61 protein-coding genes and 2 pseudogenes (1 of these 63 running past the window's edge) are annotated in these 54536 nt (G+C 62.0%); 31 read left to right on the top strand and 32 right to left on the bottom strand.

The window, feature by feature from the left end; translation table 11 throughout:
* The 3 genes from ACR3FF_RS12575 to ACR3FF_RS12565 all read right to left on the bottom strand — a co-directional run.
* Positions 1-316: the beginning of a DsbA family protein gene (locus ACR3FF_RS12575; protein WP_458188409.1), read on the bottom strand. 503 nt of this gene lie to the left of the window's left edge; 316 of the gene's 819 nt are visible here — the first part of the coding sequence; it begins with the start codon at positions 314-316; the stop codon falls past the left edge of the window.
* Positions 317-410: 94 nt separating this feature from the next.
* Positions 411-947, bottom strand: a complete 537-nt coding sequence (locus tag ACR3FF_RS12570; RefSeq protein WP_458188408.1) for a hypothetical protein — start codon at positions 945-947, stop codon at positions 411-413.
* On the bottom strand, positions 944-1711 hold the full coding sequence (locus ACR3FF_RS12565; protein ID WP_458188407.1) for a DsbA family protein: 768 nt from the start codon (positions 1709-1711) through the stop codon (positions 944-946). Before ACR3FF_RS12565 ends, ACR3FF_RS12570 begins: the two co-directional genes overlap by 4 nt.
* A 117-nt stretch (positions 1712-1828) precedes the next feature.
* On the opposite strand from ACR3FF_RS12565, the gene ACR3FF_RS12560 reads away from it, so the two are divergent.
* Together ACR3FF_RS12560 and ACR3FF_RS12555 are read left to right on the top strand one after the other, a co-directional pair.
* On the top strand, positions 1829-2179 hold the full coding sequence (locus ACR3FF_RS12560; protein ID WP_458188405.1) for a transcriptional regulator: 351 nt from the start codon (positions 1829-1831) through the stop codon (positions 2177-2179).
* Between the two features lie 2 nt (positions 2180-2181).
* A complete protein-coding gene (locus ACR3FF_RS12555) occupies positions 2182-2445 on the top strand; it encodes a DUF7521 family protein (RefSeq protein WP_458188403.1) in 264 nt (87 codons plus the stop codon).
* Between the two features lie 230 nt (positions 2446-2675).
* On the opposite strand, the gene ACR3FF_RS12550 is transcribed toward ACR3FF_RS12555, so the two are convergent.
* Complete coding sequence (locus ACR3FF_RS12550; RefSeq protein WP_458188401.1) at positions 2676-4070, bottom strand: cryptochrome/photolyase family protein; 1395 nt, start codon at positions 4068-4070, stop codon at positions 2676-2678.
* A gap of 226 nt (positions 4071-4296) precedes the next feature.
* Entirely contained in the window at positions 4297-5154 is an 858-nt protein-coding gene (locus ACR3FF_RS12545; protein WP_458188399.1) for a CPBP family intramembrane glutamic endopeptidase, read from the bottom strand.
* Positions 5155-5314: 160 nt separating this feature from the next.
* Here ACR3FF_RS12545 and ACR3FF_RS12540 point away from each other — a divergent pair, with 160 nt between their 5' ends.
* The gene (locus ACR3FF_RS12540) at positions 5315-6862 is read left to right on the top strand and encodes a long-chain-fatty-acid--CoA ligase (protein ID WP_458188398.1); all 1548 of its coding nucleotides are present in this window, start codon (positions 5315-5317) and stop codon (positions 6860-6862) included.
* A 130-nt stretch (positions 6863-6992) separates the two neighbouring features.
* Here the strand turns inward: ACR3FF_RS12540 and ACR3FF_RS12535 are convergent, their stop codons facing one another.
* The 3 genes from ACR3FF_RS12535 to ACR3FF_RS12525 all read right to left on the bottom strand — a co-directional run bounded on the left by ACR3FF_RS12535 (position 6993) and on the right by ACR3FF_RS12525 (position 10336).
* Positions 6993-7925, bottom strand: a complete 933-nt coding sequence (locus ACR3FF_RS12535) for a PrsW family intramembrane metalloprotease (protein WP_458188395.1) — start codon at positions 7923-7925, stop codon at positions 6993-6995.
* A gap of 64 nt (positions 7926-7989) precedes the next feature.
* Positions 7990-9114, bottom strand: coding sequence for an alpha-hydroxy-acid oxidizing protein (locus tag ACR3FF_RS12530; protein WP_458188413.1), 1125 nt, complete (start codon positions 9112-9114; stop codon positions 7990-7992).
* Between the two features lie 145 nt (positions 9115-9259).
* Complete coding sequence (locus ACR3FF_RS12525; protein WP_458188394.1) at positions 9260-10336, bottom strand: putative sulfate/molybdate transporter; 1077 nt, start codon at positions 10334-10336, stop codon at positions 9260-9262.
* Between the two features lie 214 nt (positions 10337-10550).
* Between ACR3FF_RS12525 and ACR3FF_RS12520 the strand changes: the two genes are divergently transcribed.
* Positions 10551-11309, top strand: a complete 759-nt coding sequence (locus tag ACR3FF_RS12520) for an SDR family NAD(P)-dependent oxidoreductase (RefSeq protein WP_458188392.1) — start codon at positions 10551-10553, stop codon at positions 11307-11309.
* Between the two features lie 160 nt (positions 11310-11469).
* Here ACR3FF_RS12520 and ACR3FF_RS12515 read toward each other — a convergent pair whose 3' ends face one another.
* The 5 genes from ACR3FF_RS12515 to ACR3FF_RS12495 form a co-directional block, all read right to left on the bottom strand.
* A complete protein-coding gene (locus ACR3FF_RS12515) occupies positions 11470-11736 on the bottom strand; it encodes a hypothetical protein (protein ID WP_458188390.1) in 267 nt (88 codons plus the stop codon).
* 46 nt (positions 11737-11782) lie between these two features.
* A complete protein-coding gene (locus ACR3FF_RS12510) occupies positions 11783-12766 on the bottom strand; it encodes a presenilin family intramembrane aspartyl protease PSH (protein ID WP_458188388.1) in 984 nt (327 codons plus the stop codon).
* An 81-nt stretch (positions 12767-12847) separates the two neighbouring features.
* On the bottom strand, positions 12848-15004 hold the full coding sequence (locus tag ACR3FF_RS12505; protein WP_458188386.1) for an oxidoreductase: 2157 nt from the start codon (positions 15002-15004) through the stop codon (positions 12848-12850).
* On the bottom strand, positions 15001-15873 hold the full coding sequence (locus tag ACR3FF_RS12500; RefSeq protein ID WP_458188384.1) for an LLM class flavin-dependent oxidoreductase: 873 nt from the start codon (positions 15871-15873) through the stop codon (positions 15001-15003). The genes ACR3FF_RS12505 and ACR3FF_RS12500 overlap by 4 nt, the downstream gene beginning before the upstream one ends.
* Before the next feature lie 177 nt (positions 15874-16050).
* Complete coding sequence (locus tag ACR3FF_RS12495; RefSeq protein WP_458188382.1) at positions 16051-17709, bottom strand: acyl-CoA synthetase; 1659 nt, start codon at positions 17707-17709, stop codon at positions 16051-16053.
* Positions 17710-17948: 239 nt separating this feature from the next.
* Between ACR3FF_RS12495 and ACR3FF_RS12490 the strand changes: the two genes are divergently transcribed.
* The gene (locus ACR3FF_RS12490; protein ID WP_458188380.1) at positions 17949-18113 is read left to right on the top strand and encodes a DUF7331 family protein; all 165 of its coding nucleotides are present in this window, start codon (positions 17949-17951) and stop codon (positions 18111-18113) included.
* Here the strand turns inward: ACR3FF_RS12490 and hflX are convergent.
* Complete coding sequence (gene hflX, locus ACR3FF_RS12485) at positions 18110-19405, bottom strand: GTPase HflX (protein WP_458188378.1); 1296 nt, start codon at positions 19403-19405, stop codon at positions 18110-18112. The genes ACR3FF_RS12490 and hflX overlap by 4 nt on opposite strands.
* Positions 19402-19758 carry a DUF2209 family protein gene (locus ACR3FF_RS12480; RefSeq protein ID WP_458188412.1) on the bottom strand — a complete coding sequence of 119 codons (357 nt, stop codon included), beginning with the start codon at positions 19756-19758 and terminating at the stop codon, positions 19402-19404. The genes hflX and ACR3FF_RS12480 overlap by 4 nt, the downstream gene beginning before the upstream one ends.
* 285 nt (positions 19759-20043) lie before the next feature.
* Between ACR3FF_RS12480 and ACR3FF_RS12475 the strand changes: the two genes are divergently transcribed.
* Positions 20044-20364 (top strand): FUN14 domain-containing protein, encoded by a 321-nt coding sequence (locus ACR3FF_RS12475; RefSeq protein ID WP_458188376.1) that lies wholly within the window; start codon positions 20044-20046, stop codon positions 20362-20364.
* Position 20365: 1 nt separating this feature from the next.
* On the opposite strand, the gene gvpO (ACR3FF_RS12470) is transcribed toward ACR3FF_RS12475, so the two are convergent.
* On the bottom strand, positions 20366-20818 hold the full coding sequence (gene gvpO, locus ACR3FF_RS12470) for a gas vesicle protein GvpO, halophile-type (protein WP_458188375.1): 453 nt from the start codon (positions 20816-20818) through the stop codon (positions 20366-20368).
* A gap of 14 nt (positions 20819-20832) precedes the next feature.
* Entirely contained in the window at positions 20833-21087 is a 255-nt protein-coding gene (gvpA, locus tag ACR3FF_RS12465; RefSeq protein WP_458188374.1) for a gas vesicle protein GvpA, read from the bottom strand.
* Between the two features lie 262 nt (positions 21088-21349).
* Here gvpA and gvpO (ACR3FF_RS12460) point away from each other — a divergent pair, with 262 nt between their 5' ends.
* The 11 genes from gvpO (ACR3FF_RS12460) (at position 21350) to ACR3FF_RS12410 (ending at position 26733) form a co-directional block, all read left to right on the top strand.
* Entirely contained in the window at positions 21350-21763 is a 414-nt protein-coding gene (gvpO, locus tag ACR3FF_RS12460; RefSeq protein ID WP_458188372.1) for a gas vesicle protein GvpO, read from the top strand.
* A complete protein-coding gene (locus tag ACR3FF_RS12455) occupies positions 21760-22404 on the top strand; it encodes a hypothetical protein (RefSeq protein ID WP_458188370.1) in 645 nt (214 codons plus the stop codon). The genes gvpO (ACR3FF_RS12460) and ACR3FF_RS12455 overlap by 4 nt, the downstream gene beginning before the upstream one ends.
* A 151-nt stretch (positions 22405-22555) precedes the next feature.
* A complete protein-coding gene (locus tag ACR3FF_RS12450) occupies positions 22556-23182 on the top strand; it encodes a GvpL/GvpF family gas vesicle protein (RefSeq protein WP_458188368.1) in 627 nt (208 codons plus the stop codon).
* Positions 23179-23433, top strand: coding sequence for a gas vesicle protein GvpG (gvpG, locus tag ACR3FF_RS12445; RefSeq protein WP_458188366.1), 255 nt, complete (start codon positions 23179-23181; stop codon positions 23431-23433). Before ACR3FF_RS12450 ends, gvpG begins: the two co-directional genes overlap by 4 nt.
* Positions 23433-23852: an Hsp20/alpha crystallin family protein gene (locus ACR3FF_RS12440; protein ID WP_458188364.1), complete on the top strand. Its 420-nt coding sequence runs from the start codon at positions 23433-23435 to the stop codon at positions 23850-23852. Before gvpG ends, ACR3FF_RS12440 begins: the two co-directional genes overlap by 1 nt.
* Entirely contained in the window at positions 23845-24621 is a 777-nt protein-coding gene (locus ACR3FF_RS12435; protein ID WP_458188362.1) for a hypothetical protein, read from the top strand. Before ACR3FF_RS12440 ends, ACR3FF_RS12435 begins: the two co-directional genes overlap by 8 nt.
* The gene (gene gvpJ / locus ACR3FF_RS12430; protein WP_458188361.1) at positions 24614-25015 is read left to right on the top strand and encodes a gas vesicle protein GvpJ; all 402 of its coding nucleotides are present in this window, start codon (positions 24614-24616) and stop codon (positions 25013-25015) included. The genes ACR3FF_RS12435 and gvpJ overlap by 8 nt, the downstream gene beginning before the upstream one ends.
* Positions 25002-25319 (top strand): gas vesicle protein GvpK, encoded by a 318-nt coding sequence (gene gvpK, locus ACR3FF_RS12425; protein ID WP_458188360.1) that lies wholly within the window; start codon positions 25002-25004, stop codon positions 25317-25319. The genes gvpJ and gvpK overlap by 14 nt, the downstream gene beginning before the upstream one ends.
* Entirely contained in the window at positions 25312-26166 is an 855-nt protein-coding gene (gene gvpL, locus ACR3FF_RS12420) for a gas vesicle protein GvpL (protein ID WP_458188359.1), read from the top strand. The genes gvpK and gvpL overlap by 8 nt, the downstream gene beginning before the upstream one ends.
* The gene (gvpM, locus tag ACR3FF_RS12415; RefSeq protein WP_458188358.1) at positions 26163-26411 is read left to right on the top strand and encodes a gas vesicle protein GvpM; all 249 of its coding nucleotides are present in this window, start codon (positions 26163-26165) and stop codon (positions 26409-26411) included. The genes gvpL and gvpM overlap by 4 nt, the downstream gene beginning before the upstream one ends.
* Before the next feature lie 82 nt (positions 26412-26493).
* Entirely contained in the window at positions 26494-26733 is a 240-nt protein-coding gene (locus ACR3FF_RS12410; protein ID WP_458188357.1) for a PRC-barrel domain containing protein, read from the top strand.
* 50 nt (positions 26734-26783) lie between these two features.
* Here ACR3FF_RS12410 and ACR3FF_RS12405 read toward each other — a convergent pair whose 3' ends face one another.
* On the bottom strand, positions 26784-27884 hold the full coding sequence (locus ACR3FF_RS12405; protein WP_458188355.1) for an AI-2E family transporter: 1101 nt from the start codon (positions 27882-27884) through the stop codon (positions 26784-26786).
* Between the two features lie 137 nt (positions 27885-28021).
* Between ACR3FF_RS12405 and ACR3FF_RS27420 the strand changes: the two are divergent.
* The 3 genes and pseudogenes from ACR3FF_RS27420 to ACR3FF_RS12395 all read left to right on the top strand — a co-directional run.
* Positions 28022-28201 (top strand): annotated as a pseudogene (locus ACR3FF_RS27420) (hypothetical protein); the annotation flags it as partial.
* 25 nt (positions 28202-28226) lie between these two features.
* The gene (locus ACR3FF_RS12400; protein WP_458188354.1) at positions 28227-28724 is read left to right on the top strand and encodes a DUF7972 family membrane protein; all 498 of its coding nucleotides are present in this window, start codon (positions 28227-28229) and stop codon (positions 28722-28724) included.
* Positions 28721-28930, top strand: a complete 210-nt coding sequence (locus ACR3FF_RS12395) for a DUF7972 family membrane protein (protein WP_458188353.1) — start codon at positions 28721-28723, stop codon at positions 28928-28930. The genes ACR3FF_RS12400 and ACR3FF_RS12395 overlap by 4 nt, the downstream gene beginning before the upstream one ends.
* 12 nt (positions 28931-28942) lie before the next feature.
* Here ACR3FF_RS12395 and ACR3FF_RS12390 read toward each other — a convergent pair whose 3' ends face one another.
* Genes ACR3FF_RS12390 through ACR3FF_RS12380 form a run of 3 tightly spaced genes read right to left on the bottom strand, consistent with a single transcriptional unit; the run spans position 28943 to position 30965 of the window.
* A complete protein-coding gene (locus tag ACR3FF_RS12390) occupies positions 28943-29668 on the bottom strand; it encodes a ribosome assembly factor SBDS (RefSeq protein ID WP_458188352.1) in 726 nt (241 codons plus the stop codon).
* 54 nt (positions 29669-29722) lie between these two features.
* Positions 29723-30481: an archaeal proteasome endopeptidase complex subunit alpha gene (gene psmA / locus ACR3FF_RS12385; protein WP_458188351.1), complete on the bottom strand. Its 759-nt coding sequence runs from the start codon at positions 30479-30481 to the stop codon at positions 29723-29725.
* A gap of 4 nt (positions 30482-30485) precedes the next feature.
* Positions 30486-30965, bottom strand: a complete 480-nt coding sequence (locus ACR3FF_RS12380) for an Rpp14/Pop5 family protein (protein ID WP_458188411.1) — start codon at positions 30963-30965, stop codon at positions 30486-30488.
* Positions 30966-31154: 189 nt separating this feature from the next.
* On the opposite strand from ACR3FF_RS12380, the gene ACR3FF_RS12375 reads away from it, so the two are divergent.
* Positions 31155-31400, top strand: a complete 246-nt coding sequence (locus ACR3FF_RS12375; RefSeq protein WP_458188350.1) for a BolA family protein — start codon at positions 31155-31157, stop codon at positions 31398-31400.
* 18 nt (positions 31401-31418) lie between these two features.
* On the opposite strand, the gene ACR3FF_RS12370 is transcribed toward ACR3FF_RS12375, so the two are convergent.
* The 4 genes from ACR3FF_RS12370 to ACR3FF_RS12355 are packed head-to-tail and all read right to left on the bottom strand — an operon-like array spanning position 31419 to position 36044.
* Complete coding sequence (locus ACR3FF_RS12370; RefSeq protein WP_458188349.1) at positions 31419-32633, bottom strand: ABC transporter ATP-binding protein; 1215 nt, start codon at positions 32631-32633, stop codon at positions 31419-31421.
* A gap of 39 nt (positions 32634-32672) precedes the next feature.
* Positions 32673-33608: a carbohydrate ABC transporter permease gene (locus ACR3FF_RS12365; RefSeq protein WP_458188410.1), complete on the bottom strand. Its 936-nt coding sequence runs from the start codon at positions 33606-33608 to the stop codon at positions 32673-32675.
* Between the two features lie 58 nt (positions 33609-33666).
* Positions 33667-34683 carry a carbohydrate ABC transporter permease gene (locus ACR3FF_RS12360; protein ID WP_458188348.1) on the bottom strand — a complete coding sequence of 339 codons (1017 nt, stop codon included), beginning with the start codon at positions 34681-34683 and terminating at the stop codon, positions 33667-33669.
* Positions 34684-34703: 20 nt separating this feature from the next.
* Positions 34704-36044, bottom strand: coding sequence for an ABC transporter substrate-binding protein (locus ACR3FF_RS12355; RefSeq protein WP_458188347.1), 1341 nt, complete (start codon positions 36042-36044; stop codon positions 34704-34706).
* A gap of 189 nt (positions 36045-36233) precedes the next feature.
* Here ACR3FF_RS12355 and ACR3FF_RS12350 point away from each other — a divergent pair, with 189 nt between their 5' ends.
* Positions 36234-37646, top strand: coding sequence for a class II fumarate hydratase (locus ACR3FF_RS12350; RefSeq protein WP_458188346.1), 1413 nt, complete (start codon positions 36234-36236; stop codon positions 37644-37646).
* Between the two features lie 64 nt (positions 37647-37710).
* Here the strand turns inward: ACR3FF_RS12350 and ACR3FF_RS12345 are convergent, their stop codons facing one another.
* A complete protein-coding gene (locus ACR3FF_RS12345; RefSeq protein ID WP_458188345.1) occupies positions 37711-38652 on the bottom strand; it encodes a hypothetical protein in 942 nt (313 codons plus the stop codon).
* A gap of 177 nt (positions 38653-38829) precedes the next feature.
* On the opposite strand from ACR3FF_RS12345, the gene ACR3FF_RS12340 reads away from it, so the two are divergent.
* Together ACR3FF_RS12340 and ACR3FF_RS12335 are read left to right on the top strand one after the other, a co-directional pair.
* Positions 38830-39291, top strand: a complete 462-nt coding sequence (locus ACR3FF_RS12340) for a PH domain-containing protein (RefSeq protein ID WP_458188344.1) — start codon at positions 38830-38832, stop codon at positions 39289-39291.
* On the top strand, positions 39288-40778 hold the full coding sequence (locus ACR3FF_RS12335; protein WP_458188343.1) for a PH domain-containing protein: 1491 nt from the start codon (positions 39288-39290) through the stop codon (positions 40776-40778). Before ACR3FF_RS12340 ends, ACR3FF_RS12335 begins: the two co-directional genes overlap by 4 nt.
* On the opposite strand, the gene ACR3FF_RS12330 is transcribed toward ACR3FF_RS12335, so the two are convergent.
* A complete protein-coding gene (locus ACR3FF_RS12330) occupies positions 40779-42593 on the bottom strand; it encodes a PAS domain-containing sensor histidine kinase (RefSeq protein ID WP_458188342.1) in 1815 nt (604 codons plus the stop codon).
* A gap of 381 nt (positions 42594-42974) precedes the next feature.
* On the opposite strand from ACR3FF_RS12330, the gene gatE reads away from it, so the two are divergent.
* Positions 42975-44843, top strand: coding sequence for a Glu-tRNA(Gln) amidotransferase subunit GatE (gene gatE / locus ACR3FF_RS12325; protein WP_458188341.1), 1869 nt, complete (start codon positions 42975-42977; stop codon positions 44841-44843).
* Positions 44844-44895: 52 nt separating this feature from the next.
* On the opposite strand, the gene ACR3FF_RS12320 is transcribed toward gatE, so the two are convergent.
* The 4 genes from ACR3FF_RS12320 to ACR3FF_RS12305 form a co-directional block, all read right to left on the bottom strand.
* Positions 44896-45441, bottom strand: a complete 546-nt coding sequence (locus ACR3FF_RS12320; protein WP_458188340.1) for an HPP family protein — start codon at positions 45439-45441, stop codon at positions 44896-44898.
* A gap of 172 nt (positions 45442-45613) precedes the next feature.
* Positions 45614-46450, bottom strand: coding sequence for a phosphatase PAP2 family protein (locus tag ACR3FF_RS12315; RefSeq protein WP_458188339.1), 837 nt, complete (start codon positions 46448-46450; stop codon positions 45614-45616).
* A 36-nt stretch (positions 46451-46486) separates the two neighbouring features.
* Positions 46487-47236 carry an RNA methyltransferase gene (locus tag ACR3FF_RS12310; protein WP_458188338.1) on the bottom strand — a complete coding sequence of 250 codons (750 nt, stop codon included), beginning with the start codon at positions 47234-47236 and terminating at the stop codon, positions 46487-46489.
* Positions 47233-47757 (bottom strand): DUF8114 family protein, encoded by a 525-nt coding sequence (locus ACR3FF_RS12305; protein ID WP_458188337.1) that lies wholly within the window; start codon positions 47755-47757, stop codon positions 47233-47235. Before ACR3FF_RS12305 ends, ACR3FF_RS12310 begins: the two co-directional genes overlap by 4 nt.
* A gap of 170 nt (positions 47758-47927) precedes the next feature.
* Here ACR3FF_RS12305 and ACR3FF_RS12300 point away from each other — a divergent pair, with 170 nt between their 5' ends.
* From ACR3FF_RS12300 to ACR3FF_RS12275, 6 genes and pseudogenes are all read left to right on the top strand, one after another.
* Complete coding sequence (locus ACR3FF_RS12300; protein ID WP_458188336.1) at positions 47928-48626, top strand: DUF7504 family protein; 699 nt, start codon at positions 47928-47930, stop codon at positions 48624-48626.
* Positions 48623-48964 (top strand): hypothetical protein, encoded by a 342-nt coding sequence (locus ACR3FF_RS12295; protein WP_458188335.1) that lies wholly within the window; start codon positions 48623-48625, stop codon positions 48962-48964. The genes ACR3FF_RS12300 and ACR3FF_RS12295 overlap by 4 nt, the downstream gene beginning before the upstream one ends.
* A gap of 510 nt (positions 48965-49474) precedes the next feature.
* Positions 49475-51103 (top strand): caspase family protein, encoded by a 1629-nt coding sequence (locus tag ACR3FF_RS12290; protein ID WP_458188334.1) that lies wholly within the window; start codon positions 49475-49477, stop codon positions 51101-51103.
* A gap of 39 nt (positions 51104-51142) precedes the next feature.
* A pseudogene (folP, locus tag ACR3FF_RS12285) lies at positions 51143-51952 on the top strand (dihydropteroate synthase); the annotation flags it as partial.
* Positions 51953-52079: 127 nt separating this feature from the next.
* Positions 52080-52769 carry a 6-hydroxymethylpterin diphosphokinase MptE-like protein gene (locus tag ACR3FF_RS12280; RefSeq protein ID WP_458188333.1) on the top strand — a complete coding sequence of 230 codons (690 nt, stop codon included), beginning with the start codon at positions 52080-52082 and terminating at the stop codon, positions 52767-52769.
* A 48-nt stretch (positions 52770-52817) separates the two neighbouring features.
* Positions 52818-54224, top strand: coding sequence for an FAD-binding oxidoreductase (locus ACR3FF_RS12275; RefSeq protein WP_458188332.1), 1407 nt, complete (start codon positions 52818-52820; stop codon positions 54222-54224).
* 24 nt (positions 54225-54248) lie between these two features.
* Here the strand turns inward: ACR3FF_RS12275 and ACR3FF_RS12270 are convergent, their stop codons facing one another.
* On the bottom strand, positions 54249-54410 hold the full coding sequence (locus ACR3FF_RS12270; protein ID WP_458188331.1) for a hypothetical protein: 162 nt from the start codon (positions 54408-54410) through the stop codon (positions 54249-54251).
* Positions 54411-54536 lie beyond the last annotated feature (126 nt).

Genomic DNA, 54536 nt, shown 5'->3' with positions numbered 1-54536 from the left:
AGTCGCTCCAGTAGTAGATGTCCAACGGCGCGTCGAGCGACCCTATCACGGGATTTCCCTGGAGGTCGATACCGTATCCCGTCTTCTCGTCGCTTGCGTACAGTAGCGACGACTTCTCGGTGGACTGGTCGCTCTCGGAGTGGGTGGGTCCCGATTCGTTTTCTTTCGTCGTCGTTCCGCCGGACGAATCGTTCGTCTTCGTCGATTTACCGTCTAGTCTCTTGGAGATACTCGTGCAACCGGACAGTCCGAAGAGCACACCTGCAGTCGTTCCGAGGAGTGCCCGTCGACCGATTCCGGAGTCACTGTCGGCCATTGTTACTCGTGTCGGGGGAGACACCCCAGCAATATAGGTTTCCTGCCCGATTTCTGTCTCTGAAATTAGTTGGAACGCCCACACGTCGAGACGACTACACATCGAGACGACACTCGCGCGGGTCACCAGCGCGGACGAGAAATCCTAACAGGAGCACCAGGCCGCCAACCCGGAGGAGGTCGCCGTGGAACGGCATCGCCGCCAGCGCCCCGGCGAATCCGAGAAAGCCGAGCAATCCCGCTCCGCAGCTCGCACACCCCGACGCGAGCAGTCCGGGGAGCACGCCGGTCAGGTCCGAGAGGCTCGACACGCCGGCCACGCTCACCTGTGCCGCAGTGTTGGTGACGGCGACTCCCGTCAGCAGTGCGTAGGTGACGATGAGCGCGAGACCGAACCAGCCGTTGGTCGCCAGTACGTTCTCCATCAGCAGGACGAGCGTGTCGTCGAACCAGTGGAGTCCCGCGGCGAGCATCTGCATCGACATCTCCGGAAACGTCGAGAAGATGAGCAGGACGTAGGTCGACACGGCGACGATGGCGGTCACTGCCACCCTGGAGGGGGACGTCAGCGGATACGTCAGCGCGGCGGCGAGTTGTGACAGCGACTGCCGGGTGCGAGTAGTCTCGGTCATGCGTTTCGAATCTTCTGAATCGCGCTCTCGAAGCGTGGGTAGGGCTGTGCACCGACTATCTTTCCTGCTTTTTTCGATTCGCGGTTGACGAGGACGAACGCCGGCGTCCCGCTGATGTCGCTCTTGCGGCCTGCCTCGACGTCGTTCGAGACGCTCGACTGCAGGGACTGTTGTTTCTCGTCGAGGCAGGATTTCACCGCACTCGCGTCGACGCCATCGACCTTACGGGTGATATCGAGAAGGTTCGATTTCGACGCCCACCCGGAGTTCGGTTTCCCCTGTTCGTCGAACACCGTGGCGTGCCAGCGATCGAACGCGTCCGGGTCGTCCTCACGGACCTGCCGCCAGACGCACTTGGCCATCCGCGCGGCCGATTTGGAGGAACTCCCGATGTTCGGCAGTTCGAGGACGACGACCCGAACCTTGCCAGGTCGGACGTAGTTTTCGAGCAGTTTCGGCCACGTCTCCTGTTCGAACCGACCACAGAACGGACACTGGTAGTCGCTCCAGTAGTAGATTTCGACGGCCGCATCCGGCGAGCCGTATATGGGGTTGTCCTGCAGGTCGATTCCGTACTTCGTCGTCTCGTCGCTCGCGTACACCAGCGAGTTCGTGTTGTCTCCCGTCGTTTTCGTCCCACTGTTCCCCGTGGATGAGGCCGATTTTCCCGACCCCGTCAGGCGACTCGTACAGCCAGCCAGGCCGACGAGGGCCGCAGCACTCCCGAGGAACGCCCGTCGTCTCGTATCGTCGCTTTCGGTCATGGCTAAAGATTCGTCCTGGTTCGACCAAAGCGACCCTCGCTTAAATCTTGAAAGGTGCGTTTTCAGACTCGGAAACCATTCGCCAAGTATTAAGTGGTGAAGTCTCCTCGTCGAGGTGTGAGTGAGGAGTTGAGTCCAGCAGAGCTGTTTCGGCTGCTGGACGACGAGTACGCTCGCACAATCCTCACCAAAACGAGCGAACGACCGATGTCTGCACAGACCTTAAGCATCGAATGCGACGCCTCGCTTCCGACCATCTACCGGCGGCTGAGCGACCTGGAAGCGTGTAATCTGGTCGAGAAGTACACGCGCCCGGAACCGGACGGGAACCACCGTTCCGTGTACGAATCCACCATCGGTCACGTCGAAATCGACATCGACAACGGCGCACTCGACGTCACCGTGACCGAACGCGAGGACGTGGCCGACCGGTTCACTCGCGTCTGGGAAGATATGAGAGGTGACTGACGATGCGCCTCGAACTCCTCGCCGGAAAACTGCTCGTGATGACCCTGGGCTTGCTCATCGCCTATCAGGGCTTTCGCGGCTATCGACGAAACCACAGCGAACCGATGTTCTTCGTCGCTATCGGATTCATCTTCCTCACCGTCGGCGGGACGATGGGATGTACGCTCATCGACACGCTCAGCATCTCCGCGTTCACGCTCGGCATCGCCCAGACGCTCCTGGTCGCCGTCGGGATGGGGTTCGTCCTCTACTCGCTGTACGGGTGATGCTGTTCTAGCGATTCTACATCCGCTTTTCTCGATTTGTTTCACCCGAGAGTTCTTTGGAGTCGGTTACTGACCCCGGGACAACATGGAGCCCTCGGTCACGGCTGACTCACTTCGTTCGTCCGTCGTTCCCTCGCCCTCCATCCACCAGGACCGCAGGTGGTGAGCGACTATTTCCTTGCGGGTGGCTCGTGATGGGGTCTTCGCGTGGTGGTTCGCCGGAGTCGTCCCTATCCACGTGCGTTTTCGAACATCGAAATCGCCATCTCACGTCGTTCTGCGTGCTCGACGATGGGCGCGGGGTACTCGGGAGCGAGTTCGTCTCGTTCGGCGTCGTCCAGTTGGTGCCAGACGTGAATCTTCTTCGCCGGGACGCCTTCGAGTTCGGGGACGTACTCGCGGACGTACTCGGCGTCCGGGTCGAAACGCTTCCCCTGGGTCATCGGGTTGAAGATACGGAAGTACGGCTGGGCGTCGGTTCCGGTCGAGGCGGCCCACTGCCATCCGCCGGAGTCGTTTGCGGTGTCGTGATCGACGAGTCTTCGCCGGAACCAGTCGTACCCCTCGCGCCAGTCCACGAGCAGGTCTTTGGTCAGGAAGGAGGCGACGACCATCCGAGCGCGGTTGTGCATCCACCCCTCGGCGCGGAGTTGGCGCATCCCGGCGTCGACGAAGGGGTAGCCCGTCTCGCCGTCCTGCCACGCTCGCACGCCCTCGCGGTCGTCGCGCCAGGCGACGTCGTACTCGTAGTCCGTGTAGTTCTCCACGACGACGTCGGGCCGCGCGTCGAGGACGTGAGCGTAGAACTCTCGCCACGCCAGTTGGCGCTGGAAGCTCTCGACGGATTCTGCCGCGTCCTCGTCCCCGGCGTCCATTTTCGCACTCTCGGTCGCCTCCCAGACCTCTCGAATCCCGACCGTACCGAACTTGAGGTGTGGCGAGAGGCGCGAGGTTGCCTCCCGAGCCGGGTAGTCGCGGTCGGTATCGTAGGCGTAGATGCCGTCCGCACAAAATTCGGAGAGAAGGTCGCACCCGGCGTCGATTCCGGCGGGTTGAATCTTGGCGTCCGGTTCCGCGAAGCCGAGGTCACCGAGCGTGGGGAGGTCGTTTGCGAGGTTCTCGGCGGCGTCCACCGCCGCGACGTCGTCCGGTGCGTCGAACGGGTCGTCTTTCTCCCTCTCTCGCCACTTCTTCCAGAAGTAAGAGAAAACCGAGTAGTGCTCGCCCTGCTTCGTCGTGATGGTACCCGGTCGGTGGAGCAGCGCGTCGTGGACGGTTCGGTGGTTGACTCTCGCGTCGGCCAGCGCGTCCACGGCTGCCGCGTCCCGACTCCGTGCGAGCCCGGAGTAATCGCGGTTCCAGACGACACACTCCGCCCCGTGTTCTTCCGCGATACGTGGCAGTTCTTCGTGAGGTGTACCTCGAACGACTATCAGCTCACCCCCTCGCTCACGGTACGCGTCTCGAAGCGATTCGAGCGAAGAGAGCAGAAACGCCATCCGGGGTGGACTCGCGTACTCGAGCACGGCCGGGTCGAAGACGAACACCGGGAGGACGGCATCGGACAGCGCGAGCGCCCGATTGTCTTCGATTCGCAGGTCACGGCGATGCCAGTGGATGTTCATGGAGCCGAGACGCCACGAACGTTCCAAAAGCTACCGCCCAACCGATGGGGATTTTTGCCGAGATGCCTCGTCGAGACCCTCGACTCGTGATAGATTCCAGCAGCTGTGTCGGATATAGCGCGCGAGTCGGTCGGAACGTCGATGCGACATCACGCCAATCGAACCCCCGAGTTATTTTGCCGACGTGAGCGGACATGACGGATTGAGTCGAGGGCCCGTTCGGTATTCAGGGCGGACGTGGTACGTCGTCGGCGTTCGTCAGGGTCTTCGACCCCCAGAGTCCCACGATGAGGACTGCGAAAAGTACCCAGACGGAGTAGTAGAATTCGTCCGCAACCTCGATGGTCTCGGAGACAAAGTTCACCCACCCATGCAACACGATAATTCCGAGGATGCTGCGCGAGGTGTGATTGTACACCCACGTGAAGATGATAGAGAGCGCGACAGTGCCGACCATGAACAGCCAGAACCCGACCGTCGCGAAGCCGACCACGTCGTGCTGAAACGAACCTTCGATGAAGAACAACGGGAGGTGCCAGGCCGCCCAGACGACGCCGAGGAGTAAACTGGCAGCCAGCGCCGACCAGTCCATCTGAAGCCGGTCTAACGCGTACCCTCGCCACCCTAACTCTTCGAGGAGAGGCGGGAGCGTCGCGAAAAACAGCGCTGGCAGAATTGCCAGTGGATTAACGTTCATCTCCCGTACCCCCTCACCCAGTGCTACGCCCGGGCCTCCCAGTAGCGAATCTCCCAGTGCGGCCACGAGGGTCACGACTACCGGAACCAGGAGGATACCGAGGAACCACCGCAGGCCGATTCGGCGGGCCTGTTTGATGCGATTCCAGAAATCCGTCCGCCCCGGACCGTCGTAGACGAGGTAGACGAATCCGATTCCGGCAACCCCTGGGCCGAGGAGTCCAATCAGCAGCAACACGACGCCTGCGGCGCTGTCGAAACGCACCTCCAGGGCTATCGCCGATAGCCAGAAACTCCACGTTATAGCGTACGTCACACCGAAGAACAGCCACGGATTTCCCGGAGAGATGGAGGTGCGGCCGATCGTTCGACGCTTCGTTTCGTGCATACTGAGAGTACGTCACACAGACTGAAGAACCCCTACAGTGCCCCATCGACACCGCTGTAAGGAGTAACTGAGTGACACCGAGTTCGTCACGGTTCGAACGGGTCGTCGTGTTCCGCAGTTCGGCAAACACTTTAGAGTACGGTTATCGTTATCACAAATCATGGTGAATCTCGTCACTGCGGTCAGGGAGACCGTGCGCGAACACCCGGACGAACCGGCCATCGTCACCGATGACAGCACGCTGACCTACAGCGACCTCTGGGAGCAGATCGGCGCCTTCGCCGCGGGGTTGAGACGACGCGACCTCGGCGCGGACGACCGCGTCGCGGTCTATCTGCCGAACCTCCCACAGTTCGTCGTCGCGTTCCACGGAACGCTCCGAGCCGGTGGCGTCGTCGTCCCGATGAACCCACAGTACAAAGCGCGGGAGATTCGCCACCTGCTCGCCGACAGCGGCGCGCGAGTCGTTGTGACGCTTCCCGACCTCGTACCGTTCGTCGAGGAAGTCCGCGAGGACACCGACGTCGACCACGTCGTGACCGTCGGCGACGGCGGGTTCGGAACGTTCCTCGGTGAGGGAGACGTCGAGATCGCCGAACGCGCGGACGACGACATCGCGGTTCAGCCGTACACCAGCGGAACGACCGGCACGCCGAAGGGAGTCGAACTCACGCACCGCAATCTCGCGTCGAACACCGAAGCGGCGGCAGACCTCGTGCCGGGCGGAATCGGTCCGGGCGACTCACAGTTGGGCGTCCTCCCGCTGTTCCACATCTACGGCATGACGGTGTGTATGAACGGGACGCTGTTCCGCGGTGGGTCGTTCTATCCCCTGCCGACGTGGGACGCACAGCAGGCCCTCTCGCTCGTCGAGGACGCGGAACTGACGCTGATGCACGGCGTTCCCGCGATGTACAACGACGTCATCAACCAACCGAACGCGGACTCGTTCGACCTCTCCTCGCTGCGACTCGCGGGCGTCGGCGGTGGCGGGATTCCAATCGAAGTGCTCCGACGGTTCGAGGAACTGTACGACGTGAAAATCTACGAGGGCTACGGCCTGACCGAGACGAGTCCGGTCACGCACTTCAACACGCCCGAGGGTGGACGACGCGTCGGAAGCATCGGCAAGCCTATCTCGGGAGTCAGCGCGCGCGTCGTGGACAACGACTTCGAGGAACTCTCACCGGTGGCGGAGGGACCGCTCGACGAGGACGACGCGGGACTGGACGACGTGACTGGTGAGATCGTCGTCGCCGGGCCGAACGTGATGGTCGGATACGCCGGTCTTCCAGAAGCCACTGCGGAAGCGTTCACCGAACGCGACGGGAAACGCTGGTTCCACACGGGAGACATTGGCTACTGGGACGAAGACGGCTTTTTCTACGTGGTAGACCGCAAGAAACACATGATAAACACGGCGGGCTACAACGTCTATCCGCGCGAGGTCGAAGAACTCCTCTTCGAACACGAAGCGGTCGCCGACGTGGCCGTCGTCGGTATCCCGGACGAACGCCGAAACGAGACGGTGAAAGCCTTCGTCGTGCCGGTTCCGGACGCCGACGTGACGGCCGAGGAACTACGGGAGTTCTGTCTGGACAACATCGCGGAGTACAAACACCCCCGCGAAATCGAGTTCGTGGAGGAACTGCCCCGGACGACGACCGGGAAGGTACAGAAGTTCGAACTCGTCGCGCAGTCCGAGTAGAAAGCTGTCAGACGAGAGATTGCCCGGTTCCGGAGGAAGCCCGTCACCCGAACGGCTCACCTTCTCAACCATCACCCGCGGTCGTCGGAAGGCGGTGTCTCTCGAACGGCGGCCACGTTCTCGCGCGATCTCACCCGATTCGAATCTGTCCCTCGTAGTACCACCTCGCGCGCCGAATCTTCCGAAAGAGATACGCCCCGACGAGACCCGCGAAGACGAGCACGTAGACGAGCAACCAGAATAGCGTACTCCCGCCCACGGTGGCGGTCAGCCAATCGGTGACGAACCCGGCGGTGGAGTTGTAAAAGCCGTGGAGGAGCGCGGGGATAGCAATACCTTTCACGATTATCGGCCCGCGGTCGGTGGAGACGAGTTTCGCCAGTCCGAGATAGTACCCGGAGATGGCTGCCCAGAGGACGTGGTTCGGACCGACGATGGCCCGCGTCACTGCGACACCGGAGATGGAGACGACGGTCCCGACGCCGCCTCGCTGGACCGACCCGACGACGTAGGTCATATTCTCGATGGTCGCGAAGCCGAGTCCTGCCATCGCACCGTACACCGCCCCATCGACTGCGGTGCGAAAGTGCGGCGTCCGGTAGGCGTGAAAGCGAACCGCGAGCCACTTCACGAACTCTTCGACCGGGCCGACGACGAGGAAAAAGAAGGGGACGATGGCGAGGATACCCACTCCCGTTCCGGCGAGGAGCAGAAATCCGACCGTGTTGATGACCGCGGCGAACGCGGCGAAGACGACTCCGAGGAGGAAGGTTGCGACGAGCGTGACGAGGGGTTCCCGTTCGGTCGGGTCGAGTTGCCAGATGTACACCGCGAGGGCGAGCGCCGGAACGACCGAGAAAAAAGAGAGCACGCCGAGTAGCGGGCGTTCGACGACCGTCGTACCCACTAACGCGAGTTCAACCACCACGAACGCCAGCGCGACGACCAGCGTCACCCCTCGGGTCACCTCCCTGAGAAACCGGTAGAGTCGGAGCGCGAGTTTGTCAGTTACCGTCCGTGGTTCCCACGATTCGATGTCGTACGAATCTTTCCCCCCAGGCATCGTCCCTGCTACACTCGCCATCACCAAATCCGTTAGGACAGTTTCCCCGGTCGTCCGTTCCGCCTCACTCGTTCGATTCGACCAGAGTGTTTCGGTCGACGTCCGCGAACGACGTGTGGCCGGACAGCGCGAGCGTCAAATCGAGGTCGGCGAGGAAGTTCCGTACCACCGCTCGGACGCCATCTTCGCCGGCGACCGCGAGGCCGTAGACGTAGGGACGCCCCAGCAGGACGGCGTCCGCCCCGAGTCCGATGGCGCGGAATGCGTCTGCTCCGCGTCGGATTCCACTGTCGAAGAGCACTGGCACCTCGTCACCGACTTCGTCCACGACGTCGGGGAGGGCGTCGAGCGCGCCAATCGCGCCGTCCACCTGCCGGCCGCCGTGATTCGAGACGATGAGTCCGTCCACGCCGCGTTCGACCGCTTCACGGGCGTCGGCAGGGTGGAGGATTCCCTTCAGCACGAGGGGGAGATCCGTGTGTTCGCGCAGGAAATCGAGGTCGTCCCACGTGAGCGACGGGTCGCCGAATATCTCCGTGAACTGCCAGAGTGCGCTGCGTTCGTCTTCTTCCGGCGGGGCGTCGAGCGAGTCGCGAAACGCTGGGTCTGTCAGGTAGTTCGCCACCCCCTCGCCGTCGAGGAACGGGAGGTAGGCGTGGTCGACGTCCCGTTCCCGCCACCCCATCATCGGCGTGTCGAGGGTGACGACGATAGCCTCGTATCCAGCGTCTTCCGCCCGGTGGAGGAAACTCGCGGTCACGTCGCGGTCGGCGCTCCAGTAGAGTTGGAACCAGCCGGGGGTGTCGCCGAGTTCGTCGGCCACGTCCTCCATCGTTTCCGAGGAGGCGGAACTCAGGACGAGCGGTACGTCCACGTCTGCGGCGGCCCGCGCGGTGGCAAGTTCGGCCTCCTCGTGAATGATGGACTGGACGCCGATGGGCGCGAGCATGACTGGAACCGGAAGCTCCCGTCCGAAGAGTTCGACAGAGAGGTCGCGTTCCGCGACGTCGCGGAGCATCCGGGGGACGATTCGCCACCTATCGAACGCCCGGCGATTCTCGCGGGCGGTGCTCTCTGCCCCCGCCGACCCCGCGACGTAGGCGTGGGCCTCGGGCGGGAGTTCCTCGCGGGCGAGTTCGGCGAGCGCTTCGGGCGTGGTCGGGAGGTCGGGCGTCTGGTCTGCGAGCATCCCGCCTGCGTACACCTCGCGCTGGCGGTTCGGGCCGAAGGGTTCCGACGGGTCGTTTTTCGCGGATTCTTCGTGCGCTGAGTCGTCGTTCGACGACCCGTCTTCCGAGGCGTCGTCCATGGTTCGAGTGAGCATCGCACACGAATTATATTTTGTTCCGAAGCCACCACGCACCGACTCCGACGGCGAACGCGACGCCGACGTTCGTGAGCAGGCCCAGGATACCCATCCCGATCGCGAGCCATCGGTCGTCGGTGTCGAGCCCCGCCCGGCCGAGTTCGACCGCGACGAGCACGAGAACGACGCCGAGCACGGAGAGCGGGAACGCCGCGACGAGCGACACCGCGAACACGGCCGCCAGCGCGTAGAACACGCCGAGAACGAGGTTCGCGCCGGCCGTCCGCGCGCCGAAGGCGTACTTTCCCGCCACGCCGCCGCTGCCGTGACACATCGGCATCGCCCCGAGCGGCAACGCGACCAGATTCATCGCACCCATGCTGGTCGCCAGTTCGTCCGGCGACACGTCGGCATCGAGCAGGTCACCGAGGAGCAGCGAGGTCGCGACGGCCGCGTTTCCGACCGTCATCGCCAACTGCCCGGCGGTGGCTGAAAGCATCCCGGACGTGAACGAGAGGGCGAAATCGAACGAGACGGTGGGATACCGAGGCAACGGAACGCCGACTTCGAGCCCCGCGAGCAGGAATCCCAGTGCCAGCACAGCGAGTGCGCTCGCTCGCCGGTAGCCGAGCGCGACCACGACGCCGGTGACGACGATGGCGAGCAGTGCGTTCGTCGGCGTCGTGACGCCGAGTTCGAGGCCGGTTCGTGCGAGGAGGAGGGCGACTGCGACCTGCACCCCCCGAACGACGGGTTCGCCGACGGACGCCGCGAGGTGGTGAAGCGACCCGGTGGTTCCGAGGACGAGGAGGACGCCGCCGGCGAGCAGTCCGGCGGTGACGAACTCGCCGGTCGTGAGCGTCCCCGCGATGACGAGCGCGGCGAGCGCCTTCATCGGTTCGACCGAGATAGGGACGCCGTAACGGAGCCCCCAGACGACCTGAAAGACGGCGAATCCGAAGAGCAGCGTCGAAAGTTCGAGTTCGGTGAGCGTCGAGACGGCGACCACGACCGGAAGGACGGTTATCGAATCGCCGACTGCACCCGTCACTTCGGAGACCGAAAAATCCAATCGCCGACCGCTTCCCACCGTGACCTCGGTCATCGAAAGACGTGACGTACGCAACCGGTATAGGTTTACTGAGAAACGAAATTAGGTAGTGTCGACGGGTTTTCGAAACCGATTTCAGTTATTATCGCTGTCTTCCGGGACCACGTCGGAACCTCCCACCCCCGGTTCGGATGACCACGACAAGAACTAACCCCCGAGTCGGAGTAGCACGGTGTATGCACGAGAGTCACACAGGAGGAGACGAACCGTGATAGACCAGTTCGGCGTCGACGGACAGACCGCCATCGTGACGGGTGCGTCGAGCGGTATCGGTCGAGTCGTCGCAGAGCGATTCGCGGACGGTGGGGCGAACGTCGTCGTCTGCTCGCGCGAACAGGAGAACGTCGACCCCGTGGCCGAGAGCATCGGCGAGAACGCCCTCGCGGTCGAGTGTGACGTGACCGACCGCGAGGCGGTCGAGGCGCTCGTCGAAGCGACGGTCGAGGAGTTCGGCGGGCTCGACGTGCTCGTGAACAACGCCGGAGCGAGTTTCATGGCCGGATTCGACGATATCAGCCCGAACGGGTGGCACCGCGTGGTAGACATCAACCTCGGTGGTACCTACCACTGCACGCAGGCGGCGGGAGAGTACCTCAAAGACGGCGGCGGGTCGGTCGTCAACGTCGCCAGCGTGGCGGGCCAGCAGGGGTCGCCGTACATGAGCCACTACGGCGCGGCGAAGGCCGGCATCGTCAACCTCACGCGCTCGCTCGCGTTCGAGTGGGCGGGCGCGGGCGTCCGGGTGAACTGCGTCGCACCGGGATTCGTCGCCACGCCGGGGCTCGAATCCCAGATGGGCATCAGCGCCGAGGACGTCGACCGCGACGAGGTGGAACGACGAGTCGGGGTGAGCGAGGAGATCGCCGACGTAGTCCAGTTTCTCGCCAGTCCTGCATCGTCGTTCGTCGTCGGCGAGACCGTCACGGCCGCGGGCGTACCCGACATCGTGGAGACGCCGGAGGTGTGAACCGACGCGGACCGGTTACTCTGTGATTGCCCACACGGGAGACCGGTTTCCCGTACCGTGTTTGTGGTGTTCGACGACGTCGACGAACGCCTGCGAAGGCGCTCTCCACTGCCAGAAAGACGCCGCGCCGCCGGAATCGGACCGCAGAAAGTGAAGGTCGCTAGCTCGACCAGCCGAACTGCTCTTTCGCCTGCTCGATAGCACCCTGTACCTTCTTCTCCAGTTCGTCGATGGAACGCTGGACGTAGTGGACTCGTTCGCGGGGTATCCGACGAACAACGTCGTCTCCCTCGTCGTTTTCACCGACCTTGATGAGCCAGTGGTCGTCGAAATAGACGACATCCTCGTTCTCGATTTCGCGTTCTATCGTCCCATCATCGGGGTCGTCGTAGACGATAGTCGCCGTACCGACGTCTGGGTCTGGCATACGTCGGCTTACTCGAAGCCGACACTAGGGCCTTCTGGCCGCCGTGTTACGCGAGCGTGAGGTTTCCGAGTCCGAGCGCCTGCATCAGCGAGATGCCACTCGCCAGCGCACCGAGGAGGTAACCGCCGATAGCGCCGCCGTTGAGCAAGGGGAGTCCGGCGTGGGCCCGGCCTTTCATCACCATCCAGAGGAGGACGACCAGTCCAGCGAGGGTGCCGACCATCGCGGTCAGCGCGGGCAGGTTGAGTGCCGTGCCGGAGACGAGGGGGTCGGCGGGCGAGAAGAAGGCGGCGCTGGCGACGAGCACGGTCGGCATCACGGCGTCACCGAGACCGATGAAAAACGCATCGCGGTCGTCGTCTCCTCCTTCCGCGTTCTCGTCGACGGCACCCTCGCTGGTGGCCTGTGCCGTCTCGTCCAGAAACGAGTACGAGAGCGTCAGCGGGATGACGAGGATGACGGGTATCTTCAGGTCCATCACCCCGGAGGCGAGCGTGAGCATGTGTTCGGTGCCGTAGACGCTGATAGCGTCGTAAATCGCGAGGACGGCGAGCAGGAGGATGGCGGGAAGGAGACCGAAACTGATGCCGAACAGCCCCGCCGCACCCGCACCCATGACGACCCCCGCGGCGTCGATGACGTACCACTCCGGGTAGACGGCGATAGCCACGGCGACGAGTGCGGCGGCGACCCACGCGAGGACGTTTATCGGTGCCCCGCCGACGGAGATTTCGACCGCAGACGGGACGACGACGCTGAAGACGTACAACGAGAGCATCCCGCTCGTGAGAATGATGAGTCCCCGTAGAATCCACTCGACGCCGAGTTTGATGACCGCGAGCATCCCCGCCGTGAACACGAGGATGACCGCGACGTAGACGAGACTGTTCGTCGGGTCGGAGGGGTCTTCGACCGTCTGGTAGCCGGCCGATTCGAACGGTTCGACCAGCGCCAGTGCGCCGAGTTGGACCCCGAGGAAGATGGCGATGGTCAACCCGGACGCGAAAACAACACGCGTTCGTCGTTCCATGGTCTGGGCTTCGAAGTGACCCCTCTTTGTGGTTTTGGGTTCGACAGCTTCGTCCGACACGGTCCAGCACGCCGCACTCGCCTATCGCCCGGGTGTCGGCGTCTTTGGATGGAACAGCACCAGATCGGCCCGACCACCGCCGACCATCGTGTTCACTTCGTCGTAGGTCGTACAGTAGTTGGTCGACAGGGTCGGCATCTCGACTTCGTTGCGGAACTGTTCGCTGAACCGGCCCAGGGTGTCGGTGTCGAACTGCGGCCGCTCTCGCACGGACGCTTGCCCCGCCACGACCGCGAGGAGGTCGCAGTCGCGCGCTTCGATCGACCGGGCGACCTCGTACGACTCGCGGGTTTTGAAGCCGTTCAGATTCCAATCGGTCGCTTGCAGGGTGACCCCCAGCGACTTCTCGTCGGGCCACGCCTCACGGACGGCGTCGAAGACCGATAGCGGGTAGCGCATCCGCCCCTCCAGTGACCCACCGTACTCGTCCTCACGGTCGTTCGAGAGCGGCGAGAGGAAACTCGACAGGAGGTAGCCGTGACCGGCGTTCAGTTGCAGGTGGTCGAAGCCTGCCGCATCGGCCCGTTCGGTCGCGGCCACGAACGCATCGCGAACCCGGTCCAAATCGGCCGCGTCCATCGCGGTGGGTGTCTGGCTCGTGGGGCCGTACGGTTTCGCCGAGGGGGCGAACAGTTCCCACTGTTCGCGTTCGGAGAGCGGTCTGTCGAGTCCGCGTTCGCGGGATTTGGTCGCCCCGCGCCGACCGGCGTGGAAGAGGTGGCAACCGACGACAGTCGCTGCTGGTGAGGCCTCGTGTACCCGAACGATGGCGTCGCCGAGGGCGTCTGCGTGTTCGTCCGCGTACAACCCCGGCGTTCCGGGTGTAATCCGCCCGTTGGCCGTGACCGCGAGTGGGTCGGAGAGCACCATACCGGGACCCAGTTCGCCGCGAGCCACCAGTTCGTCTATATACAAGTCCTCGGGGAGTCCGTCGGTCGCCGTTTCGGTCGGCGGCAGCGTCACGACAGTGCGGTTCGGCATCGTCACGTCTCGCAGCGAGAGTCGTTTGAACAGCGGGGGCGTCGCCACCGCCGTCACGGCCTCGCCTTCGGCTTCCGTGAACCACTGGTCGAACTGGTCGACGAAAGACGGGTCGCGAACGCGGAGATTGTCGTACGTGATTCGCCCGCTTCGGGTGAGGAGGTTGAACGCGAAGCGCCGAGGCCGAAGGTTCTGATAGCGTTCGACGTTCTCGAAGTAGTTCTCGCTCCGGTCGGCGGCCTCCTGTAGTCCCTGGACCCGGGGACGGCGCTCCTTCTCGAACCAGTTGAACGCGGCCCGAACGTCCGTCCCGTGTTCCTCGAACGCCTCGTGGAGCGCGATTGCGTCTTCCATCGCCATCTTCGTCCCCGACCCGATGGAGAAGTGTGCCGTGTGGGCCGCGTCGCCGACGAGGACGACGTTCTCGTGTGACCACGTGGCGTTCTTCACGGTGGGGAAGTTTCGCCACGCGTAGAGTTTCGATTCGAGTTCGTACCCCTCCAGGTGGTCCGAGAAGAGATCCTCGAAGTAGCCGAGTGCCTCGTCCTCGCTCGCCTCGTCCATTCCGGCGGCGCTCCACGTCTCCTCGGTACACTCGACGATGAACGTGCTCTTGCGGCCGGGGTAGGCGTGGACGCGCCAGAGGCCGTGTTCGTTCTCGCGGAAGACGAACGTGAACACGTCGAACGGCTTTTCGGTCCCGAACCAGGCGAACTTGGCACTCCCCGCGCTGACGTCGGGGCGAAACGACTCCTCGTACGTCTCCCTGACGGTACTGCTCAGTCCATCTGCACCGACGAGGACGTCCGCGTCTGCCCGGAGGCGCTCTGGGTCGTTGATCGGTTCGCCGTGGTGTAACTCGACGCCGAGTTCCGTCGCACGCGTCTGGAGGATAGAGAGGAGGTCCGCACGCATGATGCCGGCGAACGAGTGTCCGCCACACCGGAAATACTCTCCCTCGTAGTAGATGTCGATGGGGTCCCAGCGGACGAAGGCGTCGGTGATTCGTTCGTGGCTCTTTCGGTCAGCCTCGCGAAGCGAGGAGAGCGTGGCGTCCGAGAAGACGACTCCCCATCCGTAGGTGTTGTCTGCCGGGTCGCGCTCGTAGACGGCGACGTCCCACTCCGGGAAGGTCTTTTTCAGTAACAGTGAGGCGTACAGCCCTCCCGGACCGCCGCCGATGACGGCCAGTTTCACGCCTCATCACGTCCGTTCCACGTGTCGCCGAGCGTGTCGGCCAACAGGTCGAACTGTTCCGGGGCGGCGACGGTCGGGAACAGGACGAGTTCGTCACAGCTCTCGTCCTCGTACCCACGGACGAACTGCGTCACCTCTTGGGGCGTCGTGAGCAGACCCTCGGCGATGCGCTCGGCGAACGGCCCGGTGAACTCGTAGTAGTCGAGGAGATACTCCCGTCCTCGTTCGGCCGCATCCTCACCACCGAGGGCGTAGTATCCGTGTCCCCACAGTTCGGGGTCGCCCGGTCGTTCGCACTCGGTCCACGCGGCACGGGCACGTTCCGCCTGCCGAGCGAAGGCGTGGGGTGGGCCGCCACCGTGGATGTAGCCGTCGGCGAACCGCCCGAGACGGCGGTACGTGTTGTCGCTGTCGCCGCCGACGAGTACCGTCGGCCCGCCCTCCTGGACCGGGTCGGGGCCGACCTCCTCACCGTCCCAGTACTCGCGGAGTTCCGCCAGTTGCTGGTCGAAGCGGCGTCCACGTTTCCCATACTCGACGCCAGCGGTTTCGTAGTCGTCTTTACGCGCTCCGAGCGCCATCCCGAGCGTGAGCCGACCGTCCGAGAGGACGTCGAGCGTCGCGGCCCGTTTCGCCAACGTCGCGTTGCGCCGGAGCGGTCCCGCGATTATCGTCGTCGCTAACTCGATGTCGTCGGTGATGGACGCACACGCGGCGAGCGTTTCGACCGGGGCGAGACCGTGATATCGCAGTCGGTCGAACACGCCGAGACTCGTGAACGGGCCGTCGTCGGCCCACTCGGCCCAGTTCAGTATCAGTTCTCTGTCGGCGCCGTCTAGCGTGTTCGGGAGACCGATTCCAACGTGCATTTATATGTTTTCCATCTGGCACCTACAGCGTCCTATAATTATCGGTGAATGCTACCACGTAGCAAGTACTATCAGCAGGCAGAACGGACGAATCGGAGCGGTCCTCTCGGCACCACAGCAGACGGAGAACGGAACGTTACGCGCCCTGACCACCGTCGGACCGTTCTCAGGAGACTTTCAGCGGTTTTGCTCACGATTTCGGAGGACGTTCCGTCGTATCTTTCCAGTCTCGGTCTTCGGAAGTTCGGCCACGTATTCGATTCGGCGAGGATACTTGTACGGGGCTATCTGGCTCTTGACGTGGTCTTGGAACGTCGTCGTGAGTTCGTCGCTCGCTTCGTACCCATCGGCGAGGACGACGAACGCTTTGACGACCATCCCGCGCTCTTCGTCGGGACTGCCGACGACCGCCGTCTCGTAAATCTCCTCGCGTTCCTGGAGCACCGACTCTACCTCCGGGCCCGGAACGTTGTACCCGCTGGAGACGATGAGGTCGTCCCGCCGCGACTTGTACTCGAACCGGTCGTCTTCGGTCCGAACGAACACGTCACCCGGGAGGCTCCACCCGTCTCGAACCGCCAGTTCCTGTTTCTCCGGGCGACCCCAGTAGGTCACGCCGGTCGGCCCCCTGATGGCGAGCAGTCCGGCCTCGCCGACGTCGAGTTCGTTGTCGGTGTCGGGGTCGATGACCTTACACTCGTATCCCGGGACGGGGTAGCCAGTCACCGAGGGGTCGATGTCGTCGCCGATTCGGTGGCTGACGAAGATGTGGAGCATCTCGGTCGATCCCAGTCCGTCGAGCAGTTCGATGCCGAACGACGATTTCACCCGCTCGAACGTCGACGGCGACAAAGGTTCTCCAGCACTGATACCGACGCGCAGCGACGAGAGGTCTGCGGTCTCGATTTCCTCGCCGTGCTCGTTTAGCATCTGGTTGTAGGCGGTCGGAATGGACCCGAGAACCGTCACGCCGTACGCGTCGATGGTCTCGATGAGGTCTATCGGTTCCGCGTTTTCGACGATGACGGTGCTCGCACCGAATCGGAGCGGGAACGCGACGAGTACGCCGTACCCGAACGTGAACGCGATGGGTGGGTTGCCCGAGAAGACATCGTCTTCCGTCGGTTCAAGGCAGTATCGGGCGTAGCCGTCCACGATGGCGAGCATCTGTCGATGCGTGTGGACCGTCCCTTTGGGGCGGCCGGTCGTCCCGCTCGTGTACGCGATCATCGAGAGGTCGTCTCGGTGTGTCGGCGCTGCGTCGAGGTCCGGCGAGGCCTTGGCCGCGAGTTTGTCGAAATCGTGACAGTTGTGGGCGACGCCCTCGCGCTCTGCGACGACTATCTCTCGGAGCGAATCACACGCCTCGTTCGCGGCCTCGACCGGTTCGAGGAGTCCGTCGTGGACGAGCGCGACCGTCGCTCCCGAGTCTTCGACGACGTAGGTGCACTCTTTCGCCTGCAACAGTTTCATCGAGGGGACGGGAATGGCACCGATTTTCTGCACCGCGAGACACGATACCGCGTACTCGGGTCGATTCGGGAATCGGACGAAGACCCGGTCCCCCGGTTCGACACCGAGGTCGAGGAGTACGTTGCCGAGGCGGTCGACTCGTTCTCGAAGGTCGCCATAGGTTATCGTCTCGTCTTCGAAGTAGATGGCGACGTTCTCCCCTCGTCCCGACTCGACGTGTCTATCGACCAGTTCGACCGCCGCATTGAGTGACTTGGGATAATGGAGTTCAGGCAGCGCGTGGAAACAGTCTGCTCTGGTCTCCGATGGTGGGAACTTCTCCTCCGGAATGTTCTCCGCCTGTATGCTGTTATCACCAAGCATAGTTCTCATTCAGTGTCATTCGTTATATATCCTGAGAAAAATATCAACTCACGACCGGAACGGTCGGTTCCCGGCCCGACGGCGACGCCACACTCCTCCGTTCACGTTCACCGAAATGTTTGTATCCCCTGCTGACCCAGGGGTAACTGCGGAACCTTGGCAATTGGTAACATTTATCAGTATCGGGTTGCTACCTGCTACCGTAGAGTAAGTCGATAACGACCTACAACCAGGAAGGTATGACCCCGAATACGAACGAAGCAGACGACCCCCGCCACGGCGGCGACGACGAACGATACGCTGAACTGGAAGTCCAAGACGACGCTGTGCTCATCTACGACCAGAAGAACCACTGTGCGTGGATTCGCTCCGATGGCCCCGTATCACTCTCTTCGATGCTCTAGGCCGACGGTGCGGCCGTCAAGTCGCTTGCTTTCGCCCTCGATTGTTGGACGATAGACGATCTGGCTTCGAACTCGACGACCACTTCGTCGTCGACGTACGTGACGTCCTCCACGTGTGCGTTTTCGTGAACCCACGAAACGACGCTCATCGTGCCCTCCGTCATCGGCATGACGAGACGCTCGAACTGCCAGTCGGGGAGTTCCACGTCGATACGTCGTTTCAACTCCTCGACGTTCTGGCCCTCCATGCCACTGATAGCGACGGGATTCGGTGCGAGCGCGGAGAGCGCCTCCCGTTTTTCTTCCAGTTCCTTGTCGCTCACGGCGTCGATTTTGTTCAGGACCGTGACGATGGGCGCTTGATTGCGCTCGTACAGCGTGTCGTGACAGGTGACGAGTTTTTCACGGATGTCGTCGATGGGTTCGCTCACGTCCACGACGAGCAAGACGAGGTCGGCGAAGTACACCGCGTCGAGCGTGGATTTGAACGATTCGACCAGCCAGTGTGGGAGGTCGCTGATGAACCCGACCGTATCCGTGACGAGCACGTTCCGTCGGTCGAACGACGCCTTTCGCGTCGTCGTCCCGAGCGTCGTGAACAGACGGTCTTCGGCCTCTGCGGTCGGGTCGAGGTCGGGGTGGAGTTCGTCGTTCTCGCCGATTTCTAGCTCCTCTGCGAGCTGCTGGAGGAGGGTCGATTTCCCGGCGTTGGTGTACCCCGCGAGCGCCACGAGGTCGAATCCCGACTCCCGCCGCTTCTGCCTGCGGTCTGCCTCCTTGTCGGCGATGGCGTCGAGTTCGTTTTTGATGCGACTTATCTGGTCTTTGATGTCCTGTTCGTGGCTCTCGTCGTACTCGCCGAGACCCATGAATCCGGGACGCTCGTCGCGTTTCGCGAGACTCGTCTTCGCTTCGACTCGCGGTAGTTCGTAGCGCAGTTCGGCCAACTCGACTTGTAACTGGGCCTTGCGCGTCTGCGCGCGTTGCCCGAAGATTTCGAGGATGAGTCGGAATCGGTCGATGACGCGCGTCCCGTCGGGGAGCCGCTGGCCGAGGTTGTACGTCTGATACGGCCCGAGTTGGTTGTCGAAGACGACCAACTCGGCCCCCGTCTCGGAGACGGCGTCGACGAGTTCCATCACCTTTCCTTCGCCGAACTGAAACGCTGCATCTTCCTCGCGTGACTGGGTAAACTCGGCGACGATGTCGTACCCGGCGGCACGAGTCAGGTCTCGTAGTTCGGTAGTGTCGGCAGTTCCAGCGTCTACTCGTTTTGCCAATATCGCTTTCATAGGAGTAGTTTGCGAGCGGCGTATGCGGCGTGGTGTGCGGCCTGCACGGTTTCACGTTCGGCTATGCTCTCGACGTACTTAAATTCCAGTTCGAGATGTTGTTCGACCATCCACTCGGGTTCTTCGTAGAATTCTCCGGGTTCGGCGACCACCGGCCCGGTCTGTGGACGGGGAAGTTCGTCGAGGGCGTCGCCGACGATTCCGGTGACGGCGGTCAGTGTCGGTTCTTCGCGGCTGATTGCGAACCCCATCCCTTCGACGCAGTGAAGACGCGTCGTCCCGACGGTAGCGTGGACGGCGGCAGCGACCATCAGGTACTCGCCCGCCTCTTCGTGGCGACCACTGATGTCGATGCCGACCACGTCAGCCGTGCCGGCTCTTCACTCCGATTTGTGCCGCATTTCCGTGCACGTTCGCCCGTACGCCACCGGGGTTCTTCAATCTCCCGCCGAGAGTCTTCGGGTCGCGGCGGTGTACGACCTGCCAGGTGGGGTCGACGGTTCGAGTTGGTCCCAGCGACAGGTCCTGTCCCGATCACGTATCGAACGTCAACCGTTCGAGAGACTGCTGCCGAATAGCAACCTCTTTCCTCGAAAAGACCACAAAATTCTTAACCTATTGATGTGCTGAATTGGGTAATGCAAATCGGAATAGATCCCCAAATACTCGGACTGGAGTTCGGAAGCGGTGCCCTCATCGGCGGAATCATCGGTTTCGCCGCGAAGAAGGTGGCGAAGCTCATCGCCGTCATCGTCGGACTCGAACTCGCCCTGTTCAAATTCCTCGAATCGCGTGAAATACTGACCGTCGAATGGGACAAACTCACCGCCGGACTCTTGAAGACGGGCGAAGCGGCCCAGAGTGGGACTCCCCCATCGTGGGTCGCCACCCTCCTCTCGACGCTCTCCGTGAGCGCCGGATTCGTCGGCGGTTTCATGCTCGGCTTCAGAAAAGGATAATCTATCTTTCCTGTTCGTCACCGCGCCGATACCGCTCTCTGAGCCGATACCCCGTGACTCCTCCGGATTCGTTCAGTGAGACGGCGTACTGTCCGAGGATGTCCTGTGTGTCGGGAATCGAACTCCGTTCGACCATCTCGACCACGACTTCCCAGCCCTCGTCGTCCTCTGTAATCTCGATGATGCCGTCGAGTGGATGGCCGACGAGGTCGGACGCCACGTCCTCTATCGTCTCCCGGACGTCCATCACGTCGAAGTCGTTCGTCTCCTCGCTCTCACTCTCGTTGCTTTCGGTCGTAGTATCTTGGCTCACGTCGTTTTCCTCCTGTCCGTTGGCGTCGTTTACGGTCTCGTTGTCGGAATCGTGTTGATAACAGAATCCGTCGTCCTGTGCCGGGCGCGTACAGCGGTCACCGGACTCCGTGAGCGCCCGGCACTGGTCGGCTTCCGACATGGCTCACCGGATGCTTACGACGTAGTCGCCTTTACGTCGACTTCTTCGAAGTCGACCTCGTCGCCTGCTGTGGCTTGTTCCAGCCTCGACATCTCTTTGGCGTAGTGGAGGAACGTGTCCACGGACGCCACGACGACACGGGCTTCCACCGTCAGCACTTCGATGCCGACGACGGAGACGCGTGCCCAGATGTCGATGACGACGCCCTTGTCGAGGATGCGGTCCAACACTTCCGCGAGACTTGAGGTATCGGGGTTTGCTCGTACCATCGTAATCAGCGGGAATGTCTCCCTGTACCTACAAAGAGAGTCGAACACCATTTGACGGTTGGGGCCGTCGATGCAAGCAGTTTTTATACGACTCTGTATTTGGAATGGACTATGATTTAGAAGTAGTGAGAGGTGGCGTCAGCGAAATCAGCCATTGTGCCGCTGCCAAGTACCGAACATCGAAACGGTTCCTCAGAGAAACCATCCCAGAGGGCACACGAGTTATTGCCGTCGGTCCCGACACGCTCGTAGGGGGGAGTGTATGAGTGAACAGACGGACGATTCCAGCGTCGACGAGTTCGACGACGTTATCGACCAACTCACCGATGTTGTCGAGGACTCCGAACACGATACCGCTGGTGAAGTGCGCGAAACGGACGACGCGATAGACGTCGTCGATGCCCGGGACGTCGGCCGAGCTGTCGCAGGGGACCTCACGGGCGCACCGCTCGACGGGATCGTCGAGGTCGAACGTCACGAAGAGGGGTGGCGAGTGGTCGCAGAGGTGGTAAAACGCCGATCGGTTCCCGATACGGAGGACATCCTCGACCGGTACGTCATCAGCCTCGACTCGACCGGCAACGTCCGAGGATACGGTCGCGCAGGTCGGTATCGACGCGGGAACCTGGGGGAACAGCGAGAGATATTCGCCATAGACGAACGGGAGGAGGTATGACCGACCGCGATACAGCTACGATACAGGAACTACTCGAAGAGAGTCTGCAAGAAGAAGCGACCGTCGAACAGCTGTTCGACGAACTCGTCGATTTCGAGGGGAGCGACGACAGAAAGACGATAGGGCGCGAACTCGGCGGGTTGGTCGGCTGTGGACTGGGGATGGTCGTCGGACGCAAACTCGGAAAGTCGGTGATATCGCGCTTCGAAGGTCGTCACGGCGGCAACGAACCCGAGACGCCCGACGATTCGCGTGAACGACTCGTCCGCCAGCGCGTTCAGGAAGCCTTCGAGGTGAGCAAAGAGGAGGCGAAACAGATACTCGCCAACACACCCGCAGTCGGGAGCGACGACGGGAGTGGCGACGAAATCCCACAGAGTGAAAACACGGCCAGCGAATCGGGCAGTGAACGCGATGGGGAGGACACGAAGTCGGAAGCGAGCGAGGAAGGAGAGGGGTCTGCGGAGGAGTCGAGCGGAGAGGAAGACGAGACGGACGAAGCGATAGCAGCGGAAGCCGAAGGCGGTTCAAACGAGGTGGTCGAGAACGGTCTCGATTTCGCAGACCTCTCCGACGAAGACCTTCAGTCGCTGGCGAACGAATTACTAGACGAACTCGAACGGAGAAAAACTGCGAAGTGATACCGTAGTACAACGTCACAGCTCTCTCGATTTGCGACGAACGAGGCGTATGCTTGCTGTTTCCGCCACACGACTTATTAGCGCCCATCACGTCCATTCGTTGTTGAGAGAGAGGAAGTGTAGTTACTGAAACACTGCCGTCTTCAAAACGATGAGTTCGAACCGATACGTCTACGGAGTCGTCGAACAGAACGATTTCGAATTCGAGGCCGACGCAGTAGGTGACGCAGAAAGGGTGTACACCGTCGATTATCGGACCCTCTCCGCCGTCGTCTCGGATATCGACACGACCGAACCCGAGCGAACCGACGAGGACAGTAAAGCACACGACGAGATTCTCCGCCGCGTACTCGAACGAGACGACGTGGACGCCGTCGTCCCGATGCAGTTCGGAATGGCGTTCAAGGACAATCGGTCCCTGAAGACCGTCCTCCGCGGTGCGAGACGGGCGTTCAGGAAATCGCTCCGCGAGGTAGACGGACACGTCGAACTCGGCGTCAAACTCGTCGCCGACGAGGACGCTGAATTGCCGCGCGAGGAAGTCCGTGACGACGTGGGCGGCCGCCTGTCGGAACTCGCGGCGGGCGAGACGGACGACGACCTGTTCAGCGACCGACTCGTGTTGAACCGGTCGTACCTCGTCGCCGAGGACGACCGCGAGGCTTTCGGCGAGGTCGTCGACGACGTACGCGAGGAGTACGACGACCTCACGGTCCAGTACACCGGGCCCTGGGCACCGTACAACTTCGTCGACATCCAGATCGGAGCACAAAAATGATTCTCGTGGACGACCTCCTCGTCAAACCGTTCGTCTCGCTCATCGATATCCTCCACTCGATGGCGCTGGACGAGATGTACGACGTGGAGGGAATCCAGGACGAACTCAAAGAGACGCAGATGCTGTACGAGCTGGGCGAACTGTCGGAAGAGGAGTACGAGACCCGAAAGAGCGATCTCGAAGAGCAACTTGCGGTCGCCGAGGACGTACACGAGCGATTACGGAACGGGAAAGTCGAGGTGAAACGATAATGGGACTGATTGGACAGATAGTCAGACTGGCGAACACGCTCGCGGAAGCGGACACGCCCAGAACGCGCTCCGGACGAATCGACGGCGACGGAGGGCGAATCAACTACACGGTGACGTTCGACTCCATCGGACCGGGACGGACTCACAGCAGACAGGAAAACCGGGATCGACGCCGGAAGCAGTACCTGACGGACGTACGCGAAGTGGACGGCGAACTGATACTCACCATCGACCTGCCGGACGTGTCGGAAGACGACCTCTCCGTCAGGTTCGACGACGAGACCGGAACGGTCGAAATTCGGGACGTCCAACGCTACATCAAGCGTCTCAGCCTGCCAGGCGAGAAAACCGAAATCACGTCGGCGTCGTTCAACAACCATGTACTCGAACTACGATTCGGGGAGACACCAGATGGATAACGACCAAATGGAGACGTTCGTGGAAGAGGTACAGTCGGGTGTAAGGCGACTCAAATCGGCGTTCGAATCGTCCGACTCGTTCGATGAGGTCATACAGGAGGCCGAGAACCTCTGGTCGGTGTTAGACGAAGGAGAGGACGTCCTCGACGAGATAGATTACAGCGACGTTCCGGATGTCGTCGACGCCGACGACGCCTCCGAAGCCATCGACGTGGAGGACGTACCGGAGGCAATCTCCGAAGGAGACCCGAAGGAGGTCATCGACATGTGGGGGCTGTACCAGGCACTCAACCTAAAAGAACTGTGGGATTCGGCAGATATGCGCGAGGTCTGGCGCGAGGCACGTGAGTTCGAAGACGCAGTCGATGACCTGGACGACGATTCGGACGACGACGGGATGTTGTCGGGAGCGGACGCCGATATGGAAGGTGGCAGTGTGGGAGCAGGAGACGTGGACGACGAGATGCAGTCGGAGTTGTACGAGTCGAAGATTCAGTCGGAACTCCACGACAGCGTAGAGACGTTCCGCGAGAAGTTGCGGAAGACCCGTAACCAACTCGCCGAGGTCAAAGCGGAAAACGAGATGCACGGTGGCCCCGGCCAACCGTCTTCACGCAACCCGACCGCGTACTCCACCGCGGCAGGGTCACGCATGGACAGGTTGAGCGTGAAGAAGTTCTCGACCGTTCCGAAAGAGACGCGACACTCGTCCGCACCGAACATGAAACGAATCTACGGCGACCGGTTTGAGGAGGACTCAGATGAGTGAGACCAGACCGACGCGCAATCAGTCCGACCTCGCGGAGATGCTCGAACTCCTGCTCGAGAAGGGCGTCGTCATCAACGCCGACATCGTGGTAACCGTCGGGGAGACGGAACTCCTCGGCGTACAACTGCGGGCCGCCATCGCCTCGTTCGATACGGCCGCGGAGTATGGACTCGAATTCCCGGAGGGTACCGATATGAAACGCGTCGAAGAAGCGTCGGGCAGAGAACCCCTAGAAGAATCCGAGACGGTGATGACGGTCGCAGCATCCGGCGAGGAAAACGCGGAGACCGACGAAGCGAAAGACGCCGACCAGACTGACGAAGAAACGAAAGAGGAAGACCGAGACGCAGAAAAAGCGGAAGAGGAGGTGTCTGCCGAGAATGAGCACGATTGAAATCGACGGTGACGACGCCCAGAGTGGCCTCGTCGCACTCGTCGTCACGCTGGTCGAGTTGCTGGTCGACGCCCTGGAGCGCGAGGCGGTTCGTCGGATGGAGTGCGACGACCTCTCGCCAGAGGAGATAGAACGACTCGGGTCGCAGTTGGCGGCGCTCGAAGATGAGATAGACCGTCTGAAAGAGTCCGAAGGGATAGAGCGCGAGGTAGACGACCTCCGCGAGGACCTGGACAGTTTGCTCACCGAAGCGCTGGTCGACCTCTCGGAGCGCGAACCGGGTCTGGAGGGTCGTGATGACTGAGTCGGGAGAGACCACGATGGAAGACGGTACGAAGACTGCAGGAGAGACCACGACGGACGACCCTGACGACACGGAGTTCGAAGACGGTCGCTACCTCTACTGCGTGGTGGATTCGACCGGTGACGCCGAGTTCTCGGAGACCGGCATCGACGACGAACCCATCTCCATCGTCCGCGAAGACGGCGTCGGCGTCGTCGTCCAGGCCTGTGATTCGCCCTACGACTCGGACGACCTTGAGACGGTGCGTGAGTGGCTTCTGACTCATCAGGAGGTCGTAGACAGTGCCGGAGAGACGTTTGGGACGCCGCTCCCGTTTCGCTTCGACACCATCCTGAAAGGTGACGACGAGCGCGTGCGAGCGTGGGTGGCCGACCAGCACGACGAACTCGAATCGTATCTCGCCGAATTCTCGGGCCACTGGGAGTATCGCGTCGGCGTGACGTGGGACGAAGACCGCGTCCGTGACGAACTCGAATCGGACGACGACGAGTTGGCCGACTTGCGCGAACGAATCGACGACGCGAGCGAGGGAACTGCCTTCATGCTCGAAAAACAGTACGAAAACCGTCTCGGCGACCTCCGGCAGGCGCGGAAAGAGCGGCTGGCGACCCGCCTCCGAGACGACCTCGAACCGCTCGTTCGGGAGTACGATGAGGTAGACTCACAGCGAAGCGTCCTCGGTTCCGACACGCCAGACTCCGTCGTACAGGTCGCGTTCCTCGCCCACGAGGAACGCGAAACAGACGTCGGGAGCGTCCTGGACGATATCGCGGCAGAACCGGGCGTAGAAGTGCGCTTTACGGGCCCGTGGCCGCCCTACTCCTTCGCCCCGGAACTCGACGCATGAAACCGACGAAAGACGACCACGCCGTCGTAGACCTACTCGACGTGCTCCTCCGGGATGGGGCCGTCATACAGGCAGACGTCGTCATCACGGTTGCAGACGTTCCACTGGTGGGTCTCAGTCTACGCGCTGCCATCGCCGGAATGTCGACGATGACCGACTACGGCTATTTCGAAGAGTGGGACGCTGTACAGCGAAAACGTGCCCGCGCACCCGACGACCATCCACTGCTTCCTGCCGACGAGTGACACCTCGTTTCCGGTGGTCGGATAAGGGACCTGCACTGGCAACCAAGATGGCTACCGACGGCGAGGCCCAAGTCAGGGTGCAATGGCAGTATCAGAGATCACCGACGACGACGAGGGGAAGAAAGTCGTAGACCAGAACGGCGACGAAGTCGGCATCGTCTCCGACGTCGAACACGGTACGGCCTACGTCGAACCCGACCCGGGACTCACCGACAAGGTGAAATCGAAACTCGGGTGGGGCGACAGAGACGAGGACACGTACCCACTGCAGGAAGAGGCGATCTCGTCCGTCACCGACGACCAGATTCGCCTCGATTACTGATTGTTACTGACCGGGCGAAACGGTTCGTCCCGAGAACTGATTTTTCGATGTCAGTCCCGTTCGTCCGGAGGTTCCGTTCCGAGCGAGAGCGACGAGGACGCTGTCACGGATTTTCCTCGGAGGAGGTCGCCGAACGCCATTCCAGCGAACTGCACGACGAGGACGAGCACGAGCGGGCCGAGGAAGATGCCGTACCATCCGAACAGGAGTCCACCGAGCACGTACGAGAACATCACGAGACCGGTGTGGGTCGTGCGCCCCGAGACCATGGGACGAACCACCATCTGTGGGAGCAAGTCCAGGAGGACGAGCGAGACGACGAAGAACACTGCCGGGAACCAGAGGAGTCGTGGACTGGTTCGAAGTGCCTGCACCCCCAGAAACGCAGTAATCGGAACGTAGACCAACTTTCCGACGACGATGGGGACGAAGGTCGCAAGTCCCGTCATGAGAGCGAGGATGGTCGGGATGGGAAACGACACGCTAGACGGTGCGAACGTCGCGAAGGCGTTGTACACGATGGTCGCCAGCACCCCGACCAGGAGGACGGTGAGCACGTTCCCGAAGTACACCGTGGCGAGGTCACTATCGACTGCAGAGAGATACGCCACGAGGGGGTTTTCCGCCCCCACTTCGTCGCGGAACCACTCGGCGAGGCGATTTCCGTCGCGGAGTGCGAAGAAGGCGAGCGTGATGGCCAAGAAGAGATGAAGGATGCCGTTCGCGACTGCGCCGAGTGACCTCGCAGCGGTCGTGAGTTCGTCTCGAAACCGAGTGAGATCTGCGCTGAGCAGTCGCCGTGGCTGTGAGAAGAACGACGGCGGTTCGTTCGACCCGGGGAAGAGTCGAGTGTAGTAGGTTTCGACTCCCGTTCCGGTGAACTGACTGAGTTCCTGTAGTCCGACGACGATAGTGTATCCGACGAGCGTCAGTGCAGGCAACGCGACGAGCAAAAGTGTCGCCGTCGCCGCGAGCCCCCGAGACTCGACTCGCGTCGTGACCCGCCGAAAGAGCGGTCGCGTCCCGTAGTAGACGAACAGTCCGAGGACGAGCGTCCCGACGAACGAGTACGCGACGAACAGCAGTGCTGCTAACAGCGCGATGGCGAACGCCCACCAGCCGACCTGCGACCTGTCCTCCGGTAGTTCCATCGTGGTACGAGACGACCTGACGATAAAAATTTCTTCTCGCCCGGCCGTGCGTTTTTTCCAGTCCAGGACGATACTCCCGATACCATAATTGACGATTCTTCGTCGGTAGGTGACCCCGGAACGTCGGTGAAAAATGGATTCTCCTCTCGGGTAATCGGTTCGTCGTCACCGTCGGTATCGTCGTCGGCTTCGTCGCGGTGCTCGCCGTACTGGTCGGGGTCGGCGTCATCTCTGTCGGTCCCAAAAGCTCTATGCGTACCCTGCTCGCGAGTGGGATCACCTCCGGCCTGCTGACGCTCATCACGGTGACGCTCTCTATCAACCAATTCAGTCCTCTCGCGCGTGTTTGGGTCGCCGAACGAACTCTCGGACCGACTCGACGGAACGGTCGACTTCCGCCGAAACGTCGAGCAGATAGCAGGCCGCTCGACCAGTCCCACCGACCCGACCGAGTCCCTGGCGCTCATCACCGAGACCATCCACGACCGAATCATGAGCCTCGACCTGTCGGCATTCGACGGCGAGGTCGGTGAATACCAGTCAGCGCTCGCCGAGTACGCCGATAAACTGACCGAGTCGGTTCGGGAGGAAACCGACACCGTCGGCGTCCTCTCGGAGACGATGGGGAGCGAGTACGCCGAGTTCATGGAACCGACCCGCTACGTGCGAAACGAGTTCCGTGACGAGTTCTCGGAACCGACCCCCGCCGAACTGGAAGAGGTGTTCGAACTGCTCGAATCTATTGCCATCGCCCGCCAGTTCTTCAAGACGCTCGCCATCCAACAGCAACTCGCTCGTCTCTCACGGTTCTTCGCGTACACCGGTCTATGGCGTTCGTGACGACTATCTCGCTCACCCTGCTCTACAAGTCGAGTTCGGGTGCCTACCTCGACCCGGGAACGCTCACGCCCGTCGTCGTCCTCGGATTCGGCGTCGTCGTCAGCCCGCTCGCGGTGCTCATCGCCTACGTCCTTCGTGTTGCGACCATCGCCTTCTACACGGTATCGGTCGGTCCGTTTGTGCCGCCGGAAGAGCAGTCGACCTAGACGCCGTTAGAATCAGCGCGTCTGTAGGTCGTCTTCGTCTTTGATGATTCGTGTTTCGGCCTCTCCGCTCGTGATTTCGTTCACGAGGTCGTAGAACTCGTTTTGCATCCCGGCCGGGAACGTCATGACGCCGACCCACGAGCCGTCGTTTTGCCACTCTTCGCGCTCTAAGTCACCGAACTGTCGAATCCGCGCCTGGGCACTTCCGGCGTAGTTCGCCGGCACCTGTACCGCGATGGTCACTTCGTCGAACCGAATCGGGATGACCGGCCGAAGGGCGTCCAGCGCATCGTCGACCTGTTGGCCGACGGGTTCCATCGGGTCGACGGAGAAGCCTGCTTCTTCGAGGGCGTTCTCGATACGCTCTGGCGGGTGGGGTGCGTTGTCCATCTGTGGATTGACGGCGTTTCGCGTGATTCGATTGACCAGTTGTTTGTGCTTCTGGTCTTGCATCTCCTTGCGCTGTTCCGCCGTAATCTGAATCTCACCGCGTTTGATGACCTCGGGGATGATTTCCAGGGGGTCTGTCGTTTCGAAGACCGTCTCCAGGTCCTCTTCGGCGGGCCGGTCGCCGCGACTCGCGTTCTCGAACACATCCTCTGCGGCGATGACGTCCTCGATGTCACCCTCGAACTCGCCGCGTTTGATAGCGAGCGCCGCGTCCGGGTCCACGAGCACCTCGAATCGCGCACCGTGCGATTCGAGACGCGCCGTCACCGCCTCTTCCAGTGATATCATACCCAGAGCTAAACACGCCCACCTAAAAGATGTTTCCCGAAGAAAACGTCGCGGTTACTCTTCCGGTTCGTCGCTTTCCTCGTCCTCGAGGAGGTCGAGTTCGCCGAGGTAGCCCTCGACTTCCTCGTCGTCCAGCATGCGGTATCGTTCGCTCTCGACGTCGACGGTGGCGAGACCGACGCCCGCAGGCGAGAGTTCGTCGTCGTTGACCGTCCCCAGCGCGCTGAGCGCGAGGTCGATGCCGCCGTCCAGGTCCATTTTCTCGCTGTAGTTCGCTTCGAGGTAGTCCTGAATCTCGCCCCGGTCTGCACCGACGGCGAGTGCCTTCCACTCGTATGGCGTGCCGGATGGGTCGGTCTCGTAGAGACGCGGTTCTCCGTTCTCGATACCGCCGATGATGAGCGCGACACCGAACGGTCGTGCGCCGCCGACCTGCGTGTACTGCTGGATGTGGTCGGTGACTTCCTTCGTCAGCGTCTCGACGCCGATCGGCTCGTCGTAGCGCAGTCGGTTGATTTGCGACTGACGACGCGCGAAGTCGATGAGCTGGCGAGCGTCGGCGACGTGGCCCGCGCTGGCGATGCCGATGTGGTCGTCGGCTTTGTGGAGTTTCTCGACGCTCGTCCGTTCCATCAGTGGCGAACGCGTGTGCTTGTCGACGGCGAGGACGACGCCACCTTGCGTCCGAACACCGATGCTGGCGCTCCCTCGCTTGACGGCCTCCCGTGCATACTCGACCTGGTAGAGGCGTCCGTCCGGGGAGAAGATCGTAATCCCGCGGTCGTACGCTTGCTGTTGGGCTTGTCCCTGCATAGTATCACTCGAAATCGAGTTCCGCCGCGCCTGCGAACGCGCCATCGAGCCGCACGTCGATTAAGTCGTCCCGTACGACGGCGGTTCGTTCTGCGTCCGCGAACACGACGCTTCTCTCTCCCGAAACTTCCCTGCGGCGACCTAAATACTTTTCTTCACAACCCCGCACCGTCCCGCTTATACCACGGACGAATACGCCGACGGGGTCGTCTCGTACCGCCTCGATGCAGGCGAGTGCCGCCCTCGCGTCGTCGGTGTGCCCCCGCCGAGCGCGAACGATGGCCTCGCCCTCGCCGTCTTCGAACGCGAAACGCAACACTCTGAGGTCCGCGTCCGCGCTCCCGGCGTCGCCGAGCAGATTCTGTCCGGCGAACCAGACGCTCCGCTGGAACGACCGACGGTCGACGTCCGCGTCGGGCCACGATTCGAGACCGACCGCGAGGTAGCGCCAGCGCGGTCTGAGGTGTTTGGGAAGGTGTTTCATCGGCGAGTCCAACTCGTGGATTCGGAGTCGGTGGGTTTGAATGGTGTGTTCTCGAACGGCACCACGGCCGCTCCGAACTCGTTTCCGGGCGGTGCGGGCGAGCAACGAGAGCGACGTGCTCGATGCGACGTCCGCGGGTCGAAACCCATTCCGGCCGCCTTTTTGGTCTTCGACCGACAACGTCTCTCCATGAACGCAGCGGAAGTCGCAGAACTCATCGAATCGGGATTCGAAGACGCCGACGTAACGGTGACCCATCCACGCGGGAGTCACGACGAAGACCACCTCGCGGCGCTCGTCGTCTCTCCGGCCTTCGAGGGGAAGACGCTGGTCGAACAGCACCAGATGGTGTACGACGCGCTCGGCGACCACATGACGACCGACATCCACGCCCTCGAACTGAAAACGTACACGCCCGAGGAGTACGACGGTTAAATCTGCGGAAGACTGAGATCAGCGGTTCGGCACAGACGCCTCGGAGATGTCGAGCACGCGGTTGCGTAGGGCCTCGCCCGTGTCGGTGTCGAACAGGTGGATCGCCGCCTCGGGCACGTGGGCGACGACCTCTTCACCCTCTTCCGCGGTTCGCATCCCGCCGAGCGTGACGACGAACGTTCGTCGCTCTTCAGTCGGCTGTCCCTCCGCCGGATTGTGCTCCGTCGTGTGTCCGTCGCCCGCGTCGGCGAACCGGAGGTAGACGTTGTTCTCGTTGCCCATCGGTTCCACCACGTCGACGACGGTGCGGAAGTCGTGGTCGTCGCTTCCACGGGGGCCACTTGCGCCATCCCCGACGGCGGCGATTTCGATGTCCTCCGGGCGGATACCGAGGGTGACTCGCGTCGTCTCGCCCAGCTCGGCGCGCGTCTCCTCCGAGAGCGGGTACTCGAAGTGTTCGCCGACGAGCGTGTCTCCCTCCAGCGTGGTTTCGAAGAAGTTCATCGACGGTTCGCCGATGAACCCGGCGACGAACAGATTCGCGGGTCGGTGGTACGCCTCTATCGGCGTCGCCACCTGCTGTAGCTCTCCGTCGTTCAGGATGGCGATGCGGTCGCCCATCGTCATCGCCTCGGTCTGGTCGTGGGTGACGTACACCGTCGTCACGCCGAGGTCTTCTTGCAACCGCTGGAGTTCGGTTCGCATCTGTGAACGCAGTTTCGCGTCCAGATTCGACAGCGGTTCGTCCATCAGGAACACTTCGGGGTCGCGTACGATGGCGCGACCCAGTGCGACGCGCTGTTGCTGACCGCCTGAGAGTTCGCCGGGTTTGCGGTCCAACAGGTCGGCGATTCCCATCATCTCGGCCGTCTCCTCGACGCGCGTCCGTATCTCGTCGTCCGCGAGGTCGGTCGACTCCTCCAGTCCGAAGCTCATGTTCTCCCGCACGGTCATGTGGGGATAGAGCGCGTAGGACTGGAACACCATGGCGATGTCGCGGGTGGTCGGCGGTTGGTCGTCGATGACCCTGTCGTCGAGTCGAATCTCGCCCCGTGAGACCGTTTCCAGACCGGCGATCATCCTGAGCGTGGTCGATTTCCCACAACCGGACGGGCCGACGAGGACGAGAAACTCCCCGTCTTCGATTTCGACGTTCGCGTCGTCCACGGCGACGATTCGGTCGCCGTCGTCGTCGAACCACTTCGTCACGCCGTCGAGTGTGAGTTCAGCCATCGTGTCGATACCTCCGTTCTGTCGAATGAATCCCTATCATCAGCTTGCAACTCCTTTTGCGAACTGTTCTCCGAACGCAATGTAGACGATGAGCGTCGGTATCGCAGCGACGAACGCCCCAGCCATCTGCAGACCGAACGACTGGATGATACCACCGCTGAGATTCGTCAGCGCGACGGTCACCGGTTCACCGGCCCCGGCACCGCCGGGGAGGATGACCAGCGCGAACAGCAGATCGTTCCACACCTGCGTGAACTGGTAGATGAGCGTCACCGCGAACATCGGTTTCGACAGCGGCAACACGATGTTGCGGTAGATGCTGAACACGCTCGCGCCGTCGAGGCGGGCCGCCTCCAGCATCTCGTCCGAGAAGTTCCGGTAGTACGACCGGAACAGCAGGAACGTGATGGGAATCCCGTAGGCGGTGTGCGCGACGATGAGGTTGATGATGTTCGCATAGTGGGCGTGCATCAGCGGCAAGCCCCACAGCGGCGAGAGCAACGTCTGTGTATCCACGATGGCGAACAGCCGCGACAGCGGCACCAACACCGCCTGATACGGGATGAAGATGCCCGCGATGAACAGCGCGATGATGGGCATCTGGTACTTCCACTCGACGTTCGTCACGCCGTAGGCCGCGAGACTCCCGAGCGTCGCCGACAGCAACGTCGCTGGAATGGCGAGCAGGAGGCTGTTCGTGATGCCGTGGGTGAGTTTGCGTATCGCAATACGCCACGGTTCCAGTGTGAACCCGTCCGCACCCGGCGGCGCGAACGGCAGCGTCTCGTTGAACGCGCTGTTCGTCTTGAACGCGGTCATGATGGCCGACTCTAGCGGAGCCAGATAGAACCCGACCAGCGCGACCAGTCCGAGGTACAACACCAGTCGTCCCGGCCCTGCGTTGCGGAACGCTGCGGCGGCCCGCTCTCTGCGGGTGTGTTGCTCCGGTTCCGGCGTGGCGGGTGGGCCGCTCATCGTGCCCACCTCGCTTTCGTTCCCCGCATTCGAGACCATCTCTCGACGAGCGTCGTCTTCATAGTTCACCTCTGCTGTACTCGCTGTAGAGGTACGGACCGACGACGGCCAGTGCCATCAGGAAGAGGACGATTGCGATTGCCGACCCGTACGCCCAGTTGTTCGAGGCGAACGCTTCCCGGAACATCATCGTCGCCAGGATGTCCGCCGCCGGGCCGGGATTGTTCCCGAACATCACGTACAGGAAGTCGAACGCCTTGAGCGCAAACACCATGAGCACGACCGCCGCGCCGATGGTCGAAGAGCGCAACTGAGGGATGATGACCCGGCGGTACATCCGCCACGAACTCGCGCCGTCGACCCGCGCGGCCTCGTAGTGTGCGTCCGGAATCGCCCGCAATCCTGCGAGGTAGACGACCATCGCGTAGCCGCTAAACTGCCAGATAAGCGCGAAGATGACCGCCGCGAGTTTCGTCGTCGGGTCGCTTATCCAGTGGTGGGCGAGCGCGTCCAGTCCGAACTGCCTGAACGTGATGTTGATCATCCCGCTCTCGAAGTTGTACATCCACGCCCACACCTTCGCCGTCACGACGAACGAGAGGCTCATCGGCAGGAGGTAGATGGTTCGGAACGTGTTCTCGAACCGAATCTCCCGGTCGACCAGGATGGCGAGCGCCAACCCGACCACCAGACAGAGCGTCGTGAACGCGACGAGGAGGACGACCGTGTTCCGCGCCGCCGTCCTGAAGTTCGGGTCGGAGAGCGCCCGTCGATACATCTCCAGGTCGAACGTGGCCGGGTCGTAGGTCGGCAACGTGAGCGAGGCGAAATCCGTGAGGGAGATGACGAGGTTCCAGCCAATCGCGCCGTAGACGAAAAAGCCCATCAGCAAGAACGGCGGGAGCCAGAACGGGAGACTCTGGACGAACTCGTTCTGGAGTATCGACTGTCCAGTCTCGCTGCGCTCTTCGGTTACCGTCCCGCCGTCAGCGCGAAGCGCTGTGGAATCGTCGGAGCGACGGACACGACGCAGGCCACGACGGACTTGCTTCAGTGATTCACGTATTCCTTGCATGGAAAATCAGACGTCGGTCCTCAGTTCGATTGGAACGCTTTGACGAACTGGTCGTACGTCTTGTCCACGTTCCAACCGGAGTTGAAGGACGTGGCTGCGTCCTTGAGCTTCGTCAGCGTTTCGGGGTTCGTCGCCAGCCCGTGCGTGATGGACGGTGGCTGGGACTGTGAGTTCTTGAACTGGTCCATCTGGCGCGAGAGGAACGGACCGAACTTGTCCTTCGGCACGTCGGTGCGCGGTGGAATCGACCCCTTCTTCGGGTTGAACCGCTCCTGGGCGTCCACCGACCCGAGGTACTGCAGGAACTTCTTGGTCGCCTCCTCCGTCGGGTTGTTCTTCGGGAACGGGAACGAGTCCATGACGAGCGAGTACATCCCCTTCGTGCCGGGGAACGGCACCATGTCCCACTGCTTTTCGAACTCGAAGCCATCCTGACCGCGGTACATCCCGGCAGCCCAGTCACCCTGATGGATGAACGCTGCCTTGCCGCTGATGAGCTTCTTGTTGGCCTGTTGCCAGTCGAGCGACCCCGCGTCGCTGTTGAAGTGTTTCTTGTACTGCTTGACTATCGAGAGAGAGTTCTTCACCGCCTGCTGGTTCTCCTTCACATTTCCTTCGGTGAAACCGGTGTAGGCCTGCTTCCCGTGCTCGCCGAGGAGTATCGTCGCCCACAACTGGAGCGTCGACCAGCCGGATTTCGTCTGGTGGGCCATCCCGACCGCGTTGGTTTTGTTCTCAACCTGCTTCATCGCGCTGACGAGGTCGCTCGGTTTCGTGATGCTCTTGGGGTCGACACCCGCCTTCTCGACGACCTCGACGTTGTAAAAGAGGTTGTTCAGACGGTGGATGTTGAGTGGCACCGTCACGAACTTCCCGCCCGGTTTCGCGGCGTTCTTCGGCCCATCGAGGTAGGCCTCCTTCATCTTGTTGTTCGACCAGATGGACTCGCCGATATTTTCCAGTTTGTCCGCTTCGACGTACGGTTGCAGGTTCTTCCCCGGCCACGCCTGCCACGTGCTCGGCGGGTTGTTGTTGAGCACGCGCTTTTTGATGACGCTTTTCAGGTTCTGCCCAGCACCGCCGGAAACGGGATTCGGTTTGACTTTGACATCGTGTTTCTTCTCGAATCCCTCGAACAGTGCCTTGATTGCCGCACCGCCGTCGCCGCCCGTCCACCAGTGTTGGACTTCGACTTTGTTACCACCGTCGCCACTGCCACCGCCACCGTCGCCACTGCCACCGCCACCGTCGCCGTTCCCGCCGAGACAGCCAGCGAGCCCGGCGGTGCCTGCTGCACCAGCGAATCCAGTCAGTTTCAAATACGTACGACGCGACAGGTCTCCATTGCTATTGTCTGACATAGGTACGCCTCGTAAACGTATCCGTACCAATTGGAAAGAGCCACTTAACGATTATTATTAAGTTAATTCCGGTACGAGTGAATTCTTACTTCGCTGTTCGTTTCTGAATCAACTCGCTTTCGCGGAGACGACCGGCGAACGAATCTCCTTTCGATGGGTTTTACGCTCGCCCCCAACCACCCTCCAAGTATGAGCGACGATGATTACCGAATCGAGGAGGACAGCCTGGGAGAGATGCGGGTTCCGACCGACGCCTACTGGGGCGCACAGACCCAGCGCGCGGTGGAGAACTTCCCCATCTCGGGCATCACGTTCGGGCGGCGGTTCATCCGGGCGCTCGGCGTCGTAAAGAAGGCCGCCGCGCAGGCCAACCGCGACCTCGGGATGATAGAAGAGGACGAAGCGAAAGCCATCATCGAGGCGGCAGACGAGGTCATCGCGGGCGAGCACGACGACCAGTTCCCGGTAGACGTGTTCCAGACCGGCTCGGGCACGTCCTCGAACATGAACGCAAACGAGGTCATCGCCAACCGGGCGGCCGAAATCTACGGGGGCGAGGTCGGATCGCGCGAGATTCATCCGAACGACCACGTCAACTTCGGCCAGTCGAGTAACGACGTCATACCGACCGCGATGCACGTCTCGGCGCTCGAAGCCGTCGAGAAGGACGTGCTCCCGGCCCTCGATACGCTCCGCGAGGCGTTAGCCGAGAAAGAAACGGAGTACGACGACGTGGTCAAGACGGGCCGGACCCACCTCCAGGACGCCACCCCGGTTCGCGTCGGACAGGAGTTCGGCGGCTACCGCACGCAGGTCGAGAAGGGACTCGCCCGCGTCGACCACGTGCGCGACCACCTCAGCGAACTCGCACTCGGCGGGACGGCGGTCGGAACGGGGCTGAACACCCACCCCGATTTCCCCGAACTCGCGGCTGAGTACATCAGCGAGGAGACCGGCGTCGAGTTCCGCGAGGCAGACGACCACTTCGAAGCGCAAGCGGCCCACGACGCGATGGCCGAAGCGCACGGCGCGCTCCGGACGATTGCCGGGTCGCTCAACAAGATGGCGAACGACCTTCGGCTGCTGGCGTCGGGTCCGCGCAACGGACTCGGTGAAATTGACCAACCCGAAAATCAACCCGGTAGCTCCATCATGCCCGGCAAAATCAACCCGGTCGTCGCGGAGGCCGTCAATCAAGTTCACAAACAGGTCGTCGGCAACGACACTGCAGTCGAGTACGGTGCGGCGGAGGGCCAACTCGACCTCAACCTCTACAAACCGGTGCTCGCGCACAACTTCCTCCAGTCGGCCGAACTCATCTCCAACGCCAGCGAGGTGTTCGCCGAGAAGTTCGTCCGGAAACTCGAAGTCGACCGCGAACACTGCGAGACGCAGGTCGAGGGGAGCATGGCGCTCGCCACCGCACTCAACCCTCACATCGGCTACGACAAGGCTGCAGAAGCCGCGAAGACTGCGCTCAAAGAGGGGAAGACGGTGCGTGAAGTCGTCGTCGAGAAGGGCTACCTGAGCGAGGAGGAGGCGGACGAAATCATCGACCCCGAAGCGATGACCCATCGGGGAATCCTCGGGCGAGACGAGTAACGCGACCGGCCGCTGATTCTTTCGACTGTCGGTGAAAAGAGCCGGATTCGAACGCAGAAACCGGTTAGAAGAGGTTGGTGAAAAACGAGACGACAGAGTTTATCACGGAAGAAAAGCCGTCCCAGAGCCTATCGAAGAACGATTTGCTGTTCTTTCTGCTCACGTCAGAGGGATTCGTCGTGGTCGTGACAGTCGTCGTCTCATCCTCACTTCCGCCGCCGTTCTCCTTCGTCGTCTGTTTTTTCTCGGTCGTCGTCGCTTGGGCCGAACATCCCTTGGTCGTAATCTTGACCGGCTTGTTCATGTTCAACTGCGTGCGCGTCGGGTTGTTCACGTCGCCGGAGAGCACCTGCCACTTCTCGACGTTCCCCTGGTAGTTTCCGTCCACGTCCGACAGGAGCGCCTTCTTGTTGAACTTCGGATGGATGGTGAACTCGAACTCGTCGCCGAGTCCTCGGTAGACGGCGCCGTCTGATCGACCGCCCTGCCACGTCCAGTGGATGACGGCGGTCGCCGTCTCCTTGCCGTTCCAGTTGCGGTGTTTCGAGTAGTCGAACGTGTCGCGGTTCGTCGGCCCGTCGTACTGGTCGTCTTTGACGACGAACTTCCCCTTGACGGGGAGGTTCGTGATGTTGAACGAGACCGCGCCGCCGTTTCCTGCTTCCAGTTTGTCGTGCACCATCACGAGGCTCAGGCCCTTCGGTCCCTCGTAGAGGAACATGATGCTGGTGTTCTTTCGCTGGAGGCTCTCGGTACCGAAGGAAGCGTACTTGTACGACGAGGGGTCGGTGTCGGGCGTGCGATAGTCGTAGAACTGCTCGATAGGCAGTCCCGACATCGAGAGTGGTTCGATAGGGATGCATTTCCCGTCCTGTTCGATAGCGTACTGGGAGTTCCCATTCGACTGGAGCGCTCCTGCCGACGAGACGCCCCCGAGGACGGCGGTCGAGGCGACTGTCGCCGAGACGAACTGGCGACGGTTGATTGTGGGCGAGTTCTCGGTCATGCTGTCCACGATGGATACGGTTTCCCGGCGTCTTTGTTCCACGCCGTCTGAATCGAATCAGAGCGAGTCGAACGAACCGGTACGCACCGCCTTCGACGCGGTAGGGTGACGGTACGTTCCTGAGGACGTCGGTACGTCGGGCCTACCTTTATACGGCATCTCACTCGTTGTGTACGTATGGAGACACTCGATTCCCGCGTTCGAATCGTCTGGTTCGCGGGCGTTCTCGTCACTGCGACGCTGGTTGGGGGCGCGTTGGTCGGCGTCCAGCGATTTCTCTTCGAACTGGCACTCTGGCTGGTCGGGGGCGCCGCCCTCTTCGTACTCGCGTTCGGTGCCGTCTACGTCGTCTTCAAGTACCGCGTCTGGCAATTCGAAATCCGTGACGAGGACCTCTATCTCGAACGCGGCGTGTTCACTCGCGTCACGACCGTCGTCCCATTCGTTCGGGTACAACACGTGGACACCCAGCGTGGGCCTATCGAGCGACTGGTCGGCCTCGGAAGCGTCGTCGTCTACACCGCCGGGTCACGCGGGGCCGACGTGACGATTCCCGGTCTCACGCCCGAACGTGCGAGCGACCTCCAGCGCCGCCTTCGGAACCTCGCCATAGAGAGCGAGTCCGAGGACGCTGTATGAAACTCCACCCGCTCTCGCTTCCCTACCGGGCGGTTACTCGGGGCGTGAGCGTCGCCTCGACCCTGTTTTTCGTCGGAATTGCGATTGCGGGCGCGGTGGAGTCCCTCGACGTCCTCCTCGTGAGCGCACTCGTCGTCGTCGGACTGTTGCTCACGGTCGGGTGGGAGTACGCCTACTACCAGCGGTTCGAGTACCTCCTCACCGACACCTCGCTCGACATCGACTCCGGGGTGGTCTCGCGCCGCCGCCGCGAGATTCCACTTCGACGGGTGCAGAACGTGGACATTCACCGAAACGTCGTCCAGCGCACGCTGGGAATCGCCTCCGTCGGTCTCGAAACGGCGGGCGGTGGCGGGACGGAAGCGAGCCTTCGGTTCGTCTCCTACGAGGAAGCGAGACGCCTCCAGCGGGAGATTCAGCGCCGAAAGCGCGGCGTGCGAGGAGACGATACCGAAGACGCCGACACGCGACCGGAACCCGAGACCGAACTGCTGTACGAAATCAGTTCGGAGGAACTGCTGTTGCTCTCTGCCATCTCGATCGAACCACGCGTCTTCGGTCTGGTCTTCCTCGTCGTCCCGTTCCTGACCGACGCCGCGGACTCGTTCGGCGAACTGACGTTCCTGCTCGGGGTCGTTCAGATACTCGTCTCGGCGGTGGTGCTCTGGGTGGCGAGCGCGATGGTCACCTTCGCGCGCTACTACGACTTTCGCCTGACGCGCGTCGAAGACGAACTCCGCTACGAACGCGGGTTGCTCCAGCGCTACGACGGCAGCATTCCACTCGACAAGATTCAGACGCTCACGCTCCGTGAGAACCCGCTCATGCGGTACATGGGCTATGTGACCCTCTCGGTCGAGACGGCGGGGTACGCACCCGGACAGGGCCCATCCGGCGGGTCGGAGGCTGCCGTCCCTATCGCGGTTCGTGCGCGAGTCCTCGGACTCGCACACTCGCTCGAGTCGTTCGAGGACCCGACGTTCGAGCGACCGCCGAGTCGAACTCGACGCCGCTACGTCGTCCGGTACGCTCTCGTCGTCGGTGGGCTCGCGGCGGTTGCGTACGGTTTCGACTGGGCCACCGGGCTGCTCGATTTCTGGTACGTAGTCGCCGCTCTCGTCGTGTTCGCTCCCGTCGCCGGACACTACCAGTGGATACATCGCGGCTACTTCGTTGGTGACGAACACGTCGTGACCCGAAACGGATTCTGGCGGAGGACGACGCACGTGGTTCCCTACTATCGCGTCCAGACGGTCATCCAGCGGGAGACGCTCTTCCAGCGCCGCTGGCGGCTGGCGACGGTCGTCGTCGATACGGCGAGTTCGGTCGGTCTCGGTGGACAGAACGCCCGTGCCACCGACGTGGACCGAGACGACGCGAGTGAACTCCGGGAACTGGTCACTCGACGTCTCGGCCGAGAGGTTCGATGCCGAAAAGTACAGACGGCACGGGACGGCTCCGAATCCAAACCGTCGAGTCGGGAGTGATCACTCCTCGGTCGTGACGCCGTCGATTTCGAACCGGGTACCGCCGTGTTCGCTCTCGGTCACGGTTACCGACCAGTCGTGTGCGTCGGCGATTCGTTTCACGATGGAGAGTCCGAACCCCGTTCTCTCCCGGTCGGTCGAGAACCCGTCCTCGAATATCTGGTCGCGTTTCTCGGGAGGGATACCCGGGCCATCGTCGTCGATGGCGAAGCCGTCCGCCGTCGCCTCGACGCGGACGTGTGGCTCGTTTTCGGCGTGGGTCACCGCGTTGTCGAGAAGATTTTCGAGGAGCTTGCGGAGTCGGCTCTCGTCGGCGCGTACCGTCGGGAGGTCGTCGGCGACGCCGAGCGTTCCGCTTTCGCTTCCAGCCGTCGACCACGCGTCGTAGACTGCCTCTCGAAGGTCGATCGGGGTCGTCTCACCGACCACCTGTCCTTGCCGAGCGAGCGTCAGGAGGTTGGTGATGAGCGTATTCATCCGGTCGAGGGCGTTCGAGACCTCTTTCAGGTGCTCCGAATCGCGTTCTCGGCGCTCCAGGTCGGTTCTGACCTGAGCGATGTCGAGTGGATTGCGGAGGTCGTGTGAGACGACGCTGGCGAACTCTTCGAGTCGTTCGTTCTGTCGCTCCAACTCTCGCCGGCGCTCTCTGCGCTCGGTCACGTCGTCGAGGGTGACGACGACTCGTTCGAGGTCGCCACCTTCCGATTCGATTGGCGACGCACTCATCGAGAGGAGACGCCACTCGTCGCTCGAACTCTCGTACCCGATTCGTTGGTTCCGAATCGTCGTTCGGTCCTCGAGGACCCTCAGCAGTGGGTGTTCGCCCTCCGAGAACGGATTTCCCTTCTCGTCGGTCGATTCCCACTGCGAGGAATCGTACGTACGATTCTTGATCTCCTCCTCGGTCACTTCGAGTAAGTCGACCGAACGGTTGTTCGCGCGGACGATTCCACCCCTGTCGTTCATGACGACGATGCCCACGGGACTCGTCTCGAACACTCGCTCCAGCAGTTCTTTCTCGCGGTGGTGTTCTTTCCGCATTTCGGTCTCTTCGGTTACGTCCCTGAAATAGACGGACAACCCACCCTCGGACGGGTACGCGTGGACTTTAAACAGGATGTCCAGCGGCGGATAGTACGCCTCGAACGTCGTCGGTTCCTGTGTCTCCATCGCCCGTCGATACTCGTCTTCGAACTGGGAGTTGAGAGCGTCGGGAAACTCGTCCCAAATCTTCTTCCCGAGCACTTCTTCTTCGGTCCTGTCCAGTAGCCGCTCGCCCCGGCCGTTGAGGTACGTGAATCGCCACTCGTCGTCCAGCGCCAAGAAGGCGTCCGTGACTCGTTCGTAGACTTTCCGCATCCGTTCCTGGTAGTTCATCGCGGCACGCTCTGCTCGGTAGCGACCGACGACGTTCTCGATTCGGTTCGCCAACACCGTGTACTGGTCTGCACCACCGCTCTTCTGGAGGTAGTCGGTGACGCCCGCAGAGATGGCCTCACTCGCGATTTCCTCGCTGCCTTTACCGGTAAAGAGGATGAACGGCAGCTTCGAGTATCGGTCACGAACCGTCTCCAAAAAGTCCAGGCCGGTCATCACACCCATGTCGAAGTCGCTGATGATACAATCGACCGAGAGGTCGTCGTCGAGGCGGTTGAGTGCCTCCGTCGGGCTCGTATCCGTGTGTACGACCACGTCCGAGAGGTGCTCCGCAAGGAGCCTCGAAGAAAGCCGCAGGCGAGCTGGGTCGTCGTCCACGTGGAGAACTCGAATCGGCGTCTCACCGTCGAAATCACGTGCCCCCAGTAAATCCGTCATAGGAGTGTTACGTTCCTCTCTCCTTTTAAATCTACGGGTCAGTCGTGGTCGGAAAATTGTCGACGACCGTTTGCATAAGTCGGTTGCTGCATCCATATTTTACGCTATTCACCTCGGAATAGTAAACGCACTTTCTGTGTAATGTTACTTTCGTTTATATATAAGACGGTGAATATTTCAATCCGCTCGCTCACCGGTCGTGTTATCGGCACGCACAGGAGACACGAACTCTCGGTTCGTCGTCGGTGTTGGCGCTGGTGGATGGCGTAGTCACGTTCTTTTCGAGATGGTCGTGGAGTCGTCTTTCCAGTTCTGCGGACGCATCGGCAGAGCCACACGAACTGAACGGTTTTTTACCCCTCCGCGTCTCACGTTCGACCAATGAGCGAGTACGACTACGAGGACCTCGGTCTCGTTGCAGGGCTGGAGATTCACCAGCAACTCGACACCGAGACGAAGCTGTTTTGCGAGTGTCCGACCGACCTTCGCGAACCGGACGACGCGGCACGGACCTTCAGTCGATACCTCCATCCCACGCGGAGCGAACTCGGCGAGATAGACAAGGCGGCCCTCGAAGAGAGCCAGATAGACCGCGAGTTCGAGTATCTGGCCTACGACTCTACCTGCCTCGTAGAGGAGGACGACGAACCACCCCACCGACTGGACGAAGAAGTGCGACAGGTCGTCCTCGAAATCGCGCAACTGCTCGACATGGACGTGATAGACCAGGCCCACCTCATGCGGAAAATCGTCGTCGACGGGTCGAACACCTCGGGATTCCAGCGATCGACGCTCGTCGCCACCGACGGCGAAATCCAGACGAGTGACGGGGCGGTCGGCGTCGAAGACCTGATGCTCGAAGAAGAGAGCGCCCAGCGTATCGAAGAGCGCGAGGACGGCGTCCTCTACAGTCTCGACCGTCTCGGCATCCCACTCGTGGAGATTGGCACCGCCCCGGACATCAGTTCACCTGCACAGGCCCGCGAGGCCGCCGAGCGAATCGGGATGCTCCTGCGCTCGACTGGCCACGTAAAGCGCGGCCTCGGGACCATCCGCCAGGACGTGAACGTCTCCATCGCGGACGGTGCCCGTGTGGAGATGAAAGGAGTTCAGAGTCTCGACGACATCGACGACCTCGTCCGGTTCGAGGTCGGACGACAGGTCGAACTGCTCGCAATCCGTGACGAACTCCGCGAGCGTGACGCGGAAGTCGGTGAGCCACGGGACGTAACCGACGTGTTCGCGGACACCGACAGCGGCGTCATTCGGGGGGCACTCGACGACGGCGGAGCTGTCACGGCGGTCCCCCTCTTCGGCTTCGACGGACTCGTCGGGCGCGAAATCCAACCCGACCGTCGTCTCGGCACCGAACTCTCCGACCACGCCAAGCGCCACGGGGCGGGCGGTATCTTCCACACCGACGAACTCCCGGCCTACGGCGTCACCGAAGACGAAGTCGAGACGCTCCGCGAGTCGGTCGATGCGGGTGACGAGGACGCGGTCGCCATCGTGGCCGCCAGCCCCGAGATCGCCGATGGCGCTATCGAAGCCGTCGCCGACCGCGCCCGAGTCGCTATCGAGGGCGTGCCCGAGGAAACTCGGGGTGCGAACGAGGACGGCACCTCGCGCTACCTCCGACCCCTCCCCGGTGCGGCACGCATGTACCCCGAAACCGACGTCCCACCGGTCGATTTAGACCCGACCGAGGTCGAGACGCCCGAACTGCTCACCGAGAAAGTCGACCGCTATCAGTCGGAGTTCTCGCTCGACGCCGGACTCGCCGAACAGGTCGCCTACGGTCGCCGGATGCCACTGTTCGAGCGCGCGGTCGAGACGGGTGCAGACCCGACGTTCGTCGCCGGACTGGTCGAGAGCACGGTGACGGAACTGCGGCGCGACGACGTACTGGTCGAGAAGCTAGAGGACGAACACTTCCTCGGCGTCGTCGAACTCGTCACGGACGGCGAGTTGGCAAAAGAGGGGGTCAACGACGTGCTGACGCTGCTCGCGGAGAACCCACAGCTATCGCCCGAGGAGGCCGTCGAGGAAGCGGGTCTCGGGGGCGTCAGCGAGGACGAAGTCCGCGAAGCCGTCGTCCAGGTCGTCGAGCGCAACGAAGAACAGGTCCAATCGGAGGGGATGGCGGCGTTCTCGGGCCTGATGGGTGAGTGCATGGGCCAACTTCGCGGGAAAGCGGACGGCGACCTCGTCAGCCAGATTCTGCGCGAGGAGATTCAACAGCGAGCCTGATTCTCCTGCTCAGTTCGCCTGCTCACTTTCCCTCTGTCTGCTTGTTTTACTCTCACTCGCTGCTCTCGTCCCGATAGAACACGTCGGGTGCTGGTGGCACCGTTTCGAGATACGCCAGTCCCTGCTGAACCGCGACCAGGAGTGTGATTGCCACGATGACGACGACACCTTCGGTCGGTTTTGGCAGCAAACCGAGCGAGACGATGAGCGTCGTCGCACACGCCGGTGGGTGGCGCAGGTCGGTCACGACCATCCCGGCCGTCGTCAGGCCGACCGAGAGGATGCCACTCAGCGAGAGGCGAAGTGCCGCCATCGAGAACGGTGGCGCTGGATTCGTCAGCGAGAGTCCGGGCGCGACGAAGTGATAGAGGACCAACCCGACTACGACGCCGATGACGTGCCCGCCGATGACTCGCCGGGGCTGACTCACCCGTTCGCTGACCTTCGAGGCGAGGAGGAACGCAGAAGGACCGAGACTCGGGAACAAGAATGGTAGACCGCTGGCCCACGCCAGTGCCCCGAGCAGCACGAGGAGGACGCTGGCGACGACCGCGACGCGAGTCGTCTCGTGGAACTTCGGGTCAGAGATGGAGTCCATCGTCGTCGATTTCGAGAGCGCGTTCGAGTGTCTTTTCGTTCGAGACGAGACGAACGATATCGTCCTCGTGGCGCTGTTGGTGACGCTGACTGCTGCTTCCGTATCAATCGCACGAGTACACGAATGGACAGCCGCCTCGAAATGTAGTTACCGTCTTTACAGCGTCTTTCCGCTAGCGACCGGCGGTCCGGCGAACCGCTGCCAGCGCCTCGCGCGAAACGACCGACCACCGTGGTTCACTGACCTTGCGCGAGAGGGTGTACGCACAGGCGACGAGGACGACGGCGAAAACCGCGTCGGTCAGCCAGTGGACGCCGAGGTACAGCGTCGAGAAGACGATGGCCACCGCGAGCACGCCAGTCGTGTACGCGTAGGCCGCGTCGGCTTTCCGGGCGTACAGCGCGGCGAGCACCGACAGACCGGTGTGGAGACTGGGGAACGCCTTGACCAGCGTGTCGGTCGAGTGGATTCCGTACTGGATGGCGGGGTCGAGTTCGTACATCAGGGGTTCGACCGTCGTCAAGTAGAGCGAGGACACCTTCACCGGGAACAGGAGGAAAAAGGGCACCGCCAGCAGGACGAGAAAGACGTACGCCAGCGCGTATCGCTTGGCTTCCTCTTCGTCGTGTACTTTCAGTTTGAAGTACGTGAACAGGACGACGAACGGGAAGCCGACGAGGTAAACCGCGGTGAACACGAGTGTCAGCGGCGTCGAAGCGATACCCTGGAAGGTCGCCACGGTCGCTCCTTCGATGGCGTAGACGACGCCCGTGAACGTTCGTCCAACGTGAAAGTGCAACGCGAGCGTGTTCACGATGTTCGTGACGACCCACGCGACGCCGAGATACTTCCAGTCGGTTTTGAGGAAATCTCGAAACAGGGTGGTGATGCGCTCTTCCGGGAGAAACACCTGCTTTCCGACGAGAAGTAACACGACACTCGGGACTGCGACGAGCAGCGTAAACTGCGTCCCGAGCGGGAGGGAGTGAAAGTGGAGGGCAGACAGCATCGTTACTCGTTACTGAGACGACACGACATAAAGTAGTTACCTATCGTTCCGAGTCCGTCGACCGGCGTTAGGGCTCTCTGCGCGCTGATTCGCCCGTCGAACGATACCACGAAGCGTGGCTATCTCTCTCCCAGTCGGGTGGGCCCGACCGACGAGTCGCCGAATCATCCGCATCGACTTGTCACGTTTCACCTCGGGGTGGTCGACGACCTCGAGGAGGTCGGCGAACGTCTCGTAGAATCCCTCTATCTCCCGTTCGTCGGCACGCGTCCGTTCGACGTCCGGTAGCTGGGATTCGTCGACCGTCAGTTCTCGTAGTTCGTAGAGGGTGACGGTTGCGGCCTGTCCGAGGTTCAACGAGGGATACGACGCACTGGCGGGTATCGCACACACCTCGTCGATGCGCGACAGTTCGTCGTTCGTCAGTCCGTCCGACTCGCGTCCGAAGATGAGGACGGTGTCCGTCTCGACGCTCGCCAGACTGTCGGCCAGTTCGCGGGGCGTGGTGAACGGAAAACGAACGTGACGTCTGGCATCTTCGTTCGTCGTCGCCGTCATCCCGACCGTGTGAAAGTTCGCCACCAGTTCGTCGAACGTCACCTCGTCGTAGTTCGGCAACACGTCCTCGCGGGCCTGTCCCGCGAACCCGTACGCGTCGCTATCGCGCCCGAACTCGGGTGGGTTCACCAGTTTCAGGTCGTGCATGCCGAAGTTCTTCATCGCCCGTGCGACGGTGCCGATGTTGCCGGGCGTCTTCGGTTCGACGATGGCGACTGCGGGCTTCATTTCGGATACTCTCGTGAGAGGTCCACGTCGCGGAGGTCGATCTCCTCCCGTTCTTCCTCGGGGAGTTCGACGTTCATGGCTTCGAGGTCCGGTTCCGGTGGTTCCGGGAGGTCGTCGGGGTCGGTGTCGACGTGTTCCATGTTGCCGTATCCCTCCGGCGCACGGCCGCCGTCCGCGAACCACTCGTGGAACTCGTCTTGAAGTTCCTCTTTTCCGCGGAACTCGTCGCCACCCTCCTCGAAGTACCAGAAGAGAAAGTCCGTCTCGTGTTCTTTACAGACGGCGACCTCGCCCATCGGTTCGCCGTACACGACTTCGACCACGTTACACTGCTCTAAGTTCTCGTCGCCGTGAATCAGCCAGCAGGCGTCACAGGGTGACCCGACGAGGGCCGACAGGCGCGCGAGTCGCTTTTGCGTGTCGGTGGACATCTCGTCCATCGGCCTGTACTCCCCCGCTTCGGTGAACACTTCCTCCTCGTCGAAGCGCCAGCCACGAAGCCCGATACTCACTTTTCCCATCACGTTCGACTAGCAACCGGAAGAACAAAAAGAGCGTGTCTCCGACCGGACGTCCGTCCGACGGCGAATCGCGTCGAATCGTGCGTTCACCGAGCCGTACCGTCAGTTACCATCGATAATCGTCAGCAACCAAATTTTTATCAACGTTCACTTCCATCAGTTTTGTACCAATGCGTCATGCAGAGATTTCGTTCCGTGGAGGGGGCGACTCGCCAGAGTTCCACGAAGTCCTCTCCGAGTTCAAAGAACGGGGTTGTAACATCCTCGTATCCGGACGAGTCTCTGAGACGACGACGAATCGAACGACGATACAACTACTCGGTGCCACCACGGAAGAGCGAAAGCGCGTCCTCGTCCTCACGGACGCGTCTGCTCGATACGTAGGCGCGAAACTTCCTCCCGGGACGACTGTCGACGACGCGGACGTGTGGGCTATCGGCTGGGGGTCCGACAAACGTGCCGTCGGTGCGATTTCGACCCCGACCGGGCCGACGCTGTACTCTGCGACCGCGACTGGACTGCGAGAACTCCGCGCCGACATCGTGACTGCCGTCAGTTTCTTCGACGAGTGGGCTGACGGACTCGCCCCGGCCGAACTCCGCCTGTCGTTCGATTCGCTCGTCAAGCCACTCGAACAGTGTGACCGGGACGACGTCGAACGGTTCGTCCGAATCGTCACCGCGCTCGTCCGCGGCGTCTCCGGTATGGCCCACTACCACCTGCCCCTCCCGGACGACGACGAACTGGTGCGGGAGCTATCCCCGCTGTTCGACGCCCGTGTCGAAGTCGACCAGGGAGACGGACTCGTGCCGAAACAGCGCTGGCACGTTCCGGAGTACGACCAGACGACGAACTGGGTTCGAATATGACTAGGGCCGATTTTCCGACCGACGAAAGCGAATCGACGTCGCCGAGGTTCCAACCCATTTCGAACCCACCGGGCGTAGAGATTTTCGACCCCATCGAGAAAGTGCGGTTCGAACTCTACACGTCTGGTTCCCCCACGTTGCAGCAGACCGAAACGGACGGATTTCCGTTTCCGATGGACTCTGCGGTTACGTTCTCGACGCGACGCATCGTCGTCCCGTATGAAATCTCGGTCAACTTCTGGAACGGAGAGCAAACCGTTGTCGAGCAGCTCGGCCTAAGTGTCGAAGAACTCTCTGTGCCATCGAACGAATACTATGTGACCTCCTCCTCGCCGTAAGCGGCGAGGCTTCCCACGGCACCGCACCGCTGGTTTGGGATATTTGCTGGTTGACGACCTGTCGGTATGATAGGCCGATGGCGGGGCCACACCGCCGTTACTCCTATCCCGGCATGGGACTCGGAGTTATCTTGCTGACCGAGACACCACAGCGGTTCGAGAGGGTGTCTCGAACGTTCTGGGCCTCGGAGTCCCGATATTGTGCAATTGAGTGGGCGGTGTGACCGCCTCGGTGTCCATCATATTATGAACCGATACTACTTAAATATCCGTAGTGTCGATGCGTGGTTTGTGAAAGAGTTGTCGGATTCACTCCCGCCGTGAACGGCGGGATTCTCTCCTCGCAGAAAGATAGAACTCGAATCGACACCGATTAAACTCTACGTCGCTCTGGAATCCGAAGTACGAGTAAAAAGGGACGGCGAGTCGACCGTCGTCGAATTCGACGGCGAACGGTCGGTACGTCTCAGCGCTCGGTCGTTTCATCGACGCCCCGCAGGGACGATTACGGTGACGGACGACGTCGAGGACGCGATGCGTGCACTCTCGCTGTTCGGGTCGGGGCTGAAGACCACGAGTCCCGAACGAGCGTATCCGAGTTTGCGCGGTCATCCGCTGGCCATCGAACGCGGCGACGAATTTTCGGCACCGAAAGATCTCGAACCGCCGAACACCGGTGTCGAACTCGCCCTTCCGCCGGAGCGCGAGTACGTGTATCCGGCCGCGTCGCTCGCGTACTACCTCGGGGCGACGGTCGTTTCGGGACCGAAACCCACCCTGGTCGCGGATGGGTTCGAGTACTCGCTCGCTGGTTCGGAAGGCTACGAGACGACCGTCGGTCGCGTCCTTCGACAGGCGTTGTTCCTCGATTGTGTGGTTCGAACCGAGGGGTACTATTTGGTCGATCTCCACGAGCGCGGTGAAATCGAACCGCTGGTCGAACTCGACTTCGCCGCCCTCTACGATGCCCCGTTTTCTGCGCGCCTCGCGGCGTATCTCGGGGTTCCCTTCGAGACGCTCGAACCCCACCTCCCCGAGTGGCCGTTGACCACGGACGTTGTGCCGACATCCGAGAACGTCGAAGCTCTCCCGTTCGTGGCGAACGACCTCGCTCTGATTCGATGTCCGTCCCCCGTGAGGGAATCCACCGTCAACGAAACACCACGAACACTGGCCGAGTTCTGTCGAAGCGCGGCCGAAGACCCCGACGACGTCGGTCCGAGTTCACCGATAGTCGAACCGAAACCCTTCGAGAGCGTCGAACACGCGTGGGTCGGTGACGGGTATCCGATGGGAAGCAACAAGACGTCCGTCGCATCGTTGCGTCGAAGAGTCGAATCAGTTCGGACCGACGACCCGACCGTCCGGATTCAGGTCGTCTGCAACGACGAGAGCATGCGGGAGGAGGGGAACGTAGAGGAGTCGTACGGATTCCGCGACATGCTCGACTACGACGTCGACCTCGCGTACGACCTCACGACCGACGAACTCCGCGAACAGTTCGCAACACCCATCGATTTCCTCCACTACATCGGTCACGTCGACCATGGTGGAATCCAGTGTGTCGACGGCCTTCTGGACACGCGGAGTCTCGACGCGGTGAACGTGCGAGCGTTCTTCCTCAACGCCTGTCGGTCGTACGAACAGGGGGCGAACTTGGTCGAGAAGGGCAGTCACACCGGCGTCGTCACCCTCTCGGAGGTGTCCAATCGGGCCGCCACGAGAGTCGGTCGAACCCTCGCCCGACTGCTCAACGCTGGATTCCCGTTTCATGTCGCGCTGTCCATCGCACGCGAAGAGACGCTCGCAGGGCATCAGTACATCACCCTCGGTGACGGAGGGACGACGCTCTGTCAGGCGGAGGCTCTCGGGTGTCCCTTTCTCCACCTCACCCGAAACGACGAGGAGACGTTTCGCGTGACGGTGAGGTTGTATCTTGCCCACCGGTACGGTATCGGCAGTCACTTCGGAGTGAACGTCGACCGCGTGACGAAGCGGTACCTCGGGTCCGGAATCGCCGACTTGTTCGACCTGACTGCAAACGAACTCGATGCGCACTTGGAACTGGAAACGTTTCCGGTCGAATACAGGGGCGACCTCTACTGGAGCGACGAGATAGCCGCCGCCGATCTCGACTGAAAGGGCCGATTTTTATCCTTCCACTCCCCTCGTCCGAGTATGCAGAACGTCTCCGCCGCAGGACTCGGAATCGGGCCGGCACACCCACCCCGAATCATGGGCGTGTTGAACGTCAGCGAAGAGTCGCCGTACGACCCGAGCGTGTACGACGACCCGGCAGCGGCCGCCGACTACGTCGATTCGAAACTCGTCTCGGAAGGGGCGGACATCGTGGACGTCGGACTCGAATCGGCGAACAAGCGGTTCGACGTGCTCACCGCCGAGGAGGAACTCGATCGCCTGGACACGGCGGTCGACACTATCGAACGCATCTCCGGTGACGCCGTCTTCTCCATCGAGACGCGCTATCACGAGGTGGCCGACGAAGCCCTCTCGCGGGGATTCGACATGGTGAACGACATTTGTGGCTTCGCCGACCCGGAGATGGCGACGGTATGCGAGCGCCACGACGCCGCCGTGGTGAAGATGGCGAGCCCACAGAATATTCGCAGACCAGGTGCCATAGAGCGCGTCGACGACATCTTTGACGCACTGGCGAGCGAACCGCTGACCGAGAAGACGATTCTCGACCCTGCGTTCGGAGGGTGGAGCGAGGAGAAGACACTCGAGGACGACCGAGAGACGTTCCGTCGGCTCGACGAATTGCGAGAGCTGGGGCGTCCGATACTCGTCTCCATCAACCGGAAGAACTTCCTCGGTGAGATAGTCGGTCGGGACACCGAGACACGACTCCCGGCCAGTCTCGCCGCAACGGCGTTGGCGGTCGAACGGGGTGCGGACGTGATTCGCACCCACGACGTCGCGGAGACGCTCGACGCGGCGACGATCGGGAACGTACTCGGACGGGAGGCAAAATGACGGGAAGACTTATGTCGAACGACCGAACAACGGGATGTAAGCCGGAAGTGTTTCTATGGGTAGGGGTACTCGTCGGGCGCACTTCTGGCACAGCCACCCGAATTCTTCGGAGCGACGGATGAAATTTGCCGAGTGGGAACCAGCGTACGCCGCCATTCTCGACGACTTCGGATTCTCTCGTACGGCAGACGAACGTGCCCGCGACGTTCTGGCGTCGTTCGCCGTCCCCTTCGACCTCGCTCGATTCGACGGACTCGACGGAAAGACGGTCGCCATCGCAGGTGCGGGGCCATCGCTCGGCGACGAACTCGAGCGAGCACGAGAGGCGGACGTCGTGTTGGTGGCATCCACGGCGACGGACCGCCTCCTCGACGCCGGTATCGAGGTCGACTGCATGGTCACCGACCTCGACAAGAACCCGGACACGGCACGTCGGTTGACCGAACGAGGAGTTCCGGTCGCGGCACACGCTCACGGGGACAACGTCCCGGCGGTTCGGAAACACCTCCCGACGTTCGATACGGAGCACGTCCTGGCGACCACGCAGGCCGAACCCCGCGGTCCCGTCGATAACTTCGGCGGGTTCACCGACGGCGACCGTGCGGCATTCCTCGCAGACCACTTCGGTGCGGCCGAACTGGTCTTCCTCGGATGGGACTTCGACGACCCGGCAGTGGACGCGACGAAACGCGAGAAGTTGCGGTGGGCCGAGCGATTGCTCCGCTGGCTGGAACGACGACGCGACGAACAGTTTTCGGTGCTCGACGGTCGCCGGGGAGACGTCGACACGAGTCGATTTCCCCCGTAGCGACGTCGGCGGAATAGATTTATCGTCACCGTTGCCTACAGTCATCACGTGACATACGACTGTTCGTTTCTCCGCGACCTTCCACTGGACGAGAACCAATTTTCGTTCGGAGACTCGCATCGCTCAGGTCACGCAGGTGACTGGGGAACGCCCGACGACGAGCAGGTTCGCCCGGACGCCGTGGTGTGGCCCGAATCGACGGCTGACGTCGCGGGGGTGCTCGCAGCGGCGGACGAACGAGGGGTTCCGGTCACCCCCTACGCCGCGGGGACGAGCCTCGAAGGGAACGCGACGCCCTCCCGCGGCGGTATCAGCCTGGACGTGAGTCGGATGGACGCGGTGCTCGACGTGCGACCGGACGACTTCCAGGTGGACGTCGAACCGGGTGTTTTCGGCTCGGCCGTGGCCGAGACGGTCGCTGGCGACGGTCTGTTTTTCCCACCGCTGCCGTCGTCGGGCGACATCTCGACCATCGGGGGGATGATAGCGAACGACGCGAGCGGGATGAAGACCGTAAAGTACGGCGAGGTGAGCGACTGGGTACTCGAACTGGAAGCCGTGCTGGCGGACGGGTCGGTCATCACGACGGGGAGCAAGGCTGTCAAAACCTCGAGCGGGTACAACCTGAAAGACCTCGTCGTCGGCAGCGAAGGAACGCTCGCGGTCGTCACGCGTGCGACGCTCGAACTCGCCGGTATCCCCGAGCAGATTCGTGGCGGTCGCGCCATCTTCGATACGCTGTCGGACGCGGTCGAGGCGGTCTCCGACGCCGTACGCTCTGGCGTCGACGTGGCGACCATCGAACTCGTGGACGAGACGAGCGCGACGATGGCGAACGCCTACACTGGTTCCTCGCTCCCGGATTCGCCCATGGTGTTCGTCGAGTTCCACGCGAATCACGGCATCGAGAGGGAAATCGAGTTCTGTCGTTCGGTGTTCGAAGCCCACGACGTCTCTCGTTTCGACATCGCCGAGGGCGACGAGATGGACGAGTTGTGGCAGGCCCGGCGAGAACTCGCGTACGCAGTGCAGACCTACGACCCGGAACTTTCGCCGCTCCATCCCGGCGACGTGACGGTGCCCATCAGCGAGTACCCCGAGACGGTGCGACTCGTGCGTCGACTCGCCGACGAACACGACCTGTCGGTTCCCTGTTTCGGTCACGCCGGTGACGGCAATCTCCACTACTCGGTGCTGGTAGACGAATCCGACGACGAGCAGGTAGAGCGCGCCCGGAAGGTGCAGACGGCAATCGTCGAACACGCCATCGAGGTCGGTGGCACCTGCACGGGCGAACACGGCATCGGCCGGGGAAAGCGCGAGTATCTCGAACTCGAACATGGCGAGGAGAGCGTCGAAGCGATGCGACGAATCAAACGCGCCCTCGACCCGAACGACACGCTGAATCCGGGGAAGATATTCCCGGAGACCCGAGACGGCGGACGGGTCCGATGAGCGTACGAAGGGGAGAAATCGACGTTATGGATTCGGCCCGGTGAGGGCGGCCTGTGCTCTGCCGACGGTTCGGCGGAGGTCTCGATACACCCGTGGTTCGGAGTAGAGTTCACGGTACGACCCCGCGGAGTTCGCAAGTTCGGCGGGCTTCCAGAATCGCGCGTCGTTCGCGTCGGAGGCGGCCACCACCGTGTAGTGATTAACGTAACTTCTGGATGAATCCGCTGAGATGATTCTCAATCCACGAGCCTGCGAAACTCAGTCGGTCGGTCAATTTCGTGAAGATTTCATCGAGGAGGGCGCGGTACTCGT

Source organism: Haladaptatus ordinarius, from assembly GCF_054177595.1.
Note: the sequence above shows the minus strand (reverse complement) of the source record. Positions and strands in the feature narration are given on the sequence as shown.

Coding starts and splice junctions, on each gene's coding strand:
- ACR3FF_RS12570 (WP_458188408.1), bottom strand. CDS start 947: ATGACCGAGACTACTCGCACCCGGCAGTCGCTGTCACAACTCGCCGCC.
- ACR3FF_RS12565 (WP_458188407.1), bottom strand. CDS start 1,711: ATGACCGAAAGCGACGATACGAGACGACGGGCGTTCCTCGGGAGTGCT.
- ACR3FF_RS12555 (WP_458188403.1), top strand. CDS start 2,182: ATGCGCCTCGAACTCCTCGCCGGAAAACTGCTCGTGATGACCCTGGGC.
- ACR3FF_RS12550 (WP_458188401.1), bottom strand. CDS start 4,070: ATGAACATCCACTGGCATCGCCGTGACCTGCGAATCGAAGACAATCGG.
- ACR3FF_RS12545 (WP_458188399.1), bottom strand. CDS start 5,154: ATGCACGAAACGAAGCGTCGAACGATCGGCCGCACCTCCATCTCTCCG.
- ACR3FF_RS12540 (WP_458188398.1), top strand. CDS start 5,315: ATGGTGAATCTCGTCACTGCGGTCAGGGAGACCGTGCGCGAACACCCG.
- ACR3FF_RS12535 (WP_458188395.1), bottom strand. CDS start 7,925: ATGCCTGGGGGGAAAGATTCGTACGACATCGAATCGTGGGAACCACGG.
- ACR3FF_RS12530 (WP_458188413.1), bottom strand. CDS start 9,114: ATGCTCGCAGACCAGACGCCCGACCTCCCGACCACGCCCGAAGCGCTC.
- ACR3FF_RS12525 (WP_458188394.1), bottom strand. CDS start 10,336: ATGACCGAGGTCACGGTGGGAAGCGGTCGGCGATTGGATTTTTCGGTC.
- ACR3FF_RS12515 (WP_458188390.1), bottom strand. CDS start 11,736: ATGCCAGACCCAGACGTCGGTACGGCGACTATCGTCTACGACGACCCC.
- ACR3FF_RS12510 (WP_458188388.1), bottom strand. CDS start 12,766: ATGGAACGACGAACGCGTGTTGTTTTCGCGTCCGGGTTGACCATCGCC.
- ACR3FF_RS12500 (WP_458188384.1), bottom strand. CDS start 15,873: ATGCACGTTGGAATCGGTCTCCCGAACACGCTAGACGGCGCCGACAGA.
- ACR3FF_RS12495 (WP_458188382.1), bottom strand. CDS start 17,709: ATGCTTGGTGATAACAGCATACAGGCGGAGAACATTCCGGAGGAGAAG.
- ACR3FF_RS12490 (WP_458188380.1), top strand. CDS start 17,949: ATGACCCCGAATACGAACGAAGCAGACGACCCCCGCCACGGCGGCGAC.
- hflX (WP_458188378.1), bottom strand. CDS start 19,405: ATGAAAGCGATATTGGCAAAACGAGTAGACGCTGGAACTGCCGACACT.
- ACR3FF_RS12475 (WP_458188376.1), top strand. CDS start 20,044: ATGCAAATCGGAATAGATCCCCAAATACTCGGACTGGAGTTCGGAAGC.
- gvpO (WP_458188375.1), bottom strand. CDS start 20,818: ATGTCGGAAGCCGACCAGTGCCGGGCGCTCACGGAGTCCGGTGACCGC.
- gvpA (WP_458188374.1), bottom strand. CDS start 21,087: ATGGTACGAGCAAACCCCGATACCTCAAGTCTCGCGGAAGTGTTGGAC.
- gvpO (WP_458188372.1), top strand. CDS start 21,350: ATGAGTGAACAGACGGACGATTCCAGCGTCGACGAGTTCGACGACGTT.
- ACR3FF_RS12455 (WP_458188370.1), top strand. CDS start 21,760: ATGACCGACCGCGATACAGCTACGATACAGGAACTACTCGAAGAGAGT.
- ACR3FF_RS12450 (WP_458188368.1), top strand. CDS start 22,556: ATGAGTTCGAACCGATACGTCTACGGAGTCGTCGAACAGAACGATTTC.
- gvpG (WP_458188366.1), top strand. CDS start 23,179: ATGATTCTCGTGGACGACCTCCTCGTCAAACCGTTCGTCTCGCTCATC.
- ACR3FF_RS12440 (WP_458188364.1), top strand. CDS start 23,433: ATGGGACTGATTGGACAGATAGTCAGACTGGCGAACACGCTCGCGGAA.
- ACR3FF_RS12435 (WP_458188362.1), top strand. CDS start 23,845: ATGGATAACGACCAAATGGAGACGTTCGTGGAAGAGGTACAGTCGGGT.
- gvpJ (WP_458188361.1), top strand. CDS start 24,614: ATGAGTGAGACCAGACCGACGCGCAATCAGTCCGACCTCGCGGAGATG.
- gvpK (WP_458188360.1), top strand. CDS start 25,002: ATGAGCACGATTGAAATCGACGGTGACGACGCCCAGAGTGGCCTCGTC.
- gvpL (WP_458188359.1), top strand. CDS start 25,312: ATGACTGAGTCGGGAGAGACCACGATGGAAGACGGTACGAAGACTGCA.
- gvpM (WP_458188358.1), top strand. CDS start 26,163: ATGAAACCGACGAAAGACGACCACGCCGTCGTAGACCTACTCGACGTG.
- ACR3FF_RS12410 (WP_458188357.1), top strand. CDS start 26,494: ATGGCAGTATCAGAGATCACCGACGACGACGAGGGGAAGAAAGTCGTA.
- ACR3FF_RS12405 (WP_458188355.1), bottom strand. CDS start 27,884: ATGGAACTACCGGAGGACAGGTCGCAGGTCGGCTGGTGGGCGTTCGCC.
- ACR3FF_RS12390 (WP_458188352.1), bottom strand. CDS start 29,668: ATGATATCACTGGAAGAGGCGGTGACGGCGCGTCTCGAATCGCACGGT.
- psmA (WP_458188351.1), bottom strand. CDS start 30,481: ATGCAGGGACAAGCCCAACAGCAAGCGTACGACCGCGGGATTACGATC.
- ACR3FF_RS12380 (WP_458188411.1), bottom strand. CDS start 30,965: ATGAAACACCTTCCCAAACACCTCAGACCGCGCTGGCGCTACCTCGCG.
- ACR3FF_RS12375 (WP_458188350.1), top strand. CDS start 31,155: ATGAACGCAGCGGAAGTCGCAGAACTCATCGAATCGGGATTCGAAGAC.
- ACR3FF_RS12370 (WP_458188349.1), bottom strand. CDS start 32,633: ATGGCTGAACTCACACTCGACGGCGTGACGAAGTGGTTCGACGACGAC.
- ACR3FF_RS12365 (WP_458188410.1), bottom strand. CDS start 33,608: ATGAGCGGCCCACCCGCCACGCCGGAACCGGAGCAACACACCCGCAGA.
- ACR3FF_RS12360 (WP_458188348.1), bottom strand. CDS start 34,683: ATGCAAGGAATACGTGAATCACTGAAGCAAGTCCGTCGTGGCCTGCGT.
- ACR3FF_RS12355 (WP_458188347.1), bottom strand. CDS start 36,044: ATGTCAGACAATAGCAATGGAGACCTGTCGCGTCGTACGTATTTGAAA.
- ACR3FF_RS12350 (WP_458188346.1), top strand. CDS start 36,234: ATGAGCGACGATGATTACCGAATCGAGGAGGACAGCCTGGGAGAGATG.
- ACR3FF_RS12345 (WP_458188345.1), bottom strand. CDS start 38,652: ATGACCGAGAACTCGCCCACAATCAACCGTCGCCAGTTCGTCTCGGCG.
- ACR3FF_RS12340 (WP_458188344.1), top strand. CDS start 38,830: ATGGAGACACTCGATTCCCGCGTTCGAATCGTCTGGTTCGCGGGCGTT.
- ACR3FF_RS12335 (WP_458188343.1), top strand. CDS start 39,288: ATGAAACTCCACCCGCTCTCGCTTCCCTACCGGGCGGTTACTCGGGGC.
- ACR3FF_RS12330 (WP_458188342.1), bottom strand. CDS start 42,593: ATGACGGATTTACTGGGGGCACGTGATTTCGACGGTGAGACGCCGATT.
- gatE (WP_458188341.1), top strand. CDS start 42,975: ATGAGCGAGTACGACTACGAGGACCTCGGTCTCGTTGCAGGGCTGGAG.
- ACR3FF_RS12320 (WP_458188340.1), bottom strand. CDS start 45,441: ATGGACTCCATCTCTGACCCGAAGTTCCACGAGACGACTCGCGTCGCG.
- ACR3FF_RS12315 (WP_458188339.1), bottom strand. CDS start 46,450: ATGCTGTCTGCCCTCCACTTTCACTCCCTCCCGCTCGGGACGCAGTTT.
- ACR3FF_RS12310 (WP_458188338.1), bottom strand. CDS start 47,236: ATGAAGCCCGCAGTCGCCATCGTCGAACCGAAGACGCCCGGCAACATC.
- ACR3FF_RS12305 (WP_458188337.1), bottom strand. CDS start 47,757: ATGGGAAAAGTGAGTATCGGGCTTCGTGGCTGGCGCTTCGACGAGGAG.
- ACR3FF_RS12300 (WP_458188336.1), top strand. CDS start 47,928: ATGCGTCATGCAGAGATTTCGTTCCGTGGAGGGGGCGACTCGCCAGAG.
- ACR3FF_RS12295 (WP_458188335.1), top strand. CDS start 48,623: ATGACTAGGGCCGATTTTCCGACCGACGAAAGCGAATCGACGTCGCCG.
- ACR3FF_RS12280 (WP_458188333.1), top strand. CDS start 52,080: ATGAAATTTGCCGAGTGGGAACCAGCGTACGCCGCCATTCTCGACGAC.